Origin of the sequence: Martinezella lusitana (assembly GCF_010668395.1) — a bacterium.
In the GTDB taxonomy this organism is placed as follows: domain Bacteria; phylum Pseudomonadota; class Alphaproteobacteria; order Rhizobiales; family Rhizobiaceae; genus Rhizobium; species Rhizobium lusitanum_A.
The window spans coordinates 170,251-213,865 of sequence record NZ_WUEY01000013.1 but is presented as its reverse complement, the minus strand read 5'-3'; the positions used below and the strand labels follow the sequence as shown (position 1 = coordinate 213,865).

General features: G+C 61.4%; 36 protein-coding genes and 1 pseudogene. 22 read left to right on the top strand and 15 right to left on the bottom strand.

What is annotated here, in order from left to right:
* Positions 1 to 189 precede the first annotated feature (189 nt).
* Positions 190 to 897 carry a TetR/AcrR family transcriptional regulator gene (locus GR212_RS24725; protein WP_163990495.1) on the bottom strand — a complete coding sequence of 236 codons (708 nt, stop codon included), beginning with the start codon at positions 895 to 897 and terminating at the stop codon, positions 190 to 192.
* 288 nt (positions 898 to 1,185) lie between these two features.
* Here GR212_RS24725 and GR212_RS24720 point away from each other — a divergent pair, with 288 nt between their 5' ends.
* Positions 1,186 to 2,397, top strand: coding sequence for a TIGR03862 family flavoprotein (locus GR212_RS24720; protein ID WP_163990493.1), 1,212 nt, complete (start codon positions 1,186 to 1,188; stop codon positions 2,395 to 2,397).
* Positions 2,398 to 2,419: 22 nt separating this feature from the next.
* Here the strand turns inward: GR212_RS24720 and GR212_RS24715 are convergent, their stop codons facing one another.
* On the bottom strand, positions 2,420 to 3,373 hold the full coding sequence (locus GR212_RS24715; RefSeq protein ID WP_163990491.1) for an NAD-dependent epimerase/dehydratase family protein: 954 nt from the start codon (positions 3,371 to 3,373) through the stop codon (positions 2,420 to 2,422).
* 149 nt (positions 3,374 to 3,522) lie between these two features.
* On the bottom strand, positions 3,523 to 4,269 hold the full coding sequence (locus GR212_RS24710; RefSeq protein WP_163990489.1) for a GntR family transcriptional regulator: 747 nt from the start codon (positions 4,267 to 4,269) through the stop codon (positions 3,523 to 3,525).
* Positions 4,270 to 4,453: 184 nt separating this feature from the next.
* Here GR212_RS24710 and GR212_RS24705 point away from each other — a divergent pair, with 184 nt between their 5' ends.
* The 5 genes from GR212_RS24705 (at position 4,454) to GR212_RS24685 (ending at position 9,376) form a co-directional block, all read left to right on the top strand.
* Entirely contained in the window at positions 4,454 to 5,440 is a 987-nt protein-coding gene (locus GR212_RS24705) for an ABC transporter substrate-binding protein (RefSeq protein ID WP_163990487.1), read from the top strand.
* A gap of 89 nt (positions 5,441 to 5,529) precedes the next feature.
* Entirely contained in the window at positions 5,530 to 6,309 is a 780-nt protein-coding gene (locus GR212_RS24700) for an ABC transporter ATP-binding protein (RefSeq protein ID WP_163990485.1), read from the top strand.
* 7 nt (positions 6,310 to 6,316) lie between these two features.
* Positions 6,317 to 7,240: an ABC transporter permease gene (locus GR212_RS24695; protein WP_163990529.1), complete on the top strand. Its 924-nt coding sequence runs from the start codon at positions 6,317 to 6,319 to the stop codon at positions 7,238 to 7,240.
* Between the two features lie 20 nt (positions 7,241 to 7,260).
* Positions 7,261 to 8,508 (top strand): kynureninase, encoded by a 1,248-nt coding sequence (gene kynU, locus GR212_RS24690; RefSeq protein ID WP_163990483.1) that lies wholly within the window; start codon positions 7,261 to 7,263, stop codon positions 8,506 to 8,508.
* A 37-nt stretch (positions 8,509 to 8,545) separates the two neighbouring features.
* Positions 8,546 to 9,376, top strand: coding sequence for an alpha/beta hydrolase (locus GR212_RS24685; protein WP_163990481.1), 831 nt, complete (start codon positions 8,546 to 8,548; stop codon positions 9,374 to 9,376).
* A 64-nt stretch (positions 9,377 to 9,440) separates the two neighbouring features.
* Here the strand turns inward: GR212_RS24685 and GR212_RS24680 are convergent, their stop codons facing one another.
* The 3 genes from GR212_RS24680 to uxuA form a co-directional block, all read right to left on the bottom strand.
* Positions 9,441 to 9,872 (bottom strand): VOC family protein, encoded by a 432-nt coding sequence (locus GR212_RS24680; protein WP_163990479.1) that lies wholly within the window; start codon positions 9,870 to 9,872, stop codon positions 9,441 to 9,443.
* 142 nt (positions 9,873 to 10,014) lie between these two features.
* Complete coding sequence (locus GR212_RS24675; protein WP_163990478.1) at positions 10,015 to 12,105, bottom strand: putative bifunctional diguanylate cyclase/phosphodiesterase; 2,091 nt, start codon at positions 12,103 to 12,105, stop codon at positions 10,015 to 10,017.
* A 183-nt stretch (positions 12,106 to 12,288) separates the two neighbouring features.
* Positions 12,289 to 13,467 (bottom strand): mannonate dehydratase, encoded by a 1,179-nt coding sequence (gene uxuA, locus GR212_RS24670; RefSeq protein ID WP_163990476.1) that lies wholly within the window; start codon positions 13,465 to 13,467, stop codon positions 12,289 to 12,291.
* 116 nt (positions 13,468 to 13,583) lie between these two features.
* On the opposite strand from uxuA, the gene GR212_RS24665 reads away from it, so the two are divergent.
* From GR212_RS24665 to GR212_RS24655, 3 genes are all read left to right on the top strand, one after another.
* Complete coding sequence (locus tag GR212_RS24665; RefSeq protein ID WP_163990473.1) at positions 13,584 to 14,285, top strand: FadR/GntR family transcriptional regulator; 702 nt, start codon at positions 13,584 to 13,586, stop codon at positions 14,283 to 14,285.
* A 28-nt stretch (positions 14,286 to 14,313) separates the two neighbouring features.
* Entirely contained in the window at positions 14,314 to 16,782 is a 2,469-nt protein-coding gene (locus GR212_RS24660) for a glycoside hydrolase family 2 protein (RefSeq protein WP_163990471.1), read from the top strand.
* 176 nt (positions 16,783 to 16,958) lie between these two features.
* Positions 16,959 to 20,219, top strand: a complete 3,261-nt coding sequence (locus tag GR212_RS24655; RefSeq protein ID WP_163990469.1) for a GH36-type glycosyl hydrolase domain-containing protein — start codon at positions 16,959 to 16,961, stop codon at positions 20,217 to 20,219.
* A 69-nt stretch (positions 20,220 to 20,288) separates the two neighbouring features.
* Here GR212_RS24655 and GR212_RS24650 read toward each other — a convergent pair whose 3' ends face one another.
* Together GR212_RS24650 and GR212_RS24645 are read right to left on the bottom strand one after the other, a co-directional pair.
* The gene (locus tag GR212_RS24650) at positions 20,289 to 21,119 is read right to left on the bottom strand and encodes an aldo/keto reductase (RefSeq protein ID WP_163990467.1); all 831 of its coding nucleotides are present in this window, start codon (positions 21,117 to 21,119) and stop codon (positions 20,289 to 20,291) included.
* Between the two features lie 28 nt (positions 21,120 to 21,147).
* Positions 21,148 to 22,341 (bottom strand): MFS transporter, encoded by a 1,194-nt coding sequence (locus GR212_RS24645; protein WP_163990465.1) that lies wholly within the window; start codon positions 22,339 to 22,341, stop codon positions 21,148 to 21,150.
* Between the two features lie 143 nt (positions 22,342 to 22,484).
* Between GR212_RS24645 and GR212_RS24640 the strand changes: the two are divergent.
* The 7 genes and pseudogenes from GR212_RS24640 (at position 22,485) to GR212_RS24610 (ending at position 30,547) form a co-directional block, all read left to right on the top strand.
* Positions 22,485 to 23,380 (top strand): annotated as a pseudogene (locus GR212_RS24640) (LysR family transcriptional regulator).
* A gap of 33 nt (positions 23,381 to 23,413) precedes the next feature.
* On the top strand, positions 23,414 to 24,070 hold the full coding sequence (locus GR212_RS24635) for a DUF2161 domain-containing phosphodiesterase (protein ID WP_163990463.1): 657 nt from the start codon (positions 23,414 to 23,416) through the stop codon (positions 24,068 to 24,070).
* Positions 24,071 to 24,333: 263 nt separating this feature from the next.
* Positions 24,334 to 25,836 carry a DegQ family serine endoprotease gene (locus GR212_RS24630; protein ID WP_163990461.1) on the top strand — a complete coding sequence of 501 codons (1,503 nt, stop codon included), beginning with the start codon at positions 24,334 to 24,336 and terminating at the stop codon, positions 25,834 to 25,836.
* A gap of 346 nt (positions 25,837 to 26,182) precedes the next feature.
* Positions 26,183 to 26,812 (top strand): DnaJ domain-containing protein, encoded by a 630-nt coding sequence (locus GR212_RS24625; RefSeq protein ID WP_163990459.1) that lies wholly within the window; start codon positions 26,183 to 26,185, stop codon positions 26,810 to 26,812.
* A 225-nt stretch (positions 26,813 to 27,037) separates the two neighbouring features.
* Positions 27,038 to 28,528, top strand: coding sequence for a lipopolysaccharide biosynthesis protein (locus tag GR212_RS24620; protein ID WP_163990527.1), 1,491 nt, complete (start codon positions 27,038 to 27,040; stop codon positions 28,526 to 28,528).
* A gap of 93 nt (positions 28,529 to 28,621) precedes the next feature.
* Positions 28,622 to 29,437, top strand: coding sequence for a galactosyl transferase (locus tag GR212_RS24615; protein WP_163990458.1), 816 nt, complete (start codon positions 28,622 to 28,624; stop codon positions 29,435 to 29,437).
* Between the two features lie 39 nt (positions 29,438 to 29,476).
* Positions 29,477 to 30,547: an acyltransferase family protein gene (locus tag GR212_RS24610; RefSeq protein WP_163990456.1), complete on the top strand. Its 1,071-nt coding sequence runs from the start codon at positions 29,477 to 29,479 to the stop codon at positions 30,545 to 30,547.
* 27 nt (positions 30,548 to 30,574) lie between these two features.
* Here GR212_RS24610 and GR212_RS24605 read toward each other — a convergent pair whose 3' ends face one another.
* Entirely contained in the window at positions 30,575 to 31,903 is a 1,329-nt protein-coding gene (locus GR212_RS24605; protein WP_163990453.1) for a PLP-dependent aminotransferase family protein, read from the bottom strand.
* 100 nt (positions 31,904 to 32,003) lie between these two features.
* On the opposite strand from GR212_RS24605, the gene GR212_RS24600 reads away from it, so the two are divergent.
* The 5 genes from GR212_RS24600 (at position 32,004) to GR212_RS24580 (ending at position 36,914) form a co-directional block, all read left to right on the top strand.
* Positions 32,004 to 32,981 carry an ABC transporter substrate-binding protein gene (locus tag GR212_RS24600; RefSeq protein ID WP_163990451.1) on the top strand — a complete coding sequence of 326 codons (978 nt, stop codon included), beginning with the start codon at positions 32,004 to 32,006 and terminating at the stop codon, positions 32,979 to 32,981.
* Positions 32,982 to 33,025: 44 nt separating this feature from the next.
* A complete protein-coding gene (locus GR212_RS24595) occupies positions 33,026 to 33,919 on the top strand; it encodes an ABC transporter substrate-binding protein (protein WP_163990449.1) in 894 nt (297 codons plus the stop codon).
* Entirely contained in the window at positions 33,916 to 34,869 is a 954-nt protein-coding gene (locus GR212_RS24590; protein ID WP_163990446.1) for an amino acid ABC transporter permease, read from the top strand. Before GR212_RS24595 ends, GR212_RS24590 begins: the two co-directional genes overlap by 4 nt.
* Positions 34,866 to 35,657 carry an amino acid ABC transporter ATP-binding protein gene (locus GR212_RS24585; RefSeq protein ID WP_281411074.1) on the top strand — a complete coding sequence of 264 codons (792 nt, stop codon included), beginning with the start codon at positions 34,866 to 34,868 and terminating at the stop codon, positions 35,655 to 35,657. The genes GR212_RS24590 and GR212_RS24585 overlap by 4 nt, the downstream gene beginning before the upstream one ends.
* Before the next feature lie 75 nt (positions 35,658 to 35,732).
* Entirely contained in the window at positions 35,733 to 36,914 is a 1,182-nt protein-coding gene (locus GR212_RS24580; protein ID WP_163990444.1) for a M20 aminoacylase family protein, read from the top strand.
* Between the two features lie 285 nt (positions 36,915 to 37,199).
* Here GR212_RS24580 and GR212_RS36920 read toward each other — a convergent pair whose 3' ends face one another.
* Entirely contained in the window at positions 37,200 to 37,376 is a 177-nt protein-coding gene (locus tag GR212_RS36920; protein WP_204326738.1) for a hypothetical protein, read from the bottom strand.
* 160 nt (positions 37,377 to 37,536) lie between these two features.
* The gene (locus GR212_RS24575) at positions 37,537 to 38,556 is read right to left on the bottom strand and encodes a LysR substrate-binding domain-containing protein (RefSeq protein WP_246725934.1); all 1,020 of its coding nucleotides are present in this window, start codon (positions 38,554 to 38,556) and stop codon (positions 37,537 to 37,539) included.
* Positions 38,557 to 38,898: 342 nt separating this feature from the next.
* Between GR212_RS24575 and katG the strand changes: the two genes are divergently transcribed.
* Positions 38,899 to 41,097, top strand: coding sequence for a catalase/peroxidase HPI (gene katG, locus GR212_RS24570; RefSeq protein ID WP_163990442.1), 2,199 nt, complete (start codon positions 38,899 to 38,901; stop codon positions 41,095 to 41,097).
* Positions 41,098 to 41,140: 43 nt separating this feature from the next.
* Here katG and GR212_RS24565 read toward each other — a convergent pair whose 3' ends face one another.
* The 4 genes from GR212_RS24565 to GR212_RS24550 form a co-directional block, all read right to left on the bottom strand.
* Positions 41,141 to 42,175 (bottom strand): acyltransferase family protein, encoded by a 1,035-nt coding sequence (locus GR212_RS24565; protein WP_163990440.1) that lies wholly within the window; start codon positions 42,173 to 42,175, stop codon positions 41,141 to 41,143.
* Positions 42,176 to 42,524: 349 nt separating this feature from the next.
* Positions 42,525 to 43,043 carry a DUF992 domain-containing protein gene (locus tag GR212_RS24560; protein WP_163990438.1) on the bottom strand — a complete coding sequence of 173 codons (519 nt, stop codon included), beginning with the start codon at positions 43,041 to 43,043 and terminating at the stop codon, positions 42,525 to 42,527.
* Entirely contained in the window at positions 43,040 to 43,384 is a 345-nt protein-coding gene (locus tag GR212_RS24555) for a BON domain-containing protein (RefSeq protein ID WP_163990436.1), read from the bottom strand. The genes GR212_RS24560 and GR212_RS24555 overlap by 4 nt, the downstream gene beginning before the upstream one ends.
* 44 nt (positions 43,385 to 43,428) lie before the next feature.
* A complete protein-coding gene (locus tag GR212_RS24550) occupies positions 43,429 to 43,608 on the bottom strand; it encodes a CsbD family protein (RefSeq protein ID WP_163990434.1) in 180 nt (59 codons plus the stop codon).
* Positions 43,609 to 43,615 lie beyond the last annotated feature (7 nt).

Genomic DNA, 43,615 nt, shown 5'->3' with positions numbered 1-43,615 from the left:
GGTTATATCCCATGCGGCCGGTGATGCCGTGCATGATGATGCCGATCGGCCTTGTCGCCATGAGTTCTTCCTCCCGTAAATAACTATATAGTTACATAACTGACATGGCTGAGCAACGCTGTCAACGGCCCATCATCAATGGCCGCAGCGACAGTCGGGCGCGATCGCTGAACTTAAAGCTTCGGAGGTTTAAGGGCGCAGATAGGCGAAGATCACATCGACGATATGCTCGCCCCAGGCGTCGATTTCGGCCTTGTCGGAGAGGTTGCGCCGGAAGATCGTCGACAGTGTCCAGCGGTTCGTCAGGAAGAACGAGCCGAGTGCCGCAATGCTCATGTAGATCTTGACCGGATCACAGTCCTTACGGAACACGCCCGTTGCGGCGCCGCGATCGAGCAGGCCGGAAATTTCGGCGACCAGCGGCGAATGAAGCTCGAAAATACGCGCCGAACGCTTCAGAAAGCGCGCCTTGTGCATGTTTTCCGTGCTGAGAATCCCGAGGAATTCAGGATGATCCAGAAAATACTGCCAGGTGAAGACGACCAGCTCGCGCATGCCCTCGGCAGGCGAGCGGTGCGAGAGATCGAGCCTCGCCTCCGCTGAACGAATGGCGATGTAGCTGCCTTCCAAAACAGCGACATAGAGCGCGTCCTTGCCGCCGAAATAGTGGTAGAGCATCCGCTTGTTGATCTTGGCGCGCTCGGCTATCGCATCGACGCGTGCGCCGCCATAGCCGCGCTCGGCAAATTCCTTGGTTGCGGCAGCAAGAATCGCCTTGCTGGTCCGTTCCGCATCCCTGAGACGGGGCCGTTCCGGGGCTGCGCGCGCGGAGGTTTTTTCTGCATTCGCAAGATCTGCACTCTTTGCACTGCGCTTCACGGTTTTGACTTCCGACATCATCGCTCCCGGCGGCATTTCTAAAGGCTTATGCAGCCTTCCCAAAGTCGATAAGTAACCGATCATCGCATAAGTTGACAGCCCCGGGTAAATCGAGGGGCATAGTAACCATATGGTTATATCGATTTAAATGTGGATATGGCAGGATTGGCCCCCCGAAACCCTGCTTGCCGCTCCCGCCGGAAGCCGTTTGGATCGGCAGTCCCAATAGACCGGGACATCGCGCTAACCTTGCTTTCCGAGCCGATCCGGCCCTAAAGAGCAATAGGCAAGCGGCACCGGAAAACCATGGCAGAAAAGCAAATTGCAATCATAGGCGGCGGGCCCGCGGGGCTGATGGCGGCAGAGACCTTGTCCCTGCGCGGCCATCGCATCACGGTCTACGACAGCATGCCGACAGTCGCACGCAAATTTCTGCTGGCGGGAAAATCCGGTCTCAACATCACGCATTCGGAAGACTACGGCCTCTTTGCCGGTCGCTTCGGCGCGGCCTCGGCGCGATTGCGCGCGGCGCTTGATGACTTCAGACCCGACGATGTCAGGGCGTGGGCCGAAGGACTGGGAACCGAAACCTTCGTGGGCTCCTCCGGCCGCGTGTTCCCAAAAGCAATGAAGGCGTCTCCGCTTCTCCGAGCATGGCTTGCGAGGCTGGAGGCGCAAGGCGTCGGCATCCTGACGCGGCATCGCTGGTGCGGCTTCGATGATCGCCGGCTAATCTTCGAGACACCACAGGGGCGCAAGGTTGCCCGATACGACGCCGTTTTGCTCGCACTTGGCGGTGCAAGCTATGCCCGGCTCGGCTCGGATGCCGCATGGGTAAGCCGGCTTCGCGACAAGGAGATCGATATCGCCGCGTTCCAGCCGGCCAATTGCGGTTTCGATGTCACCTGGAGCGCGGCATTCAGCGAGCGTTTTGCCGGCGAGCCCCTTAAGGCCGTGACGGCGACATCGCCAGCAGGAACCTTCCCCGGCGAATTCGTCGTCTCGAAAACGGGGATCGAGGGAAGCCTCGTCTATTCGCATGCCGCCTCGCTGCGCGACCGTTTGGCGACAAGGGGAGAGGCATCCCTCATTGTCGATCTGGCACCGGGGCGAAGTGTGGAACGCCTGGCAAGCGACCTCGCACGGCAGGATCCCAAGGCCAGCTTTTCCAATCGCCTGCGCAAGGGCGCCGGCATCGAGGGCGTCAAAGCCGGTCTGCTGCGCGAGCTTGCAGATCCCGCCTCTCTCTCGCACCCGGATCGCCTTGCGGGCCTGATCAAAGCCTTGCCCATTCCATTGCTCAGACCAAGGCCGATCGCCGAGGCTATTTCGTCTGCCGGCGGCATCCGTTGGGACGAGCTCGACGACGGATACATGCTGAAGAAGCTCCCCGGCATGTTTGCTGCCGGAGAGATGATCGATTGGGAGGCGCCGACCGGCGGCTATCTCCTGACGGCCTGCCTTGCGACAGGGCGCGCCGCAGCCAAGGGCGTGGATAGCTGGCTGAAGGATCGCTGATCGCGGCCCGAAGCCCGGGTGGTCAGCCGATGCGGCCCTGCTCCATCAGCCATGCAACCGATTCCTGAACGGCCTGCAGCGACGTATAGCGGGGCCGGTAACCGAGCAGCCGCTCGGCCTTGGCAATCGAGCAATTCGGACTTCTGGCTATATGTTCCCAGGTTGCCTGCGCGTCCTCCGGCGCCTGGTCTTCCGCCCAGGTCTCATAGGGCATGAATTCCAGCTTAGGCTCATGACCGAACCAGCGCGACATGGCCTCGGCATAGCCTCTGAGCGTCAGCGCACCGCTTGAAACCGCGTGGAAAGCCTCCCCCGTCGAAGTCCGCCAGTTGGCAATCGCGCCCGTGAACATTTGTGCGACGTCATCCGCATGGACATGATGAACCGTCTCCAGACCGAAATTCGGCAGCACGAGCGTTTCGCCGCGCGCCAATGTCGAGAAGGCCGACAGATTGAAATGCCCGGCCGGATTAAGGGGTGCCCAGCCCGGACCGACGATATGGCCGGGATGGATGATGGTTGCCGGAAATCCGCCGCGATGGGCTTCCTCCAGCAGATGCGCTTCGATGTCGGCCTTCCGGATGCCGTATTCGCCAAACGGCCGCTTCGGCGCCTCCTCCGGCGTCGGGACGACGGCGGAAAAGCCATGCGTCCAGATTGTACCGGTATGCAGGAAATGGCCGACGTGACCGATAAGCGTCTCCGTCAGATGCCGCGCACTGTCGAGCGTGAAGCAGATCATGTCTATGACGATATCCGGCTTCAATGCACGGACGGCCGGACCGAAGCTGCCATCCTTCTCCATCGCGGCGCGATCCATCGCCAATGTCTCGACGTCGTTCCAGGCCTTGTTTGGCAAATAGGGTTTTGCCTGTCCGCGGCTGATTGCCACGACGTCATGTCCCGCCTCGACCAGCCGCGGCACAAGATAGGTGCCGACATGGCCGGTCGCACCGATAACCACTACGCGCGCCATAACATCCTCCCAACGATCGGGATCGAGATCGAACTCGACCACGAACAAATTTCACGAAATGATCTGACGGTGAGAATAGTAGAGCGAGCGGCTTTGTCACCACCCAACGGGAAGAAGCGACAACATCCTCATGGTTGCCCGACGGCGCGCTACTTCGATGCCGCCGGCTCCTCGGCCTTATCCTCCGAGCGGATATAGACCTGCAGCGTGTAGCCGATATGCTCGGTCATCAGCGCCTTGGCGCGCTCCATGTCACGATCGAGCGCTGCTTCCATCAGGGCGGTGTGATGCTCGATCGCCATGGCATCCTGCAGGGCTGCGGCCGCCTTTTCATAGCCTATGGAAAGGCCCGCCGCGGCGCGCTGCGTCGGCGCCAGGCCGAGAAAGCGATGATGACGCCGGAGCTGGTCGGTGATGGTGGATTGGAAACGCAGGAGCCAGTTCGACGTTGCCGCGCTCACGAGGGCGGCATGAAAGGCGGTATGCTTCTCGTCCCATTCGTCCGCCATTTCCTCCGAGGCGGAATCGGGCGCGATCTTGCAGCGCGACAGGCGGTAGTGCGCCGTTACGACCGCCGATTCCCAATCCGGGCCGCCCTTCTCGATCGATTCCATAAGCAGCGGCAGCTCGACGAACATGCGGGCTCGCGTCAGGTCCTCCAGTTCGGCGCGCGATACGGGAGCAACCGCAAAGCCGCGATTGCTGATCGCAGTGACAAGCTTTTCCGCCTCCAATCGCGACAGCGCCTCGCGCAACGGGGTCCAGCCGACACCATAGGCGTCGCGAAGGGCGCTGAGCCGCAAGGACGCGCCGGGTCGCAGCCTCGTATTGAGGATGTCGCGTCGCAACAGCCAATAAGCTGCTTCCGTTTTACTCAAGGCGTCCTTGTCCTGCATGTGGGCTTCCCAATCCTCCCCGAGCTTAAATTATATATAAAATCGCTTTAGCTGGAAATTATATATTAAAGCTCCTCCCGGTGAATATCATATATCACAAATTGACAGGCTTGCAGTAGTCGCTATGATCCCTCCCCAAGAGAGCCTGGGGAACACGGCTCCTTGTGACATTCGGGAGGAAAACATGCGCAGATCTATGTCTAAATGGCTGTCCGGCCTCGTCGTCGCCAGCGCCTTCGCAGCAAGCGTCGCCACGGCATCGGCCGAGCCCATCAAGATCGCAATCGCCAATTTCGGCGAACATCCGCAGCTCAACGCTTCGATTGCCGGCTTCAAGAAGGCGCTCGCCGACAATGGCTTCGTCGAAGGCAAGGATGTCGTCTACTCGGAAAGCAACACCAGCTTCGACGCCTCGCTCGTCCCGCAGATGATCGCCAAGCTGCAGTCCGAACATCCGAAACTGATGTATACGGTCACGACGCCGGTGTCGCAGATCGCCAAGAAGGCGCTCGCCGGCTCCGGTATCCCGATCGTCTTTACGGCTGTGACCGATCCGGTCGCCGCCAAGCTCGTTCCCTCTTGGGACGCAGGCGACGTCGGCATTACCGGTTCGAGCGATCTGCAGGATATCTCCGCCATCCTGACCTTCACCAAGAAGCTGTTTCCGAACGCCAAGCGCATCGGCGTGCCCTACAATCCGGGCGAGGCCAACGACGTCGCGCTGATCGACAAGGTCAAGGCGGCCGCTCCGGCTGCCGGCTTCGAAGTCGTGCCCGTCGGCGTCGACAACGTCAACGACATCCAGCAGCGCATCGCGTCGCTCGCCGGCAAGGCAGACGTGATCTACACGCCCGCTTCGAACCTGCTGCAGCCGGCGATCCCCGCCGTTGCCGCCGCCGCCCGCCAGGCGCAGATCCCGATCGTCAACTCCGACGACGCTGCCGTTCGCAACGGCGTCGTACCGGCAAGCTTTGCCGTCAACTACGAGCAGGTTGGCGAGAATGCCGGCAAGATCGCCGCGCAGATCCTCAAGGGCGCCGACCCCAAGACGATCAAGCCAGCACTTCCGGCCTATGAAGACCATGCACCGCTGATCAACAAGACCGTGCTGAAGGCCTTCGGTGCCGAAGTGCCGGCATCGCTTGCCGATTGCAATTGCTTCACGAAGTGATCGGCGGCATCGTCTAGGGATCAATCCGATCCCATGGCGGCGTCAAGGGCGCCGCCATTTCATAACCCTATACTGCAGGGGAGGCACGGATGCTGGATATCAAATCCGCGCGCAAGGTTTTCTACAGAGGCCAGCCCGACGAAAAGATCGCGCTGAACGGCCTGACGCTCTCCCTCAAGACAGGCGAATTCGGCGTCGTCATCGGCTCGAACGGTGCGGGCAAGAGCAGCATGCTCAACGCGATTTCCGGCGCTCTCAGCCTGGATTCGGGCCAGATCCTCATCAACGGCAACGACGTCACGAACATGCCGGTCCACAAGCGCGCCGCGCGCCTGGCCCGCGTGTTCCAGGACCCGATGAAGGGAACCGCCGCCAGCATGACGGTCGGCGAGAACATGCTGCTGGCGGAACTGCGCGGCAAGACGCGGGGATTTCGGCCCGGGCTGAACGCCGCCCGTCTCGCCGCCTACAAGGACCGCCTTTCCGTTCTCGGGCTGGGTCTCGAGAACCGGCTGGATACCAAGGTGGAACTGCTTTCGGGTGGCCAGCGCCAATCGCTGTCTCTCATCATGGCGGTCGGCGGTTCGCCCGACGTGCTGCTGCTCGATGAACACACGGCCGCGCTCGATCCGCGCACCGCCGATATCGTCATGCAGGCGACGGTTCGCACCGTCGAGGCCCTGAAACTGACGACATTGATGGTGACGCACAACATGCAGCATGCGGTCGATTTCGGCGACAGCATCATCATGCTCGATGCCGGCCGCGTCCATCTGGAAATTTCCGGCGAAGGCAAGCAGCGCATCACCGTGCCCGAGCTGATCGGCCATTTCTCCGTCAAGACCGACCGAATGCTGCTGGTGAGCTGACATCATGATGGATTTCATTCAGACAACCGTTTCGAGCTTCATCTCGCTGATCCCGGTCACGCTCGCGCAGAGCTTCATTCTGAGCTTCGTCGTCCTCGGCATCATGATTCCCTTCCGGATGCTGAGCTTTCCGGATCTGACCAGCGAAGGCGCCTTTCCACTCGGCGGCTGCGTCTGCGGCATATTGCTCGCCGCCGGGGTCGCCCCGCCGCTCGCCATCATCGCGGCCTTCGTCGTCGGCCTCGCCGCCGGCTGCTGCACCGCCTTCATCCACCTGCGGTTCCGCATCCACACGCTGCTTGCCGGCATTCTGATGTCGACCATGCTTTACAGCATCAATCTCGCCATCATGGGCAAGTCGAACCTGTCCGTCTTCGGCTCTCCGACCGTCTTTGACTGGGTGCCGTTCACAGAGGCCGGCTTTCCCGCCAGCAAGATCGTCATTGCCGGCCTGATCGCCCTTATCGTCCTCATCGCCCTCAACCTCTATTTCAAGACGGAGAAGGGCACGGCCATGCGCGCCATCGGCTCCAATCCCGACATGGCCGAGGCACAGGGCATCAATGTCTGGGCCGCCACCATCGGCGGCGTCGGTATCGCCAGCGCCTTTTCTGCCGCGGGCGGCGCCCTGATGGTCCAATCGCAGGGTTTTGCCGACGTCAACATGGGCATCGGCATCCTCATCAACGGCCTTGCCGCGCTCATGATCGGTGAAGCCTTCACCGGCAAGCAGACCGTGCTGCGGCAGTTGCTCGCCCCCTTCGTCGGCTCGATCATCTACTATCAGCTTGTGTCGCTCTGCCTTGCCGCCGGCATGCCGCCGCCGAACCTGAAGCTCGCCACCGGCCTTTTCGTGCTCATCATGCTGGCGCTACCAAGCATCCGCCGCAGCCGTGGCGGAGCAGCCACCAGAGAAACCATTCGCGAATAAGTTCAAGAGGCAAGAACATCATGAATAGCCTACCCGATCTCGCGGCCGTCGAGGCCATGGACGAGACAGATCCTCTGCGCGCTTTCCGCAGCCGCTTTACCCTGCCGTCCGATGTCATCTATCTCGACGGCAATTCGCTCGGCGCAGCCTCGCAGGAGGTTTTTGCCGAAGTGCGCCAGGCCGCCATGGAGGAATGGGGCAACGGCCTGATCCGCAGCTGGAACAGCGCCGGATGGTTCCACCTGCCGGTCGAGCTCGGCGACCGCATCGGCCGCCTGATCGGCGCCGCCGAAGGCCAGACCGTGGTCACCGATTCCACATCGATCAATATCTATAAGACCCTGCATGCGGCTCTTGCGATGAGGCCCGGCCGCAACGTCATCGTCGCCGAGGGCGACAGTTTCCCGACCGACCTCTACATGGCGGAAGGGGTCGTTTCGACGCGCCCCGACCTGACACTCCGCCTTGAGGGCCGCGATGCCGATACCGTAGAGGAGCTGATCGACGACAGCGTTGCCGTCGTTCTCGTCAATCACGTCAACTACAAGAGCGGCGAGCTGCGCGACATGGCCGCGCTGACAAAGCGCATCCAGGCAGCCGGTGCGCTTGTCATCTGGGATCTGTGCCACAGCGCTGGCGCCCTGCCGGTGGATCTCGACGGCGCTGGCGCCGATTTCGCGGTCGGCTGCACCTACAAATATCTGAATGGCGGCCCCGGCGCGCCGGCCTTCATCTATGCGGCAAAGCGCCATCACGCGTCGATCACGCAGCCGCTCAGCGGCTGGTGGAGCCATGCCCGTCCCTTCGCTTTCGAACGCAGCTTTGACGGCGAAGCCGGCATCAGGCGCTTCCTTTGCGGCACGCAGCCGATCCTGTCCTTGCGGGCACTGAGAGGCGCCTTGTCCATCTGGGAAGAGGTGGACATGAACGCCCTGCGCCAGAAAAGCATCGCGCTCACCGAGCTTTTCATCCGGCTCGTCGAAGCCAAGTGTGGTCAATATGGCGTCGAGCTGGAGACGACCCGCGACAGCGAAAAGCGCGGCAGCCAGGTCTCCTTCAAGCACGGCAACGGCTACGAGGTCATGCAGGCGCTGATCGAACGCGGCGTCATCGGCGACTTCCGGGCACCTTCGACATTGCGCTTCGGCTTTACGCCGCTCTATGTCGGCTATCGCGACGTCTGGCAAGCCGCAACCGTGCTGGAAGAGATCCTGAGCAGCGGATCGTGGAAGGAGCCACGCTTCGCCGTGCGCTCGGCCGTGACCTGATCCACGGGTATCGGCAGGCAGAAGGAGGGAGCCGGGCATGAGCTATTTCAAAGTCACCGATTGGGAAAGCGCTTATACCAACAGCGCCTATATCGTCGACGGCGATCGTTGGCCGTCGGCCTGGGCGGAGCCGGCCCAGGTCTTCCGCGACAGGATGACGGCGGCCGGACGCGCGCGGCTCGACCTCGCCTACGGCCCGGGCGAACGCAATCGCTTCGATCTTTTTCTGCCCGAAGCACAGCCAAAGGGCCTCGTGGTTTTTATCCATGGCGGCTACTGGCTGCAGCTCGACAAAAGCTACTCGTCTCACTTCGCCGCCGGCTCGATTGCCGCCGGCTATGCGGTGGCGGTCCCGTCCTACACGCTCTGCCCGGAAAATCACGTCGGCGGAATCGCCCGAGAAATTGCAGCGGCGATCACGGCAGCGGCCGAGCTGACGGGCGGGCCCATCGTCTTGACGGGACATTCCGCCGGCGGCCAGCTTGCCGCCCGCATGATGACGACAACCTCGCCACTGGGCGAAGTTACCCTCAAGCGGGTCCGTCATGTCCTCGCCATCTCCGGCGTGCATGACCTGCGCCCCATCATGAGGCGCAAGATGAACGAGGATCTTCGTATCGACGCCGAGGAAGCAAGGAGCGAAAGTCCGGTCTTGCTCGAACCGGTCGACAGCATTCGCCTCACCTGCTGGGTCGGCGGCGCGGAGCGTGCCGAATTCGTGCGACAGAACGCGGTGCTCGCCAATATCTGGACCGGGCTCGGCGCCGCGACGGAAGTGGTGGTCGAGCCGGACAAGCATCACTATTCGATTCTGGACGGCCTCGAGGACCCCACGCATTCGCTGACGCGAACCCTGCTCGCGGGATAGAGATTTCGCAATTGCACCAGGAATAGGCCCTCGACGTGTTCCTTGCGCCGAGGGCCTTGTTTCGTCAGGCCTTGACGGGCTCGTTCATCGCCCAGGCGACGCCGAACGGATCGCGAAGCTGGCCCCAGCGATCGCCCCAGAACATCACCTGCGGCTCGACGACGACTTCAGCTCCGGCATCGACCGCACGCTTCCACCAGCTGTCGAGGTCATCGACGACAAGCTGCATGGTGAAGGACTGCGGCTTTTCCAATGCGTGGCCGTACTCCGGAAAAGCATCGCCAAGCATGACCGAGCTGCCATTGATATAGAGGTGGACGTGCATGGTGCGGCCTTTTTCATCGACCGGGAACGTGAAGGCCTCTTCCGCGCCGAAGGCGCGCTTGTAGAATTCGGCCGCCTTCACGGCTCCATCCACCGTCAGATAAGCCACCACCCCACCGTGAACGGGTACACGGGGCTGCTGGGATTGCGACTGTTCTGTTGCATCGGTCATGTTCGTCTCCTTGGTAACGTGTCACGTTTCGCGCCCTTCATGATGGGCTGCCCCAAGGACGTTGGTCGATCATGAATCCCGACAACGGGAACCGGATTTTTCGATTATTTTTGCGCCGCTGCGCGCTCAGCCTTTTGGCGCATCATCCATGCATCGGCTTTCTCGCGCGCACAGCCTGCGTGGGATAGGCTTCGCTGAGAATGCGGGCCAGAGCGTCCTCGCGCGGCATTGGCCGACCGAGCAGGAAACCCTGTCCCTCGTCATAGCCTTCAGCACGCAATTTCGCCAGCTGCCCCTCCGTCTCGATGCCTTCGGCCAATGTCACGGCCTTGAAACCGGACGCGATGCCGACCACGGCCCGGACGATCGCGAGATTGCCGGGATCCGCGTCCATGCCGGCAACGAAGCTGCGGTCGAGCTTGATCTTGTCGAAGGAAAAGGAGCGCAGATAGCTGAGCGACGAATAGCCGGTGCCGAAATCATCGATGGCGATGCGGATGCCGAGCTCCTTCAGGGCACGCAACAGCGACAGGCTTTGCTCGACCTCCGAGAGCAGGATGGATTCCGTGACCTCGATCTCAAGACGCCCGGGGCAAAGACCGGTTTCATCCAGCGCCGAAACGACGGTGGAGAGCAGGCTCGCATGACGGAACTGATAGACGGACAGGTTGATCGCGACCTTCAGGTTTCCCGGCCACTCCCGCGCAGTCCGGCAGGCTTCCCGCAGCACCCAGTCGCCGATCGCCACGATCATTCCCGTCTCCTCGGCAACGGGAATGAACTCGGCTGGCGCAATCAGGCCCCGTTTGGGATGGCGCCAGCGGATCAGCGCTTCGAAACCGGAGAGAGCATCTGAGTCCAGCCGGACGATCGGCTGATAGTGGAGTTCGAATTCATTCTTCTGCAGGGCTTCGCGAAGCTCCAGCGTGAGCTGGTGGCGCCGTTCCGCCTCGAGCCGCATTTCGGTCTGGTAGAAACGGTAGGTGGACCGGCCGCTGCCCTTGGCCGCGTAAAGCGCCAGATCCGCATCCCTCATCAGGACATCGGCATCGCTGCCGTGCTCCGGCGCCATGGCGATACCGATGCTGCAGGTCACATGTTCGCGGACGCCGTCGAGATCGAAGGGTGCGGAAAGCGACAGCAACAGCAGATCGGCGAAACGACGGGCTCGCCCGGCATCCGTCATCCGCAGAACCAGCGCGAATTCATCGCCGCCCAGGCGCGCGACCAGATCGCTCTTCTCCGCAAGCTGCTGAAGGCGCTCGGCGACCTGGCGCAGAAGCGCGTCGCCTGCGGCATGACCCTTGCTGTCATTGATGTGCTTGAAATGATCGACATCGATGTAGAGTAGCGCAATCGGCTTTTCCGGAGTCGCGGCGGCCACCTGCCGCACGATGCTTTCGGAGAAGAAGGCGCGGTTGGGGAGGCCGGTCAGGGAATCGTGCATGGCAAGATGCGCAAGTCTCGCCTCGACGCTGCGCTCCTCGGTCACATCCTGGGAGATACCGAGAACGTAGCGCAGCGCTTGGCCCGTCGGTGCGGGAAGCGCCCGCTTTGCCGTCTTCAGGATACGCGTGGCTCCATCCACCGTCAGGATGGTTTCCTCAAAGTAAACGGTTGCAGCGGTCTCGAAGGCAAGCTTGTCCTGCTCGCGGAAAATCGCCGTCTGCTCGCGGGAGAACACGGCTTTGTCCGACTTGCCGATGACATCCTGCGCCGTCTGCCCGACGATGCCGCCGCATGCCTCGTTGAAGAGGATATAGCGGCCATCCTTCTCCATGTCCTTGACGAAGACGCCCACGGGGAGGTTGTCGACGATGCTGTCGAGCAGCGACTGGGTTGCATCGACCTGCCGTTGCGCCGCATTGACCTCGGTGCGATCCTGCACGATCGCGAGGATCGCCACCTTGCCGTCGAAGCGGATCTCGCGCCCGTAGGTCAAGACCTCGATCGTCAGGCCATCGGCCTTCAGATGCGTCCAGCGTTGCGCCGTCTCCATGTCGGTACGGTGATGCAACGCGTCGAGCATGCGTTCACGCTCCCCGGATGGCCGGATGTCGAGCACGGTCATCACATCGAAATCGGCGTGACTGTAGCCATAAAGATCTCGCGCGGCGTCGTTGACGATCAGAAACCTCAGACTTTGCGGATCATAGACCCACATCGGCGACGGATGTGTTTTGAAAAGCGACCGAAAATCGTCGTTCGGGGCGTCGAGCCAAACGGAATTCATGGACAGGTCGACCTTGCCAATTCGAGTTGAGAGATCAGCGAATTGGACATTGATAGATGAGAAAACTAAATAAAATCAAAATTGTAACAAGGTTAAACTTTAGGCAAAAGCCTACGGAATATGCAGTAGGCTTCATTGTGTCTGAAGGGCCACGATCTTGAGCCACAGCGCGCACCACGATGTTCAAAGCCCGGCCTTGCCGATTGCGTGAAGGACGCCATGCAACTCGCCGAGCCCCTTCAAGCGACCGATGAGGGAATAGCCGGGATTGGTCGGCTTATCGATGTCGTCGCCGATGAGATGTCCGTGGTCCGGCCGCATCGGGATCAGATGATCGCCGCGCCCCTCGTTGCGACGCCGCGCCTCTTCGGCAAGCAATGTGCGCAGGATGGCGTATATGTCGCTTCGCCCCTCCAGATGCGCAGCTTCCACGAACGACCCGTCCGGTTCGATCGCCACGTCGCGCAGATGCGCGAAGTTGATGCGCGAAGCGAATTCGAGCGCCATCGCCAGGACATCATTGTCGGCGCGGGATCCGAGCGAGCCGACGCAGAGCGTCAAGCCGTTGGCCGGATGGTCGATGCTCCCGAGGATGCGGCGAAGATCCGCCGCCGTCGAAACGACGCGCGGCAGGCCGAAAAGCGAAAGGGGCGGGTCGTCGGGATGGATCGCGAGCTTGGCGCCGAGCTCTGCCGCAACCGGCACGACCTCCCGCAGGAAGGCATCGCGACTGGCCTGAAGATCGTCTTCGGTCATTCCGTCAAAGAGGGCTATGGCGGATCGGATGGCTTCACGGCCATAGCTGTCCTCGCCGCCGGGAAGGCCGGCGATGATATTGTTCTCCAGCCGCTGCGCGGCTTCCGGCGTCAACCCCGCCAGCCGCGCCTCGGCACGCCGCACCAGCTCAGGTGCATAGTCTTCCTCGGCTCCTTTCCTGCGCAGGACGAAAACATCGTAGGCGACGAACTCCGCCATGTCGAAACGCAGGGCAAGCGCAGTGGTCGGCATTTCGAAGCGCAGATCCGTCCGCGTCCAGTCCACCACGGGCATGAAATTGTAGCAGATGGTTTTGATGCCGGAGCGAGCCAGATTGGCCAGGCTGTCCTTCCAGAGGTCGATCGCCGCTTTGGCGCCCGCTCCCCCGAGCTTGATGGCGCTTGGAACCGGGATCGATTCACACACGCTCCAGCGCAATCCTGCCGCCTCCACCAGCGCCTTTCGCGCCTCGATCTCGCCCGGCGTCCAGGCGCGCGCATAGGAAACCTCATGGAGCGCCGTGACGATGCCGGTCGCCCCGGCCTGACGGGCGTGCTGGAGCGGAACGAGATCTTTCGGGCCGAACCAGCGCCAGCAGCTTTCCATGGTAAAATCTCCTCTATTTGTCGGTCAAAATATCGCTGAATAGCGAAATGTCTATCCTGTGGCCGCGCTTGACATGCCTTATTGACCAACAATATGTTTTCGACAGTGGAGGAACAATGGTGGCGGAGACCGCTGATATCGACGATAAGGGTTCGGCGGTCGATCAGGTGGTCGATGCGCTGCGGCGGCTGATGCGCGAGCGCAATCTCGGGCTGGGAGACGCCCTGCCCTCGGAAGCGGACCTCGCCTCCATGTTCAATGCAAGCCGAAATACCGTCCGCGAAGCGATCCGTATCCTGAAGGCCTATGGCGTCGTGGAGAGCCGCCAGAAGGTCGGCGCGGTCATCACGGATCGCCGCCAGCAGGCGTTGATGGAGCTCTTCTCCTTCGCCATCGACATCTCGGCCGAGAACTTTCTCGATATCCAGGGATTCCGTCGTCTCATCGAGATCAATCTCAGCGATCTTTTGTTCGAAACTGTCGACGAAGCGGGGATCGCGACACTGAATTCGATCAACGACCAGATGAAATCCGCGCGGGAATTGGCCAAGGCCGCAGAACTTGATTTCAGGTTTCATGCCGCCCTCGTGGGTTTTGCCGGCAATCAGACCCTGTCACAAGTCTATGGCATTCTGCAGCCATTGTTGCAGAGGCTCATGGAGGCGGGAAAACGCTCCCGCGAGGCCGTTGACAGCGCCTATAATGACCATCGCGATATCATCGGGGCGTTGGAACAACGTGATCGAATCGCCTACGCCTATCACATGAACCGTCATCTGCAGGCAGGCCTGCACTTCATCGCGCCAAAGGCTGTTTGAGACATCCATTTCATAACGGACACATGACATGAAAAGACAGACGCTCGACACCGGCTGGACCATTTCGCGCCTTCGCGCGCCCTCCACCGCACCGGCCCTGCCCAATTCGATCCAGGCCGCCGTGCCGGGCAACGTGCATCTCGACCTGATGGCGGCCCAGCTGATTACCGATCCCTATCTCGACGTCAACGAGATCTCGCAGGATTGGATCGGCCGCTCCGCCTGGCGCTATCGCCTGGCCTTCGACTGGGATGGCGAGGACGCCGAGCGCACCGATCTCTCCTGCCTCGGCCTCGATACGGCCGCACGCCTGGAACTGAACGGCACACTCCTTGGCGAAACCCGCAACATGCACCGGAGCTACCGCTTCGCGATCGAAGAGCATCTGAAAAGCGGCCGCAACGAATTGATCGTCGATTTTCAATCGGCCTACGAGCATGGCGAGGACGTGCGCAAACAGCTCGGCACCGCCGCCGATATCCCCCAGAATTATCCCGGCCCGAGCAACCTCATCCGTAAGATGGCCTGCAATTTCGGCTGGGATTGGGGCCCGAGTGTCGTCACCTCGGGCATCTGGAAACCGATCGCCGTCGAGAGCTGGTCGAAGGCACGTCTCGGAACCATCCGCCCGGAAATCACGCTGCAGGGCAGCCAGGGCGTGGCGCGCCTGCATGTCGAGATCGAATGGGCGGAGAAGGGCACGGATAGCGTGGCGCTGGTCTTGTCCGTCGGCGGCAAGCGCGCGGAGGTTCGCGTCGCCCAGGGAGAGACCCATGCGCTGATCGAATGCCGCATCGACAATCCGCAGGTCTGGTGGCCACATGGCATGGGCGGTCAGCCGCTTTACGATCTCGACCTGCAGCTCCTCGGCTCGGACGGTGCAGCACTCGACGGCTGGAAACGCCGCGTCGGATTCCGTTCCGTACGGCTCGATACGACGCCGGATGAGATCGGCTCGGCCTTCACGCTCGTCGTCAACGACGTGCCGGTCTTTGCCCGCGGCGCCAACTGGATCCCCGACGATTGCTTCCTGCCGCGCGTGACGCGCGAGCGCTATCGCGACAGGATCGCCCAGGCCCGCGATGCCAACATGAACATGCTGCGCGTCTGGGGCGGCGGCATCTACGAGACCGATACGTTCTACGAAGAGTGCGATGCCGCCGGCATCATGGTCTGGCAGGATTTCCTGTTTGCCTGCGCCACCTATCCCGAGGAGGAACCGGTTTACAGCGAGATCGAGGCGGAAGCGCGCGAAGCGATCACGAGGCTCATGCCCTACGCCTCGCTGGTCATCTGGAACGGCAACAACGAGAATATCTGGGGCTATTTCGACTGGGGCTGGCAGGATGTGCTCGGCAATCGACCCTGGGGGGCCGGCTACTATCTCGACCTCCTGCCGAAGCTGGTGGCCGAGATCGATCCGACGCGGCCCTATTGGGCGGGCAGCCCCTATTCCGGCTCCATGGAAATCGCGCCGAACGCGGACGAGCATGGCTGCAAGCATATATGGGATGTCTGGAACGAGGTCGGTTACGAGACCTACCGCAACTATATCCCCCGCTTCTGCTCCGAATTCGGATGGCAGGCGCCGCCGACCTTCGCAACGCTCGCCCAGTCCGTTCGCGAGAAGGACCGGGCCGCGGCCTCGCCGGGCGTGCTGCACCATCAGAAGGCAACCAGCGGCAACGACAAGCTGCTGATGGGGCTGGAAGGCTGGTTCCCCCACCCGCAAAATTTCGACGACTGGCTGTTCGTCACGCAGCTCAACCAAGCGCGGGCGATCAGCTTCGGCATCGACCACATGCGCTCGCATCGCCCCACCTGCATGGGAACCATCGTCTGGCAGCTCAACGACTGCTGGCCCGTCACCTCCTGGGCCGCCCTCGATGGCGCCGGCAGGAAGAAGCCGCTCTGGTATGCCTTGAAGCATAGCTACGCGCCGCATCTCCTGACCATCCAGCCGCGCGGCGATGGCCTGGCTGCCGTTGCGGTCAATGACGCAACGCTGTTCTGGCGCGTGCCCTTCACCGTCGAACGCTTCGATTTCAACGGCACGCTGCTTGCCCGTCACCACGTCTGGCGCATTCTGTGCGATCGCTTCGAAAATACCGATATCGATATCCCGGCCGATGTCGCGACACCGGCCGATCCGCGCCGGGAATTCCTGCGCGCCCGCCTCGGCGATGCCGAAGCCTGGTGGTTCTTCGAGAAGGATATGAAGCTGCAATATCCGCAGCCTCGCTTCGACGTCGAGAGTGCCCAGACGACGGACGGGATCACGGTCACCATCACGGCGCAGTCTTTCCTGCGCGATCTCTGCCTGTTCGTCGACCGGATCGGCCCGAATGCCGAAGTCGACGACATGCTGGTCAATCTCGCGCCCGGCGAAAGAAGGACCTTCAGGATAAGAGGCATCTCCAAGGAGGCCTTCGACGATGCCGATCTTCGAACCGTCGTGCGAACGGCCAATCAGGTCGCCGAGCCTCCGCATCATTAAAACGAGGATCGCTTCGGACAGGATATCCGGCGCATCGCGCCGGATCGGCCCTCATATCTACAGTAAACCGTTACGAAAGATTGCGGGCGGGAATGGCGTGATGCCTCCTATGATCGGGCGTCGCCTTGTGATCTAGTGCCACTTTATCCGATCCATGAATCAGCGAGACACGGCTTATGTCCTCGGACTCCCATCGCAGCTTTCAGACGCCTCGTCGCGAAGAACTCGGTCTTATCACGCTTGGCAATAGCGTCGGTCTTTCGGCATCGGTGTTGCCGAACGGCACGCTGTTTGCCGTCGACTTCGCCGACCAGCAGGGCGGCATCATGATCAATCAGGTGCTCGGCTCGCCTGTTTATGGCGGGATCGGCAGGCTCTACCTGCGCGTCGGCGGAACAAAACCGACGACGGCCGAAATCGTCGGTCCGAAGGCTGCGGTGCGTTTTGGCCACGGCGATGGCGGTTTCTCCTGGAGCGGAGAGACGGCCGGTATCAAACATACGGTCAGCCTGCGGCTGCATCCGAGCCAGACCGTATGGTTCTGGCAGGTCTCGCTGGAAAACAGCACCAGTGCGACGCTTTCCGCCGATCTCGTCCTCATCCAGGATGTCGGCCTCGGCGATCGCGGATTCCTGATGAACAGCGAAGCCTACGCCTCGCAATATATCGATCATCACATTGCCGGCCATGCCGCCTTCGGTCCCGTGGTGATGAACCGCCAGAACCTCAAACAGGGTGGCGGGCGAAATCCATGGCTCGCGCAAGGCTGCCTTGAGGGTGCCGCGGCCTACGCGACCGACGCCATCCAGCTCGTCGTGCCGTCCAAGGGCGGCGACGGCGTCATGGTGCCGGCTTTTGGCAACGATCTCCCGAGCATACGCCGCCAGCACGAGGTCGCCTGCCCGGCCATCCAGTCAAAACCGCTTTCGCTGGCGCCGAGCGCGGCTGCCAGCGCCACTTTCTTCGGCCTTTTCATCGCCGATCATCCGGCCGCCTCCAGCGATGCCGATCTCGCCCGTCTCGATGCCTTGTCGAAGCTTCAGAGCGAGCTGGCGGCAGACACGATATCAGCCGCAGAGCCGGCGCGCAGTCTCGTGCAGGACGCACCTCTTGCCGAGAGCGAAGAGCTGGATAAAGCAACCGTCGCTGCGCTCTACCCCGAGCGCATGCTGGAAGAGCATGCCGATGGAAAACTGCTGTCCTTCTTCGTGCCGGACGGGGCGCACAACAGACATATTGTGCTCCGCGAAAAGGAGCGGCTGGTGGCCCGCCGTCACGGCGCCATCGTCCGCAGCGGGCAGAATATGCTGCTCGATGACCAGACCCTGGCCGCGACCTGCTGGATGCAAGGCATCTTTGCCGCACAGCTGACCATCGGCAATACATCGTTCCACAAGCTGTTCTCCGTCTCGCGCGACCCCTACAATCTGACGCGGGCAAGCGGCCTGCGCATCCTCGTCGATCTCGGCGATGGCTGGCGCCTGCTCGGCGTGCCCGCGGCATTCGAGATGGGTCTTAACGACACGCGTTGGATTTACCGGCTTTCCGGCCGCACCGTCTCGGTCTCTGCCGTCGCATCCGGCGACGATCCGGCCATGCAGTGGAGCGTGTCGGTCGAAGGAGCCGCCTGCCGCTTTCTCGTGTTCGGGCATATCGTGCTCGGCGAGCGCGACTACGAAGCGGTGGCAAACATTGCAGTCGATACGGCGGCCAAGCGCTTCTGCTTCCGGCCGCAGCCGTCCTGGCTCTGGGACCGCTACCCGAAGGCCGGTTATCACCTGGTCACCTCGACGCCGGATGCGTTCGAGGCCTTTGGCGGCGACGAACTGCTCTATAGCGATGGCGTCGCCCGCAACGGCCCGTTTATCGCGCTGAAATCGCATCCGACCAGGGACTTGCGCTTTGCCGTCACCGGCTCGATGACCGATCCGGATGCGGCCGAAACCCTTGCCTCGCGCTACAGCGCCGGTGTCGAAAGCGAAGAGATGCTCGCGCCGGCGCGACGCTTCTGGAGCCATGTAACGCGCGGCGCGCATGTCGAGGGCGATGGTCGCGATGTCGCGGCACAGGCGGTCATGCTGCCCTGGATCGCACATGACGCCATCGTCCACCTGAGCGTGCCGCATGGGCTGGAGCAATATACGGGGGCCGCGTGGGGAACGCGCGACGTCTGCCAGGGACCGATCGAATTCCTGCTGGCCTACGAACATGACGACGAGGTCCGGCAGATCCTGAGCACGCTCTTTTCCGAGCAGTATCGGGATCGTGGCGACTGGCCGCAATGGTTCATGCTGGAACCCTACGCCAACATCCGCGCCGGCGAGGCGCATGGCGATATCGTCGTCTGGCCGCTCAAGGCACTCTGCGATTACATCGAGGCGACCGGCGACATCACCTTCCTAGCCAAAAGGGTGCCGTGGCGTGCCGACGACACCATGCAGCAGACCTCGGAGCATGCGACGATCTCCGATCACGTCGAAAAGCTGCTGGAGACCGTGCGCAGCCGCTTCGTACCCGGCACGAGCCTGATCCGCTATGGCGAGGGCGACTGGAACGACAGCCTGCAGCCGGCCGATCCGCACCTGCGCGACTGGATGGTCAGCAGCTGGACGGTGTCGCTGCTTTATGAGCAGCTGGTGCGCTATGCCGGCATCCTCACGCTCGCCAGTCGCAATGAGGAGGCACAGTCACTTCAGGCAACCGCCGTTGCCATGCGCGCCGACTTCAACCGGCTCCTGATGCGCGACGGCATCGTCGCCGGCTACGGCGTCTTCGATCCGAGCCATGACGGCGTCGAACTGCTGCTGCATCCCGAGGACACGCGGACCGGCCTGCATTACTCGCTGATTGCGATGACCCAGCCCATGATCGGTGGCCTGTTTACGCCCGATCAGCGCCACGCCCACATGAAGATCATCCGCGAGAACCTGCTGTTCCCGGATGGCGTGCGGCTGATGGAAAAGCCGGCGACCTATTCCGGCGGCCCGGAAAAGCTCTTCCGCCGTGCCGAATCCTCATCCTTCTTCGGTCGCGAGATCGGGCTCATGTATGTGCATGCGCACCTGCGCTACTGCGAGGCGCTGGCCCTCGACAACGACGCGGAAGCCGTATGGCAGGCCTTGGCGCTCGCCAACCCGATCGCCGTCAGCGGGCGGGTGGAGCATGCGTCGCTTCGCCAGCGCAACACCTATTTCAGCAGCAGCGATGCGGCCTTCGACGACCGTTATCATGCCTCTTCGGACTGGGGACGCGTCAAAGCCGGCGATATTGCCGTCGATGGCGGCTGGCGCATCTATTCAAGCGGCCCCGGCCTCTACACCAAGAGCCTGATCGGCAATATTTTCGGCTTCAAGCGGCAGTTCGGCCAGCGCATCCGCAAGCCGCTGTTGCCGGCCTCGATCGGCGCCTGCGAGGTTAAGCTGGACTTCAAGGCCTGAACCATTCACATGCGAAAGGGAGCCGCCGGAGCGGCTCCCTTGTCTACAGGGTCCATTGGACCGTGAACGTCAAGCCGCTTCATCCCAGACAGGCGCCAGACCATCGGGGCTGACCATGCGCCCGCCCGGCTGTGCAAGAGCATGGATTGCCGCCATCTCATCCTGCGAAAGCGCGAAGTCGAAGATGGCGGCGTTTTCCGCGGCACGGCTTTCGGATACGGTCTTGGACAGAACGATCAGCCCCTGCTGAACGATCCAGCGCAGAACGACCTGGGCGATCGACTTGCCATGCAGGTTTGCGATCTCCTTCAGCACCGGGTCCGAAAGCACCTTGCCATCGGCCATGGCGTAATAGGCAGTCACCGACATGCCGATGCTGGCGGCAGCTTCGATGACGACCGACTGGTCGAGATAGGGATGATATTCGACCTGGTTGGTGACCAGGGGCAGATCACTGAGCCGGGCAGCCTCCCGCATCAAGGCCTGGTTGAAGTTGGAAACGCCGATGTGGCGGACCTTGCCTGCCTTTGCCACCTCATTCAGAGCGCCGATCTGCTCGGCAAGCGGCACGCCGTCGTTCGGCCAATGCAGAAGCAGGAGATCGACATGGTCGGTCTTCAGCTTCCTGAGGCTTTCATCCACCGACGCGATGAAAGCGCCGTGCCGATAGTTTTCGACCCAGACCTTCGTGGTCAGGAACAGGTCGCCGCGGGCGATGCCCGAACGGATGATGCCGTCACCCACTTCGGCCTCGTTGCCATAGATCTGTGCGGTATCGATATGGCGATAGCCGTTGCCGAGAACATGCGCGACCATGCGTTCCGTGTCGGGACCTGGCATGCGGAACGTGCCGAAGCCGAGCGAGGGAATGGATGCGCCGTTAGCGCTGACGATTTGCATGAATGATCCTTTCGATTGCAAAGGTTGGTCAGGCGGCGCAGGAGACGGCCTGTGCCGCGGAAGACGAGCGGCGGTCGAGAGCGCCGCTCCAGAGGGTTAGCACCAGGGCCGCGACGACCAGGATCGCACCGACCCAGGGCGTGGCGCCAAGGCCAAGAGAGGATTCGACCACTAACCCGCCGATCCAGGCGCCTGCGGCGATGCCGAGATTGAAGGCGGCGATGTTCAGTGCCGAGGCGACATCGACGGCGGCGGGGCGAACCTGGCGCGCAAGCTGAACGACATAGAGCTGCAGCCCGGGTACGTTGGCAAAGGACAGGAAGCCAAGGGCGGCGAGCGTCGGGAGGGTCAGCCACGGCGAGACGGCCGTGAAGCTGAACAGTACGAGCACGAGAGCCTGGGCGGCGAACAGCCACGTCAGCGCACGAACCGGATTGCCGTTGGCGAGACGTCCGCCGACGATATTGCCGATGGCAATGGCGATACCGTAGAGCACGAGGATCAGGCTGACGGCGGAGGCGGCAAAGCCGGTCACTTCCTGCAGGATCGACGCCAGGAAGGTGAAGGCGACGAAGGTTCCGCCGTAGCCAAGCGCCGTCATGGCAAAGACAATAAGCAAGCGCCCGCTCGCAAGCACGCGGATCTGCTCACCGATGCTCGCCGGCGGAGCCTTCTTCAGGTTGGAGGGCAGAAGCAGGGCAATTCCGGCAAAGGCAATGATGCCGAGTCCTGCGACGGCTGCGAACGTCGCGCGCCAACCGAAGGTCTGGCCGATAAAGGTGCCGAGGGGAACGCCGGTGACGATAGCGACGGTCAGGCCCATGAACATCATGGCGATCGCGGAAGCACGGCGATTTTCCGGGACGAGATCGGCAGCGATGGTGGAGCCGACCGAGAAGAACACGCCGTGGGCAAAGGCCGAGAGCACGCGCGCGACGAGCAGCGGAGCATAACCCGGGCTCAGGGCCGCCATGCTGTTGCCGACGATGAACAGCGCCATGAGGCCGAGCAGCAGCGGCTTGCGCTCGATGCGGCCCGTGAGCGCCGTCAGTATCGGCGCGCCGAAGGTGACGCCCAGCGCATAAACGCTGACGATGAGGCCGGCGAGCGGCAGGTTGATATGAAGATCGTTCGCCACGGTGGGCAGCAGACCGACGATGACGAATTCCGTTGTTCCGATCGCATAGGCCGCGATCGTCAAGGCAAACAAAGCGAGAGGCATGAGATCACCCGATCAAATGGCACCCGGCAGCGCCGGATACACCAGTTCTTGTTCGGAGCAGAATATGGCGCCGCGACATTCAATCGATAATCGGCTATATAAACGCAACACTTGTGAATTGAATTCAAAACGTGAGCTGAAACATGGACAATCGCGCCGGCGAGATGGATGTCTTCGTTCAGGTGGCCACACTGAGGAGCTTCTCGGCGGCCGGCCGCAAGCTGCGCCTTTCGCCCTCGGCCGTCAGCAAACTCGTCACCCGGCTGGAGGAGCGGCTTGGCACCCGTCTTCTGGTCCGCACCACCCGTTCGCTGCAATTGACGCCTGAAGGAGAAATCTATCTCGAAAAGGCGCGGGCGATCCTCGCCGATATTCACGAGGCGGAGCGGATCGTGGCCGCCGGGGGCGCCATGGTGCCGCGCGGCCTGCTGCGCGTCAGCGCCTCGGTCGCCTTCGGAGTCCACTCGATCGTGCCGATCATTCCCGATTTTCTGGAGCGCTATCCCGAGATCGAACTCGACATATCCCTTACCGACAGCGTCATCGATATCGTCGGCGAGCGCGCGGATGTCGCCATCCGCGCCGGCGCCTTGCGGGACAGTTCGCTCAAGGCCCGCAAGCTGATGGAAAGCCGCCGCGTCATCGTCGCGTCCCCTTCCTATGCCGAACGAAACGGCTTGCCGGCAACGCCGGACGAGCTGGACCAGCACAATTGTCTGACCTTCAACTTTCGCCCGACCGCGGAGGGCTGGCCTTTCGCGATCCACAGAGCGGCGCCCATTTCGTGAGAACCGTGCAAGGGAACTTCCAGGCCAATAACGGGCCGACGGTTCGCAGCCTCTGTGTCGCGGGCGTGGGCCTTGCCCGTATCGGCCAATTCCACGTCCAGCCGGATATCAACGCCGGCAGGCTCGTGACGGTTCTCGAAGACTTCAACCCGGAAGATATCGAGCACGTTCACGCCGTTTACGCCGGCCATGAGCATCTGGCCGCCCGCATCCGCGCCTTTATCGACTTTCTGGTTAACCGAATCGGATAGAAGTGACCGGAAATTCAAAGGCCGGAGGCGGATTTGGAAACGGCGCTCTATCTCCCGATCAAGTCATTTCTCGAAGCCGCCGGCTATACCGTGAAGGGCGAGATCGGCGGCTGCGACCTCGTGGGATTGAATGATGGCGAGCCACCCGTCGTCGTCATTTGCGAGCTGAAGATGAGCTTCAATCTCGAGCTGATCCTGCAGGCTGTGGATCGTGCCGCAGCCAGCGACGAGGTCTGGATTGCCGCTCGCGTCTCGGCGAAAGGCAAGGGACGCGAGGGCGATCGCCGTTTCCGCGACCTCTGCCGCCGGCTGGGCTTCGGCATGCTGGGCGTATCGGACAATGACCTCGTCGACGTCATCGTCAGCCCCGTCTCGCCGATGCCGCGCAAAAATGCACGGCGCCGATCACGCCTTGTTGAAGAACATCGCCGGCGCAAGGGCGACCCGGCGCTGGGTGGCAGTACCCGCAAGCCGATCATGACCGCGTACCGGCAACAGGCGCTTGCCTGCGCGGCGGCGATCGAGAATGGTGTCCAGCGCCCCAAGGACATGCGGGCCGCAGCGCCGAAGGCCCCGCAAATTCTGAGAGATAACGTCTATGGCTGGTTTGAGCGCATCGACCGCGGCATCTATGCGCTGACGGAGCTCGGCACGGAGGCTCTCAAGAGATGGCCGGCACTGCAAAGCTAAATATGGAAAAATTCCGGCCGCTCAACATTAAATTCATGTAATATCTTAATTTTTTGCAATAAAAACATGATCAATATTTAATTTGTAAAAGTCAATTGGCGGATCATATTAACAAACAGCGCCAGTTCGATTTTATACTTTCTTTCCTCCAGTAATGACGGAAAGAAAGCCCCCCGCAACGAATTGACGCGACCCCATTCGACGCCTGTCCCTGAGATGGACAAGACGCCAATTCGCCAACGATCTCGCAAGGGACTTTTGCCATGTCATCTCTTCTCCGCAAACACCGCACTGCCGCCATCGTCGGGGCAGCCATCATTGTCGGCGCGGGCGCATTGCCCTTTGCCTTCAGCACGTCCGCCACCGTCGCCGCTGCCGCCGAACCGGCCGGCATCATAGCGCCCGGCGGCTCATTCGCCCCCATCGTCGATGCCGACAAACCGGCTGTCGTCACCGTTACCACGACTATGAAGGCAACCGATACGAGCGACGACGGCAGCAATTCGCCGATGGACGAGCAGTTCCGCCAATTCTTCGAAAATCAGGGCATCCCCTTCCCGAAACAAGCGCCGCATCAGCAGCAGAACCAGCGCGCCATGGCGCTCGGCTCCGGCTTCATCATCAGCCCGGATGGCGTGATCGTCACCAACAATCATGTCATCCAGAATGCGGTCGACATCAAGGTAACGCTTGATGACGGCACCGAAGTCCCCGCCAAGCTGCTGGGCGCCGACGCAAAATCCGACCTCGCCGTTCTGAAGATCCAGGCACCAAAGGCGCTTCCGACCATCGCCTGGGGCGACTCCGACAAGCTGAAGCTCGGCGACCAGATCCTGGCGATCGGCAACCCCTTCGGCATCGGCACGACAGTCACCGCCGGCATTGTCTCGGCTCGCGGCCGCGACCTGCATAGCGGCCCCTATGACGACTTCATCCAGATCGACGCCCCGATCAATCACGGCAACTCCGGCGGACCGCTCGTCGATCGTGAAGGCAATGTCGTCGGCATCAACACCGCCATCTATTCGCCGAACGGCGGCAGCGTCGGCGTCGGCTTTGCCATTCCTTCCGACGAGGCCAAGTCCATCGTCGCCAAGCTGGAAAAGAACGGCTCCATCGATCACGGCTATCTCGGCGTCGCGATCCAGCCCGTGACTTCCGATGTCGCCAACGCCGTGGGCCTGTCGCAGGCCGAAGGCGCACTGGTTGCCAGCGTCAACGACGATACGCCGGCCGCCCGGGCCGGTATCAAGAGCGGCGATATCGTGACCGCCGTCGGCAACGAGACGGTCAAGACGCCGAAGGATCTGTCGCGGCTGGTCGCCGATCTCTCTCCCGGCGACAAGCGCTCGGTCACGCTGTGGCGGAACGGCAAGAACGTGGACGTCGGCGTCACCATCGGCGGCAATGACGACAGCAAGCAGGCCGCAAACGACAGCGGCGACGGCAAGGTCCAGCCGTCCAACCAGCCGAGCATCGGCGTCGGTCTCGCCAACCTCACGCCCGATGTCCGCCAACAGCTGAACCTGCCGCACGGCGTCGAGGGTGCCGTCGTTGCCAGCGTCAATCCGGACAAGCCCGCGGCCGCTGCCGGCATCCAGACCGGCGACATCATCGTCTCGGTCAACGATCAGCCGGTGCGCAACGCCCATGAGGTCCAGACGGCCGTCGCCCAGGCCGGCAAGGATGGCCGCAAGTCCGTGCTGCTGCTGATCGAGCGCGATGGCAACAAGACCTTCGTTGCCGTCCCCTTCTCGGCCGCCTAAGAGCCTGAAATGCCCTGCAATCGGCCCGCTTCCTCCAAGGGAGCGGGCCGATTGTCGTTGTATCACCAGCAGGCCCTGCCGCTCGGGCCAACCGCCTTGCCCAGCTCTGCCGGCTCAAACAGGCACGCTCGACCGCCTTCCTCGACGGGGTGATCCGAGGTCACGCATTTCCACAGAAGAGGCAGTTCGCCTTTGACACATGTCGCTTTTTGTCCAAACTCTGCCTTGGTGATGGTACAAATAGCGCCGGAGCCGATTGAAACAGGCCGGCGGCACGTTTAAACCCGCCAGCAAGATCAGCGGCAAAAGGCCCTGGAAGCAGGAATAGGCGGCGGCAGGAGTTGGAGTGACTGATCCATACGATATACTCGGCGTTGCGCGCGATGCGAACGAAGAGCAGGTCAAGGCGGCTTATCGCAAGCGCGCGAAAGCAGCCCATCCGGATTCCGGCGGCGATACGGATGCTTTCGCCCGTTTGCAGAAAGCCTACGAGTTGCTTCTCGATCCCGTGCGCCGCAAGGTGTTCGACGATACCGGCTATGACGTCGAATTGACCGATGCCGTCGATCTTCAAGCGCTGGTCGCCATCGAAAAGCTCATTACCGAGATGGTGCTGGACGAGCGCGAGCCCGGAACCTTCGATCCCGTCGCCAAGATGCGCACGAGCCTTCTCGAAGACATTCGCAAGGCGAATTTCAGCAAGAGCGAACTCGAACGGCATTCCAATCGCATCGGCCTTCACCTCGAGCGACTTGGCAAGCGACCCGGCAAGGATGTGGTCGGCCACATGCTGCGCGCCCGTATCAAGGCGATCGCCACCGCCATCAGCGAAACGGAAGCAAAGATCGGCGCGAGCGAACGTGCCTGCGACATGCTTGAAGGCTATCTCTATGAACTGAACGAGCTGCAGGACGAGGCGGATGTAGCTGCCGAAATCGAGTGGGATGAGCCGCAGATTCGTTCCGCCGCGCAATAGTGACGGCATTTCCGGCCGCATTGAGGACACGGATTTCGCGTCTGCCTTGATCGCGCAATCATTTTCAGCAACGCAATGTTGCAATGCAACAATCCTCCCTAGACAAATCGAAGAGCTGGCCTAGATCAAGCATCCGACACGCCGTCACGCCCGCCGGGCGAATTGCGGCGCGAGCGGATGCCGGAACTCGGCATATGACGACAATCTGGATGGCGAGGTGTGCGTTTGCTGGTTTCCGAAGCCGATGAAATCGTCTTTGAACATCTGAGCGAAAACCGGTCGCGGGCTGCGCTGAGAGGCGCCTTCTGGTCGGCGCTGGACACGCTGATCCCCACGGCGCTCAACAGCCTGGTCTTCGTCGTCACTTCCCGCTTTCTCCTGCCGCAGGATTTTGGCCTTGTCGCACTCGCCTTCGCCATCGTCAGTTTCGCCGCCGGTTTTGGGCCGACGGCCTTCGGCGAGGCCTTGATCCAGCAGAAATCGATACGGCGCAGCCATCTCGATACCGTCTTCTGGCTGTCCTTCTTCTCGGCGGCAATTCTCTATGCCGCGCTGTTTGTCCTTTCGCCGACGCTTGCCCATTGGGTGGGCCATGACGAGATCGTCAGCCTGTTGATGATTATCGGGCTGAAAATCTTCTTCGACATGATGATTATCGTCCCCAATGCCCTGATCGGCCGGACGATGTCCTTTCATCTTGCAGCCGTACGCACCGCGATCGCCACCTTCGTCTCGGCGACCATCTGCCTTTCGCTGATTTTCGCCGGCTTCGGACTCTGGGCGCTTGCGATTGCCCAGATCGCCGCGCCAGCCGCAGCCTGCATCGCAGCCTTCTGGGGCGCACGGTGGCTGCCGGGTTTCAGGATCAAGCTCTCCAGCCTGCGGGAGCTTCTGCACTACGGCATCTTCGCCTCGGGCAACCGCTTCCTGCAGACGATGAATCTCGACCAGCTGATTATCGGCACCCTGGTCAGCCCTGCCGCTCTCGGCATCTACAATTTCGCCCGTCGGCTCTATGAGATGCTCAACAACGTGGTGGCTGGCGGCCTGACGTCGGTCAGCCATGTGCTGCTCTCCTCCCTGCAGCACGACCAGAACAAGGTGCGCGAAGCCTTCCTCATGGCGACCTTCGGCTGCTCTCTCGTGTCCTTCCCGGCCTTCATGGGGCTTGCAGCCGTCGCCGACGACGCCATTCCGCTGATCTTCGGACCCCATTGGACGGCGGCCATCTGGCCCGTTCGTTTCTTCTGCGTGATCGGCCTGATGGCCGGCATCGGTGTCATCCAGGCATCGCTGATTACCAGCCAGGGCAAGTCCGACTGGTGGTTCTACTATCAGCTGGTACGCAACATCGTCGCCATCCTCACCGTTCTCCTTCTTCACGAGTACGGCGTCGCAACCGTCGTCTTTGGGCTGATGCTGGGCGTGATCCTGCTATGGCCGGTAACGCTTTGGATGGTCTCGAAACTGATCGGGCTCAGCATCGCGGAATATTTCGGCCAGTTCCTGAGGCCGATCGCCGCTTACCTCGGCATGCTCGTCGCAGTGCTGGCAACATCCTCCGCCCTTGGCGACTGGTCCCTCGCCACGCGCCTGGTCTGCGAAATTCTGGTCGGCGGCCTCACCTATTCGGGCCTTATCCTTCTTCTATGCAGGGAAAGGATCCTCTTCCTCGTGCGGACGACGCTGCAAGGTCGCCGCGCAAAGGCACAGTAGCGGCCGTCGCGACCATGGGATCCGGAGAGAGCAAATCCCCCATTGCCTCCCTGATCCCCGCGACAGCAACACCAAATGTCAGAAAGGCGCATCATGACACTGGTTACGTTTATCATTCCCGTTCGCCATCAGGCCAACTCCAATGACTGGCCCTCGCTGAAAAGGCGCCTGGCTCAGACCATCGCTTCGATTTCCGGGCAGTCGAATGGCAATTGGCGCGGCGTGATCGTTGCCAACGAGGGGGCCGACCTGCCCGAACTGCCGCCGAATTTCTCGGCCGAGCGCGTCACGTTTCCGCCGAACCAGCTTCACGATATCGATGGCGCCGACCGAGAGAAGGTCTACGACGCATTCCGCCTGGACAAGGGCCGGCGCGTTCTGAGCGGCATGCTTTCCGCGCGCGACACGCGCTTCTTCATGATCGTCGACGACGATGATTTCGTCAGCGCCAATATCGTCGATTTCGCCGCCCGAAACAGCGATGCCAACGGCTGGAAGATCGACCGGGGTTATCTTTGGAACGAAGGCGGCCGGCTGCTGCTGCATCATAACGACTTTGCCAACTACTGCGGCACGTCGCTGATCATCCGGTCCGATCTCTACCGGTTGCCGGCGACCTTCGAACAGGCGGACGTCGACTACATCAAATCCATGCTCGGCAGCCATGTGCGCATCGGCAAGCTGCTTTCCGAGGCAGGCTCCCCGCTCGGATCGCTTCCCTTCCGCGGCGCAATCTATCGGGTCGGGCATAGCGGCGCCCACAGCAAGTCGTCCAACCTGCTTCGGACCCATTTCCTGAACCGATCGGTGCTGACGCATCCCCGCCAGCTGCTGGGCAACCTTTCGCGGGTACGGCCGCTCGATCGCAATCTGAAAAGCGAGTTCTTCGGAATGCGCGCCGCCGGATAGCTCACGCACACACCCTTTCGCTCAACGAGGTTTCGATCGATGCCGGCCGATGCAACGAGACATAGATATGCCGCCCTCGACGCAATGCGCGGGCTCGCCGCATTCGCCGTCGTCGTCTATCACCTCGACAGGCCGTATGCGCCATCGGCCTACATCGCCGTCGATTTCTTCTTCGTGCTCAGTGGGTTCGTCATCGCCCGGGCCTATGGGGAAAAACTCGCGGGCGGCATGACCGTTCTGGCCTTCATGAAGGCACGCTATGCACGCCTCTATCCGCTCTTCCTCATCGGCAGCGTCTACGGCCTTGTGCAATTGCTGCTGCATTGGAAGGCATCAGGCGTCGGACGGGCCGACCTTGGGGCAAGCATATTATCGACGGCTTTCATGCTGCCCTCGCCGAGTTTTCTCACCCGGTCGGCGGGAGACATCCTGGCGCTCTATCCCTTGAACGGCCCCGCCTGGTCGCTGTTTTGGGAACTGCTCGCCAACCTGGTGTTCGCGCTCGGGCTGTTTCGGCTGAAAACGCGAAGCCTCATTCTTGTCGCCGCGGCGTCGCTCGCGCTTCTCATCGCCTCGGTCTTCTATCACAAATCGCTCGATCTCGGCTGGGAATGGCGTTCGGTGGATGGCGGGTTTGCCCGCGTCTTCTTCTCCTTCACGCTCGGAATGATCCTCTATCGGCTGCGAAGCAATACAGTGTTCGGCCGGACCATGAACAGCTATGCGGCCCTCCTGCCGATCGCGGCAATCTGCGTCCTGCTGCTTCTTCCGACCTATTCGCTGAAATATGCGCTGATCTTCTGCATCCTGATTTCGCCGCTGATCGTGCTGGCCGGCACGATGCTCGAATTGCCGGCCAGGCTGCAGCGGCTCGGCATATTTCTCGGCTATCTCTCCTATCCGATCTATATGTGCCATCGCGGCTTTACCGAGATCTACGCGCAGCTGATGCACAATATCCAGCTGCCGCAGCCGATCTATATCGCAATCTATCTTGTTGTGGTTTCCGTCATCGCGCTCATCTCGGCAAAACTGGCTGCGGTGCTGGTTCGATTTGCCGGCTTATGGAGAAACTCGACCAACAGCGTGGAGGCACGCCAGGGCGGCTAGCCCTCAAAGATCAGGCATGCCCGTCGATCAGGTATGCACGGCAGCCAAGGCGATGGCGTCCGCGACTTCCTCAAGCCGTTCGGAAAGCGTCGCCGTCACGACGCGCAGGTGGCTGCTCGGCAGAATGGAAAATTTAGCCCCGGGGCTGACCGCTATGCCGCGTGCTGCAAGCGTCACCATCGCGAACGGTTCCGACGAAATCGGTATCCACGCGCATAAGCCGCCGCCATGCTGCGCGGGGACTCCGCGCTCTGCGAGCGCGTCGATCAGGCCGGCGCGGCGCTCCCGATAGATGCTGCGAGCGTGATCCAGGCAGGCCTCGGTCGTGGGATCCCGCAGCAGCCAGGCGACCGCGGACTGCAGAATACGACTGGTCCAGCCGGAGCTGAAACTGCGGTAGGACTGGATTTGATCAACTATGGCGCGGGAGCTCGACAACACCGCCAGACGCAGATCCGGCCCATGCGTCTTCGAATAGGAGAGAATATGGATGACTCGATCGGGGTAGATCCGGCCCAGCGAATGCCGCGGCGCCGTCGAGATATCGCCAACACCGTCATCCTCCACGATCAGCGTATCCCTGTCCCGCAGGATTTCCGCGATGCGCGCCATGCGGGCCGCACTCACGCTCTGACCGGTGACGGAATGCAACCGCGGCTGGAAAATAAAGGCGACCGGGCGGTATCTCAGTGCCTCTTCCAGCGAAGACGGCAGCGGCCCTTCCTCATCGCATTTGACCGGAATGATACGAGCGCCGCGATCCTCGAGGATATCCAGAAGCCGCATGCCGGTCGGATCCTCGATCGCGACGGCGGCGCCGGGCATCACGAGGGCGTTGACCAGGGTATAGACGGCATTGTAGCCGCCATTGGTCGCGAGGAACGCCTCCGGCTCGTAAGGCCAGGTCTTCCTGACCGCCGTCTCCAGCTCCGGCAGGATACGGCTGCGCTCATAGCTGTTCAGGTTCTCCGCCGATGCGCCATGCGCCATCGCCGTCTCCAACTTCGGAAGCAGCCGAACATCCGGCCCGGCTGACGTCAGATCAAGGACATGATCGCCATAGTGGCCGGCGCTTGCAAGCCGCGCCGGCTGGCTGATGAAGCGATCGCCGCTGACCCAGGTGCCGTTGCGACCCCGGCCGCTGATGATCTTCTGGCGCCTGAGTTCGCTCCAGGCTTCCGAGAGGGTTGCAGGGCTGATACCGAGCGCAAAAGCGAGATCGCGGATGGGCGGCAATTTGGTGCCGACCGGCAGGGCGCCGGCCCGAATGAGCGCGCTCGTCTCCAATGCGATGCCTCGGATCGACCGATCGTTCAATTTTTCGGCAAACCAGTTCGCGTCCCGAGTTTCGCTCATTTATGCGCCAATTTTAATGTTCAATAACGTAATAACATTTGATCGAGCCATTTTGAACATTTAATCATTTGAAAAACAAGTTATCCCGCGAGTGAATTTCATGCCCCTTACTCTTCGCCTTGCCCTTCGCGATTGGGACTACATCACGCCATTGGTCCTGGGCGATGTCTCCTCCCCGAAACTCGACATCAGGGTGGACCGGGTCGGCACGCTGATTTCCCATGTCGGCAAGAGCGACGCCTACGACGCCGCCGAAACCTCGTTCAGCCGCTATACGCAGATGCGCATCGATGGCGATGAAAGCGTGGTCGGCATCCCGAACTTCATCATGCGCGGCTTTCGCCATCGATGCGTCGTCACCGCCAAGGACAGCCCGATCACGAGCTTTGCGCAGCTGGCCGGCAAGCGCATCGGCGTTACCGGCTGGCGCGATTCCGGCAATACCTGGACACGCGCGGCCCTCCGGCGCGAAGGCGTCGGCGTCGAGGACGCCATGTGGTATGCCGGTCGCCTCACCGAAGCGCATCCGATCGCCGACCGCCTCGACGGGTTCGGTCGGCCCGGCCGCATCGAGGCTGCACCGGGCGAAAGGCCGATGGTGAATCTTCTGAAGGAAGGCCAGCTCGACGCGATCTTTACGCCCTTCATGCCGGACGGCTATTTCGCCGGCAATTCCGGCTTCCGCCAGCTGCTGCCGGATTTCCGCGCCGCCGAGCATCGCTACTTTGCCGATGTGGGCTATGTACCGGGTATGCATCTCATCGGCTTCAAGGCGGAATTCGTCGCCGAGCATCCCTGGGTCATGGCGGAGCTGAATGCCTTGCTCGATGAATCGCAGCGCGTCTGGCTGAACAAGCGGCGCAAATATGCCGACACGACGCCCTTCATGCTCGACGAGCTGCTGAAATCGGCCGCCGAACTGCCCGAGGGCTGGGATGCGAGCGGCTTTGCCACCAATCGCAAGATGATCGCCGATTTCGCCGGGGAACTGCATGTGCAGGGCATTTTGCCGCGCTTGATGACGCCGGAAGAACTCTTTCCCTTCGACGTCGACGGCAGCCGGACGAACACACTCTGAGCATCAACCGAAATTCAAGGACGCAAAGCAAAAGGGGAATGAGCATGTCGTTGAAAAAACTAACTTATATCGTTGCTGCAAGCCTGATGATTTCAGGCTCGGCCTTTGCTGAGGACGCCGGCCTGCCGAAACTTTCGGTCAATGAGCAGCTGCGCGCCAAGTTGCCGGAAAGCATCCGTACGTCAGGCAAGATGGTATCCGTCAACAGCGGCTCCTTTCCGCCCTATGAGATCGTCAACGGCGCCTCCGACGTCACCGGGGCGAGCGCGGAATTGACCAAGGCAATCGGGCAGATCCTCGGCGTCGAGATCACCCATGCGACAGTCGGTGGATTGCCGGCGCTGCTCAGCGGCATCAATTCGGGCCGCTTCCAATACGCCGAGGGTCCGGTTGGCGACTTCGCATCGCGCGAGGATGCCAATGACTTCGTCGACTATGTGCAGGAATTCGTCGTCTTCGCTGTCGAAAAGGGCAATCCGAAGGGCATTACCACGCTTGATAGCGCATGCGGTCACCGCATCGCCGTCATGGCGGGCGGATCAGCCGAAAAAGTCATCAAGGCCCAGGCGGAAAAATGCACGAAGGACGGCAAGCCGGCACTGCAGGTCCAGTCCTTCACCGACCAGCCGACATCGATCCTCTCCGTCCGCTCCAAGCGTTCGGACGCGTTCTTCTCGTCACAGGCGCCGCTGACCTATTTCGTATCCCAGGCGAACGGCCAGCTGGAACTTGCAGGCGTCGGTCAGAAGAACGGCTTCGATGATCTGTTCCAGGGCGCCGTATTGCCGAAGAATTCGCCGCTCAGCCCCATCTTGCGTGACGCCATCAAGGAACTGGTCGATAACGGCACCTATGCCGCCATCATGAAGAAATGGGGGCTTGAGAACAACATGATCAAGGAGCCGGGCATCAACCTGGCTACGCAGGCGAACAAATGACGGACGCGAACAAGGAGAATGCACCGCCGCCAGGCGGCGGTGCAAACGCCGCACAGCGCGATGTGGCGAATGCCCATACGCCATTCCCGGCAGGCCGTGTCGCGGCCTGGGCCGTAACGCTGTTGATCGCAGCCTATTTCGCCTGGTCGGTCGCTCACAATGAGAACTTCGGCTGGCATGTCGTCGCCCAGTATTTCTTCGATCCCGTCGTTATCGACGGCCTCTATGTCTCGCTTGGCCTGACGGTCGTCGCCATGGCCTTCGGCATCGTGCTCGGCCTGCTTTTGGCGGTCGCCCGTCTGTCGAAGGATACGCTGGCAAGCACCCTTGCCTCGCTCTACATCTGGTTCTTCCGTGGCACGCCGCTGCTCGTGCAGCTGATCTTCTGGTACAATCTCTCGACGCTCTTCCCGACGCTGTCGATCGGTATTCCCTTCGGGCCGACCTTCGTCAGCTGGGACACGAATTCGGTCATCAGCCCGATGACGGCTGCGATCGCGGGCCTGGCGCTCAACGAAGCCGCCTACATGGCCGAGATCATTCGCGGCGGCCTGCTCTCGGTCGACAAGGGTCAGTTCGAAACGGCGGAAGCCTTCGGCATGACGCGCATTCGCGCGCTGCGCCGCGTCATCATTCCGCAGGCCATGCGCTCCATCGTGCCGCCGACGGGCAACCAGCTCATCAGCATGATCAAGGCGACCTCGCTCGTCAGCGTCATCGCCATGGCCGACCTGCTCTACTCCGTGCAGTCGATCTACAACCGCACCTTCGAAGTCATCCCGATGCTGCTCGTGGCCGTCATCTGGTATTTGCTGATTACGTCGGTGCTGAATATCGGCCAGAGCTACATCGAGCGCCACTATAGCCGCGCCGACCGCCGTTCCGGCACGACGAAGGCCGCAAAGGACACTACGCCGGCGCTCGTGCCGGCACAGGAGGCGGGCCAATGAACGCCCCACTGAAAACCAACGCCAACATGCCGCCATTGGTGCATGCGCGCAATGTCCACAAATCCTTCGAAAATCTCGAAGTGCTGAAGGGCATCGACCTCGATGTGGCGCCGGGCGAAGTCGTCGTCATCCTCGGGCCATCCGGTTCCGGCAAATCGACCTTCCTGCGCTGCATCAATCATCTGGAATCGATCAACCGCGGATCGATCGAGGTGGATGGAGAGCAGATCGGCTACCGGCTGAACAAGGGCCGACTGGTGAAACTGTCCAATCATGCGATCGCGCTGCAGCGGCGCAAGATCGGCATGGTCTTCCAGCAGTTCAATCTCTATCCGCATATGACGGCGCTGCAGAACGTCATCGAGGCGCCGATCGGCATCCATGGCGAAAGCAGGAGGCAGGCGACGGAAAATGCGCGTGCACTGCTCGACCGCGTCGGGCTTTCGGCCAAGGCCGACAACTATCCGCGGCAGCTCTCCGGCGGCCAACAGCAGCGTGTGGCGATTGCCAGAGCACTGGCGATCAAGCCGAAGCTGATGCTGTTCGACGAGCCGACCTCGGCGCTCGACCCCGAGCTGGTCGGCGAAGTGCTCGCCACCATGCGCGACCTCGCCAGCCAGGGCCTGACGATGATCGTCGTCACCCACGAGATCGGCTTTGCCCGCGAGGCGGCCGACCGTGTCGTCTTCATGGACGGCGGCAAGATCGTCGAGCAGGGCAAGCCGGAGGATGTGATCGGCAATCCGCAGCACCCCCGCACCAGAAGCTTCCTGTCGCGCTTCATCTAGCGCGGCAGCCCCATCATCAGTGAGGCCTGCACGCTTTATGGCGGATGGCGGCTCAAGCGAACCATTGGAACAGTCATGACCCTCGACAACGATTTCGCCCGCCTGTCGGACTTCGAGCCGATGAAGGCGGAACTGACCGGCATCCGCCAGCACCTGCACGCCAATCCCGAACTTTCCTTCGAGGAGGCGGAAACCGCGCGTTTCGTCGCCGAGAAGCTGGAAGCCTGGGGCTATGAAGTTACCCGCAATGTCGGCGGCCACGGCGTCGTCGCCCGACTGACGGTCGGGGCCGGCAAGAAGAGCATCGCGATCCGCGCCGACATGGACGCCCTGCCGATCGTCGAGCAGACCGGCCGTCCCTATGCCAGCAAGGTGCCCGGCAAGATGCATGCCTGCGGTCACGACGGCCACACGACCATGTTGCTCGGGGCCGCCGAATATCTTGCCCGCACGCGCCGCTTCAACGGCACAGTGAACCTGATCTTCCAGCCGGCCGAAGAGGCGGGCGTCGTCAGCGGTGCGCAGGCGATGATCAAGGATGGCCTATTCGAGCGCTTCCCCTTCGACGCGATTTTCGGGCTGCACAACCATCCAGGCGCGCCGGAAGGCACCTGGCTGGTGCGCTCAGGGCCGCTGATGGCGGCGGCCGATACCGTTGAAATCACCATAACCGGCAAGGGCGGACATGCCTCGCGGCCACATCTGACCATCGATCCCATCGTCGTCGCCTGCAATCTCGTGGTCAGCCTGCAGACGGTGGTTGCCCGCAGTATCGACCCCACGCAAACGGCCGTCGTGACGGTCGGCACCATCCACGCCGGCGAAGCATCGAACGTGATCCCCGAGAGCGCGAAGATGGCCCTGAGCGTGCGCTCCTTCGATCCGAAGATACGGGAATTCCTCGAGGCAAGAATCCGCAAGCTGGCGCAATCCGTCGCGGAAGGCTATGGCGCCAGTGTCGAGATCGACTACATCCACGGCTATCCGGTCGTCGTCAATTCGGACAAGGAAACCGAATTCGCACGCATCGTGGCAGAAGAACTCGTTGGCGCCGACAAGGTCGGCATATGCAATCTCATTCCAGGCAGCGAGGACTTCTCCTATTTTCTGGAACACAAGCCCGGCAGCTTCCTGCGCCTCGGTAACGGCGTCGATTCTGCGGTCCTGCACAGCGCCAGATATGATTTCGCCGACGAAAGCCTGACCGTCGGTGCCGCCATGTGGGCGCGGCTGACCGAGCGCTATCTCGACGCCTGATGAATGTCGGAGCCAATAGAGCCTTTCCGCTTTTCTTCGAATCGCGAAAACGCTCTTTCCTTTTATTCTTATGCAATTCCGGACGGAAAACCGCCATCCACATTTCCTGGAATTGCTCTGGCTGAGCTTATGCACGGCCAGCCCGCACGACAAGCGACAGCCCCTGGCTAAAGGCAGGGGCTGATCCGTTCTTCGGTGCTGACGGAAACGGGAGGAATGCCGGTGATCATCATTGCCCAGGCGTGACAGCCTCAGAGGGCGGTGCGATCCGGTTTGCCAAAGTGATTACTTTTCGAGCGGGCCAAGGCTGTCGGATGCTGCGGGCCTATCATTTGCAGGAGTATCTGTCCGCAACCCGATCTTCGGCTCGGAGCCCTGATCCTGCATCACGCGCCATTCATTTTCCAGGCGATCAATCACATACGTAGGAATTTCATCTCTTACGTTTTCAAACTCTCGCATCACGACCTCCATTGTCATGCATCAATGGCATGACATGGAAGAGTTTCTTTGTAAATCAAGGCGTTAAACTATTTAAACGATTAAAATAGTTTCAATCGTTTGAATTATTCGCGCCTGTGGAAAAATTTCGGACAGCGTTAATATGAACGGCCGGTGACAATCAGCCCAAGGCAGGATCATCGCCCGCGCCAAACGAAACACTGCTGCCAGTGCGACCGCTTATGGGCCGCAGCAGCCGGGCATTGAACTCCAGATCTTGCGTGCGCCAGATCGAATCATGCTGTTCGCGCATCGCGTCGGCGGCCTCCCGCACAACTTCGGAAATCTGCTGCAGCTGTTTGGCCAGCGGGCTCGTCTTGCGCCAGATCATGCCAATCGTCCGCGAAGGCTGCGGGCTTTGGAAGCGTACCGTCGACACCGAGGCGGAACGGGTTTCCACCGCCACAGCCATCTCCGGTATCAAGGTGACACCAATGCCGGCGCTGACCATCTGTACCAGCGTCGACAGCGAGCTGCCGTCCATCAGCTCGCGCGGAAGCGCCGACTGTATATTGCAGAAAGAAAGCGCCTGATCGCGGAAGCAATGCCCCTCCTCCAACAGCAGCAATCGCATTTCGCGAAGCGCCTCCCGGTTGGGGACCGGCTTGCCTTCATCCTCGCTCGGCCTTACCAGCACGAAGTTTTCGGCAAACAACGGCACTTCCGTCAAGGACGATTCCGAGATGGGCAGGGCGACGATAGCCGTATCCAGGCGCCCTTCCTCCAGTTCTTCGACCAGTTTCGACGTCAAGGTTTCGCGCACATGGATATCCAGCCCGTCATATATGCGGGTCAGATTGCCGATGATGCCCGGCAGCAGGTAGGGCGCGACCGTGGGAATGACACCGATCCGCAACCGGCCAACAGGTTGATTGTGGGATGCGCGTGCGAGGTCGCCGAGCTCGTCAACAGAGCGGAGGATATCGCGGACGCGGATCGCGAACGCCTCTCCGAAATTCGTCAGGCGGACCTGGCGTGCGCTTCTTTCGAAGAGCTCCGTGCCCAGCTGCTCCTCCAGTTCCTTGATTTGCATCGATAGCGCCGGCTGCGAGATAGCGCATACATCGGCGGCACGACCGAAGTGGCCGTGCCGCGCCAATGCTTCGAAATAGCGCAACTGTTTGAGGGTAAGGTTCGTCATAAGTTTATCTTATCGCATCAATCAGGAAATCCAACTTAAATTAATGGATGGCCTTGGCTATAGTGCCGCAGCAGAAATGAGATGCGGCCGCCTGTCACATGCAGCTCCCATCGGGAGTATCGACAGCGCTCAATTCATCCATGCGCGGATCTGCTGGGCAACGAGGCAAAAGCATGCCTTTTCCCGCCGATCCGTTTCGCGCGAGGCCAGAACAACGAGAGATTTCATGCGTCTGACATGCTGCCGTCACGCTCGTCATAGAAACGGACCCGTTCCCGTGGGGCTTGCAAAGCCCCTCCTCCAGCCGTCACAGTTCAAATCATCGTAAGGGAGACAATTATTATGGATACAAAAGTCGAAAATGCCGGCAAGTGTCCGTTTCCGCATGGAAACACGAGCGTTTCGGCCCGTTCGAACCGCGACTGGTGGCCGAACCAGCTGAACCTCAAGATCCTTCATCAGAATTCTGCACTGTCCAGCCCGATGGGCAAGGCATTCAACTATGCCGAAGAATTCAAGAAGCTCGATCTCGATGCCTTAAAGAAGGACCTCTTCGCCCTCATGACGGATTCGCAGGATTGGTGGCCGGCCGACTTCGGTCACTACGGCCCGCTCTTCATCCGCATGGCCTGGCACAGCGCCGGCACCTACCGCACGGGCGACGGCCGCGGTGGCGCCTCTTCCGGCACGCAACGTTTCGCGCCGCTCAACAGCTGGCCGGATAACGTCAACCTCGACAAGGCACGCCGCCTGCTCTGGCCGATCAAGCAGAAGTACGGCAACAGCATCTCCTGGGCCGATCTGTTGATCCTCACCGGCAACTGCGCGCTCGAATCCATGGGCTTCAAGACCTTCGGCTTCGGCGGCGGTCGTGAAGACGTGTTCGAGCCGGAAGAAGACATCTACTGGGGCGCGGAAAACACCTGGCTGGGCGACAAGCGCTACAGCGGCGACCGCAATCTGGAAAACCCGCTCGCAGCCGTGCAGATGGGCCTCATCTACGTCAACCCGGAAGGTCCGAACGGCAATCCGGACCCGCTCGCCGCAGCGCGCGATATTCGCGAAACCTTCGCCCGCATGGCGATGAACGACGAGGAAACCGTCGCCCTTATCGCCGGTGGCCACACGTTCGGAAAGACGCACGGCGCAGGTGACGCAGCCAACGTCGGCCCTGAACCGGAAGCAGCCGGCATCGAAGAGCAGGGCCTCGGCTGGAAGAACAGCTTCCGCAGCGGCAAGGGTGGCGACACGATCGGCAGCGGTCTCGAAGTCACCTGGACCTCGACGCCGACCAAGTGGAGCAACAACTTCTTCTGGAACCTGTTCGGTTACGACTGGGAGCTGACGAAGAGCCCGGCCGGCGCCCATCAATGGATCCCGACCCATGGTGCCGGCGCAGGCTCGATACCGGATGCGCACGACAAGTCCAAGCGTCACGTTCCGTCGATGCTGACGACGGACCTTGCCCTGCGTTTCGACCCGGCCTACGAAAAGATTTCTCGCCGCTTCTTCGAAAACCCGGACGAATTTGCCGATGCCTTTGCCCGCGCATGGTTCAAGCTGACCCATCGCGACATGGGCCCGCGCGCCCGCTATCTCGGCCCGGAGGTTCCCGCGGAGGAACTCATCTGGCAGGATCCCATCCCGGCGATCGGCCATTCACAGATCGACGCCAACGATATCGCCGCTCTCAAGGGCGAAATCGCCGCATCGGGCCTCACCATCCCGCAGCTGGTTTCGACTGCCTGGGCTTCGGCTTCCACCTTCCGCGGCTCCGACAAGCGCGGCGGCGCAAACGGTGCCCGCATCCGCCTTGCTCCCCAGAAGGACTGGGTGGCCAATCAGCCGGCACAGCTCGCTTCCGTGCTGCAGACGCTCGAGGGCATTCAGCAGAAGTTCAACGATACGCATAAGGGAGGCCAGACCGTATCGCTTGCCGATCTTATCGTGCTCGGCGGCTCTGTCGCCATCGAGCAGGCCGCCAAGAAGGCCGGCCATGATGTGATCGTGCCCTTCGCTCCCGGCCGCGCCGATGCATCGCAGGAACAGACCGATGTCGAGGCTTTTGCCGTTCTCGAGCCGATCGTGGACGGGTTCCGCAACTATCAGCGGCAAGCCTACACCGTCTCCTCCGAGGAGCTGCTGATCGACAAGGCGCAGCTGCTGACGCTGACGGCACCGGAAATGACGGTTCTCATCGGCGGCCTGCGTGCGCTGAACGCCAATGTCGGCCAGACCCAGCACGGCGTCTTCACCAAGCGTCCGGAAGCCCTGACCAACGACTTCTTCGTCAACCTGCTCGACATCGGTACGGAGTGGAAGGCGGTTTCGGATGCCAAGGACGTGTTCGAAGGGCGCGACCGCGCAACCGGCGACGTCAAATGGACGGCGACGCGCGTCGATCTCGTCTTCGGCTCCAACTCGCAGCTGCGCGCGATCGCCGAAGTCTACGGCCAGGCCGACGCGGAACAGAAGTTCGTAAACGACTTCGTTGCGGCCTGGACCAAGGTGATGAACGCCGACCGTTACGACATCGCCTGAAATTAAAAGACATCGGACGCGACCAATCCAGGTCGCGTCCGTTTTAACCGGCTTTCAACACGGCGCCTTGCCGCTTTCCCTCATCCATCCATGCGTTCAGTCGCATGCGGGCCGGTTGCTCGATCAAATGGAAACTTAGCAACGCGAAGCCGATCCCCAAAGCCAGTGCGATGAGCCGCGGCAGCAAACCCTGCTGGGCCAGAACCTGAAAGGGCTGTTGCCACAGGTAGAGTGAAAAGGACATCCGCCCCACCCGTTGGATGACAGCGCCTTCGAACAAGGCGGCGGAAAAGCGCACAGCGCGCTCCAGCCCACAAACGGCAACTGCCAGCAGCAGGGTTTTCGCGCCAAAGAACAACCAGGCGGCGTCCGCGAATAGCCGCACGGCCAAGCCCAGAGAAAAGGCCAGGGGTACCAGCCACTCCATGGACGACCGCTTGCGATGCTGGCCGACCAGCAGGAAGAATGCGGCCGAAACCAATATCGGTGCGGCGCCCACCTGCGTGGGCCAAAAGACGATGAAGGGGTTCTGCCCGTAAACGTCATACTGCAAAATGCCGTTGACCAATGCCGCGAGACCTAGTGCCAGGATGACAAGTCCGGCGAACCGCATGTCGACTCCGCGAAACGCCAGCGCAAGCAAGCCGAGCAGCAGATAGCTGTGTTCCTCCACACACAATGACCAGATATGATCGAATATCGGTATGAAGGCACGGCCCTCGATAATGACGTAGTTCAACGTGAAGGAGAGCGCGGACAGCACCCCCAAAGCGCCCGGCGTCATCGGCGTTGGCAGAAAAATGACGGAACTGATCACGACAAAGGCGACCAGGGCCGGATAGACGCGGCTGAAACGACGGAAGAAAAATATCCCGAGAGGCATTTTCCGCACAAACAGGATCTCAGCCATAAGACGTCCGGAAAGAACGAAGAAAAGATCGACGCCGGCCGATCCGAGATGCGGGAGGTATTGGTCCCCACCGAAATGGCCAATCAGCACCAACAGGACGGCGAGCCCACGCCAACCGTCGAGCGCCGGTATATGAGGCTGCTTTTCAGCTCCGATATCGATGGCCATAGGTGTATTCTCCCGAAGCCACCATCTTAAGATGCATTCATTAATGAAGTCGATACTTCTAATGCAATCAATGAGAGAAGTCGCTGAACACGAGGGGCGCCCACTCAGAGAAGGGTGAAGGGGCCTCATAGGACGCAGCTTGGAGAACAAGCATGTCGTGTGGATGTCCACCCGTGAAGAGCTGAGCCGCTCCCGGGCCGTCGATCAGCTAAATGTCGATCGTCTTGCAGACAATACTACGTAGCCCCCACCGTCTCCGGTGCGGCTGCACTATTGCCGGAAAAGACCCAGTTCGCGGTGGCGGCAAACGGCGTTCCTATGGGCAGTGGCGCCGTCGCCGAGCGACGCGTCAGCTGGCAGGACGCAATTGCAAGCGTGAAACACCGGCTGCGACATTCAGGCCGGTTCCAGCTTCAGCGCTCAACGGCTGCAGGGCGAAATTCCTGGAGTTGCCGCCGACGAGAGCGTTGGCTCCGAGGCCGAGGCCGACGGAAGCACCTGCGGATGCGCCGACATAGGTTCCTGCCAGAGCACCGTCACCGACGCGGGTGGGCGCGGTATTGACGACGACCCAGCTCAGATAGGTCTTGCGGGTGACCCCGATGTCGATCCCGAGCTTGCCGATCGTACCCGTATAGCGCTCGACCCTGCCGGTTCGCTGCTTGAAAGTGCAACTGACCTGCTTGTTGGAGCCGATAATCATGCCGACGCCGCCGGCAACTTCGCAGGAAAGCGTGCCAAGGCGCTGCTTCGGCTCGGACGCAACCTGCGCCGACTGCTTCTTGGGATGCTGATGAGTGCTGGCGGCGGAAGCCGCAGAACCGAAAGCCACGGCGATGGCCGCGGCCGCAATAAGGGTCTTTTTCATGACGTCTCCTTCGGCGGTTTGAGCGCCGCGGTCACTCCGGTCGGCGCAGGGGAACTCGAAAGGTCGATCTCGGGATGGAGGGACAGCCCATGATCGTCCGGTATAGCGATATTGCTGATGACGCGGGTTCCGGCATATTCGCCGGCAATGGCAATGGCGCGCTGCCGAGCGTCGTCGGTCGGCGCGGTCCCCGACAGGAGGATGGCGCCGTCCGCGACGGCGACCTCGATGCGGCAATCTTCGAGGCCTTCGGCGTAGGCAATCAGGCACCGGATCGCGGCACAGGTGGCGCAGCGATCCGGTGATGTCGTCATCGACGAAAGTTTGGCCAGGAAAAGCATCGGAACCTCGAAGATCACAAGAGCAAAGATATCGCCTTATGGCGTCAGCTAAGCGTCTTCTTGATGGCATCCTTGGCCTTGCCGATTTGCGTCTGGATCTTGCCTTCGGCCTTTTCCGCAGCTCCCTCGACCTTGAGCTTGTCGTTGCCCGTCAACTTTCCGGCGGCTTCCTTGAGCGAGCCGCTGGCTTCCTTGACTGCACCTTTGACGTGATTCTTGTCCATGTCTTAT

Excerpts from the sequence above, each read along its gene's own strand:
- GR212_RS24725 (WP_163990495.1), bottom strand. The coding sequence starts at position 897 with ATGTCGGAAGTCAAAACCGTGAAGCGCAGTGCAAAGAGTGCAGATCTT.
- GR212_RS24720 (WP_163990493.1), top strand. The coding sequence starts at position 1,186 with ATGGCAGAAAAGCAAATTGCAATCATAGGCGGCGGGCCCGCGGGGCTG.
- GR212_RS24715 (WP_163990491.1), bottom strand. The coding sequence starts at position 3,373 with ATGGCGCGCGTAGTGGTTATCGGTGCGACCGGCCATGTCGGCACCTAT.
- GR212_RS24710 (WP_163990489.1), bottom strand. The coding sequence starts at position 4,269 with ATGCAGGACAAGGACGCCTTGAGTAAAACGGAAGCAGCTTATTGGCTG.
- GR212_RS24705 (WP_163990487.1), top strand. The coding sequence starts at position 4,454 with ATGCGCAGATCTATGTCTAAATGGCTGTCCGGCCTCGTCGTCGCCAGC.
- GR212_RS24700 (WP_163990485.1), top strand. The coding sequence starts at position 5,530 with ATGCTGGATATCAAATCCGCGCGCAAGGTTTTCTACAGAGGCCAGCCC.
- GR212_RS24695 (WP_163990529.1), top strand. The coding sequence starts at position 6,317 with ATGGATTTCATTCAGACAACCGTTTCGAGCTTCATCTCGCTGATCCCG.
- kynU (WP_163990483.1), top strand. The coding sequence starts at position 7,261 with ATGAATAGCCTACCCGATCTCGCGGCCGTCGAGGCCATGGACGAGACA.
- GR212_RS24685 (WP_163990481.1), top strand. The coding sequence starts at position 8,546 with ATGAGCTATTTCAAAGTCACCGATTGGGAAAGCGCTTATACCAACAGC.
- GR212_RS24680 (WP_163990479.1), bottom strand. The coding sequence starts at position 9,872 with ATGACCGATGCAACAGAACAGTCGCAATCCCAGCAGCCCCGTGTACCC.
- GR212_RS24675 (WP_163990478.1), bottom strand. The coding sequence starts at position 12,105 with ATGAATTCCGTTTGGCTCGACGCCCCGAACGACGATTTTCGGTCGCTT.
- uxuA (WP_163990476.1), bottom strand. The coding sequence starts at position 13,467 with ATGGAAAGCTGCTGGCGCTGGTTCGGCCCGAAAGATCTCGTTCCGCTC.
- GR212_RS24665 (WP_163990473.1), top strand. The coding sequence starts at position 13,584 with ATGGTGGCGGAGACCGCTGATATCGACGATAAGGGTTCGGCGGTCGAT.
- GR212_RS24660 (WP_163990471.1), top strand. The coding sequence starts at position 14,314 with ATGAAAAGACAGACGCTCGACACCGGCTGGACCATTTCGCGCCTTCGC.
- GR212_RS24655 (WP_163990469.1), top strand. The coding sequence starts at position 16,959 with ATGTCCTCGGACTCCCATCGCAGCTTTCAGACGCCTCGTCGCGAAGAA.
- GR212_RS24650 (WP_163990467.1), bottom strand. The coding sequence starts at position 21,119 with ATGCAAATCGTCAGCGCTAACGGCGCATCCATTCCCTCGCTCGGCTTC.
- GR212_RS24645 (WP_163990465.1), bottom strand. The coding sequence starts at position 22,341 with ATGCCTCTCGCTTTGTTTGCCTTGACGATCGCGGCCTATGCGATCGGA.
- GR212_RS24630 (WP_163990461.1), top strand. The coding sequence starts at position 24,334 with ATGTCATCTCTTCTCCGCAAACACCGCACTGCCGCCATCGTCGGGGCA.
- GR212_RS24615 (WP_163990458.1), top strand. The coding sequence starts at position 28,622 with ATGACACTGGTTACGTTTATCATTCCCGTTCGCCATCAGGCCAACTCC.
- GR212_RS24610 (WP_163990456.1), top strand. The coding sequence starts at position 29,477 with ATGCCGGCCGATGCAACGAGACATAGATATGCCGCCCTCGACGCAATG.
- GR212_RS24605 (WP_163990453.1), bottom strand. The coding sequence starts at position 31,903 with ATGAGCGAAACTCGGGACGCGAACTGGTTTGCCGAAAAATTGAACGAT.
- GR212_RS24600 (WP_163990451.1), top strand. The coding sequence starts at position 32,004 with ATGCCCCTTACTCTTCGCCTTGCCCTTCGCGATTGGGACTACATCACG.
- GR212_RS24595 (WP_163990449.1), top strand. The coding sequence starts at position 33,026 with ATGTCGTTGAAAAAACTAACTTATATCGTTGCTGCAAGCCTGATGATT.
- GR212_RS24590 (WP_163990446.1), top strand. The coding sequence starts at position 33,916 with ATGACGGACGCGAACAAGGAGAATGCACCGCCGCCAGGCGGCGGTGCA.
- GR212_RS24585 (WP_281411074.1), top strand. The coding sequence starts at position 34,866 with ATGAACGCCCCACTGAAAACCAACGCCAACATGCCGCCATTGGTGCAT.
- GR212_RS24580 (WP_163990444.1), top strand. The coding sequence starts at position 35,733 with ATGACCCTCGACAACGATTTCGCCCGCCTGTCGGACTTCGAGCCGATG.
- GR212_RS36920 (WP_204326738.1), bottom strand. The coding sequence starts at position 37,376 with ATGCGAGAGTTTGAAAACGTAAGAGATGAAATTCCTACGTATGTGATT.
- GR212_RS24575 (WP_246725934.1), bottom strand. The coding sequence starts at position 38,556 with ATGACGAACCTTACCCTCAAACAGTTGCGCTATTTCGAAGCATTGGCG.
- katG (WP_163990442.1), top strand. The coding sequence starts at position 38,899 with ATGGATACAAAAGTCGAAAATGCCGGCAAGTGTCCGTTTCCGCATGGA.
- GR212_RS24565 (WP_163990440.1), bottom strand. The coding sequence starts at position 42,175 with ATGGCCATCGATATCGGAGCTGAAAAGCAGCCTCATATACCGGCGCTC.
- GR212_RS24560 (WP_163990438.1), bottom strand. The coding sequence starts at position 43,043 with ATGAAAAAGACCCTTATTGCGGCCGCGGCCATCGCCGTGGCTTTCGGT.
- GR212_RS24555 (WP_163990436.1), bottom strand. The coding sequence starts at position 43,384 with ATGCTTTTCCTGGCCAAACTTTCGTCGATGACGACATCACCGGATCGC.
- GR212_RS24550 (WP_163990434.1), bottom strand. The coding sequence starts at position 43,608 with ATGGACAAGAATCACGTCAAAGGTGCAGTCAAGGAAGCCAGCGGCTCG.